We start from the raw sequence: 57,671 nt of genomic DNA, 5'->3' as shown, positions 1-57,671 counted from the left end.
GCAAATGTCTTGCCTCTGCAAGACTTCCGGTGCAGTTCAGGAACCATGTCAACCAGGGCCAGATAGATGAAGCCTCCGGCGGTAAACGGAACGAGGAAGTCTTTCAACCAAGTCACATGGTTCATTTGGTAATAGGCGAGGAGAGCCCCAAATACTGCGACCAGGCCAGAAAGAAGATTGAGCAGCAGTGCCTTCTTCTTTCCAAATCCACCGTAAACCAGCATGGCGAAATCACCCAGTTCCTGTGGTAATTCATGGGCGGCAACAGCCACTGTCGTTGCCAAGCCCAGTCTAGGATCTTGGACAAAGGAGGCCGCGATAATCATGCCGTCGATAAAGTTGTGAATCCCATCTCCAACGAGGTTGATATAGGTAAACGAGTGGGCTTCGCAGCGCCCTTGGTGGCAGTGGCGCCAGCGTAGAAACCGTTCCATGAACAGGAAAAAGATGATTCCGATCAGGGCATGGGTGAAGAGGTTGGTATTGCCGGATTCAGCCGCCTCTGGGAATAGGTGCAGGAAGGCACCGCCGAGTAATCCACCTACTGCGAAACTGACAAGACAACCGAGGAGCCATGTCATGGCAGCATCCTTTAGCTGGATGAGTACGACTCCTGCCAGCGAAATGAAGCTGACAGCCAGCGTGGCCAGCACTATTTTCCCGATAAGAGTCATCGGTGAACTCCATTTGGTTCTAAATTCTCTTGTAGAGAGTTTGTTTCGTGCCCAGCTTAGAGATCCCTTTCATTAATTGTCTGACTATTTCTGCAGCATCCATTAGTTAGGAGACTGAAGCAGGCTTCATCTGTCTTGATGATTCTTGAGTTATCAGTATCTGGAAATGCCGTTACGGATTATTCACCACCATTCCCTTGACGGCAGTTACCGCCTCTTCAGTTGTCTTGTTGCGAATGTCGAGGGCAAAATAGTGCGTTTTGTCAAAGCCGATTGCATCAAAGGCATCGCGGAACATTTTGCTTTGCATCATCGGATCGCAGGCAGCAATATAAAGTTTTTCAGTCTCGCCGCCGGAAAGGAGCACCTTCAGGAACTCTTCACCGTCGCCGACGCAGAGTTGTGGATGGAGGCATACATAGTCGAATAGTTTCTCCCGGCGCACATCAGACAGGACACCAAAAATGTCCATCTTCGTAAAACTTGGGCACGTCCCCTGGCAGACACACAATATGAATCCTTTTTTTCCCATGACAGTTCTCCTTTGTTGGCAAAACTTACACAAACGGCAAATGTCTTAAATATCTGCCTAGGCGGATATTTTAAGTGTATCGCTGCTTGCGCAACTTGCAATAAAAAAATTAATAAATAAGTCAAAAAGTGATGGAATTGTGCCAGGGGAAAAATGAATTTGGCAAAACTATTCTCATTCAAGCGGAAAAAGCATATTGGCGTAGCCGGAAAGGAGTGAAAGCCAGTTGGTAAATATCAGTACTCCTACCACAACAAGAAACAGGCCGGTGATGATCTCGAAGATCCGGATGTGATGCTTGAAACGGTTGAATAAGATAATGAAGCGATGAAGAGCCAGGGCAGAGAGCAAAAATGGTATTCCCAGGCCGATGGAGTAAAGCAGCAACAGCACAATCCCTCGCCCCACTTTTTCCTCTGTGGCTGCAATCATCAGGATCGAGGCCAGAATCGGTCCGATGCATGGTGTCCAACCGGCAGCAAAGGCCAGACCTACCAGGAAACTTCCCAGATAACCGGCAGGCTTGTGACGAATGTTGATCCGTTTCTCACCCAGCAACCACTGTATTGGTAAAAGCCCGACGACATGCAGGCCAAACATAATTACAAGCAGACCGCCAGCTTTGCGGATTATGGCCATATGCTCCTGAAGGAACGAGCCAAGTAGTGTAGCTGAGGCTCCCAGGAGAACAAATACGAATGTAAATCCGGAAATAAAAGCCAGGGAGTGCAGTATCGTTTTCTGACGAACGACATGGCCAGGGCGATCATTCTGAAGGTCACCAAGAGAAAGGCCGGTGATGTAGGTAATGTATGAGGGTATCAGGGGAAGCACGCAGGGGGATAGAAAGGATAGCAGTCCCGCCACAAATGCACCCAAGTATGTTATTGATGGTGATTCAAGCATTACTTTTTGCCAACCTCAACAAGCGCAGACCGGATAGCTTGAAGGGTTATTTGCTTGTCGCCGACCAGAATCTTTTTTCTCCCTGTTTTAGCATGCGTCACTACTACTGAAGGGGTAGCTGTGACGCCGAAGCCTCGATAGGTAGTAAGGTTGGTCTGAAGGCCGTAAAGGATATCAGCGTAGTTCATCTGGCGCAATGTAACATCAAGTGGAGCTACCGCCTCTTGAACCTGCTCGGCTGTCGGAGTTTTTGTTTTCATTGCCAGAGTTGCCAGGGCGGCGCGCAGCTTGGGGTATTTCTCTTTTTCAAAAGCCAGGAATTGTAGATTGTACGGGGTGAAGTTGTTCGTCTCAGCATGAATTGGGTAGTCGATGAAGGCGACACGGGCATCGCTAACCACCTGGCTATAGATCTGTGCGATACGAGGCTCCACCTTTCGACAGACAGGACAGAACCAGTCACTGATGAAGTAGACCGTCACCGGACTCTTTTCGTTGCCCAGGTAAAAATCAAGAGTTGCCTGGCTCTCTCTGACAACACCGAATGTGGCGGTGATAGTACCCACAACAAGAGCCATGATCATGACGGTGATACGTTTGAATCTGTTTTTCACTGGTTCACTCCTTAATGTTTCATAGAGCAGCACACCACAGCCCAGATAGACTGTCGCCGCAATGGTCAGGCAAATGGGGCACCACTTGCCAATTTCATATTTTTGCAACCAGATAAAATGCAGTTCAGCACCGGCAGAGCCGAACAGCAGCAGAGACAGGATCAATCGCGCAATTGGCAGCCGGTTTCGAACGGCATGAACAATCAATAGAGTCGAAAAAAAAGCCAGACCAAACCAACCGAAATTGAGTCCGAAAATTGTATACTTGGCGGTCTCGCTGCATGCATCGGTGCAGATTTCAAGAAGATCCATAAGTGACAGAACAAAGCCTGCAATCATAGCAAACCAGAGGATTCCCGAAGTCACCCGGTTCTGTCCCCCTTGAAGAGCGGATTTCATTTCATCCCTGCGGCTTTCAGTTCTTTCAGGATGTCAGCTTTGTCCATGAAGCCGATATGCCGCTTTACTTCCTTGCCTTTGGCATCGAAAAAAATCTGCGTCGGCATCATTTGGATTCTATACGGACTTGCCACATCCCGAGACTCGTTGAGGTCTGAAAACAGAACATTGGCTTTGCCTTTAAGTTCATTGTTCAGTTCTTCCAGGATCGGAGCCATCCTTTTGCAGGGGATGCAACTGCGGGCGCCAAAATCAGCCACAGTCGGCTTACCCGAGGCCAGGGCAGCACGGATGGTGAACACATTGGCCGAGGGAAGTCCGGCGGCAAAAGAAAAAACAGGGAACAAAAGGAATGCGACAGTGATAAAAGACAATCGGAGAAGATATTTCATAAGTCTCCCTGGATGAGATAAAGTTGATTACTCGGGCACTTTATTGCTTGCAAATTTACTGTCTTGGTTCCTGTCCGTCTTGCCAATGGCGGCTATGGCATCATTCAGCAATGACAGCGAGCGTGCCACCGTTTCCTGCTCAAAACGGCTCATTCTTTCAAGTATTCCTGCAGTCCATTCTGTGATGTAATTGTCAATCGAGCATAGCACCTCAACTCCTGTAGGGGTTAGATCCAGAAGGCTTACCCTACGGTCGTCGGGTGAAGCACGCCTGTTTACGAGTTTTTTTGCTTCCATTTTCTTAATCTGGCGGCTGAATGTGGTAATATCCACGCCCAACTCCCCGGCTATGAGCTGTATTGATGAGCCGGGGCGTTGCCTCACTTCACGAAGTATATTACATTGTGTCATGGAGATCTGTTCGCCACAGCACTCGTCGCAACATGAGGAATTTAATAAGCTGTAACGTCGGGAAAGTATCCGCAATTGCTCTATGAACAGCTCCATTTACATTTTTCCTTAATGGCTGCCAGTGAGTTCAGCAGCAGCAAGGGCCGCAGCATCGTGATGCTTTTCTATCCTCTGCCAGAGACACATTAAATCCACGGTTTTTAAGTATTAATCTTAACTGTTCATTCCCTGGGTATTGTCCTTTGAGGATGAACATCCCGTCCACAAACAGGAGCGGTAAACACTTCGACCCTTCGTTCTGCAGCAGTTCGGTCACCGTGTTATTGACGATAAAAGCCTCCGGATTTGAGGTGAGCCCGTAGCGCATAACTTGGGCTTCCGGAACCTGCTTCTGGATCTGGCGCAACGCTTCCTGAATTCTTACCAACTCGGGGTCAACGCTTGGACCGCAAACACCGGTAGAACAGCACATTGCAGGGTCGTAAATTTCAATCTTCATTGTGTTCTTTCCTTTTCTGGGCCATTGCGTACATGGTTAAAACTGGATATGCACTTCTTTAAAAAGTTGCCAGGAGGTAGAACCCGGCGATAAGGAGGATACACCCTGAAACCCAGCGGATGGCTTTGTCGGCATTTTGTGATAGCAGTGCGGTTTTACCCAGAGAAACGCCCAGTAAAACAGTTCCCAGCGGGATGCTGAAACCGATTGCATACATGGCAAGTAAGAGTATCGCCCAGAGTACCTGCCCCTGTAAGATCGCCGCGCCGAGCACGATAAAAATGCCCGGATTGCAGGGGAGAGAGCTCGCTGCCACGCCGCCACCCATGAGCAGCCCGGCAGCAGCCGGCCCCATCTTGCCGAAACGGTTTGTTGATTGTGTACTGCTTTTTTTCAGGGAGTTTAAAGGGGAGCAGTTTCAGTGTTGCCAGACCAAAGAGAATCGCAATGATGCCGGCAAATATTTTCCAGTACCCTCCCAGAGATAGTTGTGCGGTCTGGCCGACAAACCCGGCAATGCCACCGATAATCATCAAAGAGACGACCGTGCCGACAGTGAAAAAAACCACAGAGCTGACAGCAGCCCGGTGGTTTGATTCCTGGCGTGCCCCGGAATAGCCGATAAGTATACCCATTGCCGGTAGTGTGCAGCAGGCGCTGGTAGCGGCGCTTACTGAGCCGAGCAGTAGGGCGAAGAACAGCCCAATCGGCTGGGAAGCCGCGTTTTGCAGCGTTGTGATACAATAGTCAAGCATCTGTCACCCCTTCAGTTGCACGGAACGGCAGCTTTGCCGCCACCGGGGGGTGGGCAACCGCTCGGGCCACAACCACCGCCGCTTGTGGAGGCCACATATGCCTGCATCAGCTTATTTTCCGACATTCCTCCGGAAACAAAACCGATGCCGCGCCCTTTGGTCAACACCGCAATTCCTGGCGGTGTCACCTTTGCGGCAACATCCGGGTAGTCGGGCGATGTGGCTTTCAAGGTGTAGATGCCGGTGCTCAGCCCTTTTTCATTGAGGGTGCGCTCGACTGATGCCAGAACGGCGCCAGTTTCTTTAGTGGCAGGAGCATTGTCTTTGCCCGGAATAACGAGAAAAACAGTGTCGAGTTTGGCTGCAAGGTCATTGAGGTCGGCTATTGCGGAAATAGCAGCCCCGCTTCCTCCCACCTGCGCGGAACTGTTAGTTACCGGTCCCTTTTGTGCAAACGAAGCTGATAACCCGGCTGCCGGGTTCTGCCGGGCGTTCATAGCTTTGAAAAGCAGGATACCAGCAATTATCGCGACGACAGCACAACAAATGACAATCTTTGCTGTTCTGCTGGTTTTGCTGGCAGGGCTTACGCAGTCGCAGCCGGGGCCGCAACTGGGAAATCCCCCGGTAGATACTTCGTCATTTGCATTTGATGCCTTATCATTGTTGTTTGCTTTTGCTGCCATTCCAATCTCCTTGTTTAACTATTTCGCTACTATATCGGGTTTAACAGCAGCCGGGACCGCAGCAACTTACGCGTGGTTTCTTTTCGGTCAAACTTATATTAATTCCAACTCGATTCAGAATTGCCTGAAGCTGCACATTGGACGGATAACTCCCTTTACTGACCAGTTCGCCATCTACAAACACGAGCGGCAGACACTGGGGTCCGTCACTTTTCAGCAGCTCAGCTACGGCGGTATTGGCAACAAATGCTTGCGGATCTGAGGTGAGCCCAGAGCGCACAACCTGGACTTCAGGCGCCTGTTTCTGGATTTGGCGCAGTGACTCCTGGATTCTGACAAGTTCAGGATCGACGCTTGGTCCGCAGACACCGGTTGAGCAGCACATTGCAGGGTCAAAAATTTCAATCTTCATGGTGAATCTCCTTTTTGTTTGGTGTTGATACATTTGTAGAGACGTATCGCAATATCTCTTTAACTATCCAATATGTCACTACTGCCACGGGATTAAAAAGGTCGGCAGCCCTTCATGGACGACCTCATCGATATAGCGGAATTCGCGGACACGGCGTTGGTCAAGAATCGGATCGGTGACAGCCAGCGGCGCCAGGCTCTGGTTAACGATCCAGCCTCCCGGTTCGATGCCGGCGCGGCGCAGATCCTGCTGGAGCGCCAGCGCCTCGTGAACCGGTGTGGCCTCCGGCAGAGTCACCAAAAAAACCTTGGTAAATGCGGGATCACGCAGACGCGGCAGCAATTGGCGCACCGCCTCGGGTATGTCGCTCATATTGCGGGAGACCTCACGGTGGTACGATTCGGAAGCGTCCAATAGGAGCAGTGTATGGCCGGTCGGGGCGGTATCAATTACCACAAAGCGGTCAGTCCCCTGATCGACGATTTTGGCAAAAGCCCGGAAAACGGCAATCTCTTCCGTACATGGTGAACGGAGATCCTCTTCCATCAGCGCCCGGGCTTCATCATCCAGACTTGCCCCGGCAGTAGCGAGGACTTCCTTGCGGTATGCCTCAGTTTCGGCTTCCGGATCAATACGGCTGACCTGCATTTCCGACGGTGCTTCACCAAGGGTCAGGGCGACATGAGCAGCCGGATCGGTGGTCGTCAGATGCACTTTCTTGCCCAGGCTGGCCAGCGCGGTTGCAATTTTCACTGCCAGGGTAGTTTTGCCGACACCACCTTTGCCCATGGTCATAATCACTCCGCCAGGCATGGCTGCCAGCATGTCGAGAAGATTATCCAGCGGCGCCGGCAAAGGAGTGGATTGAGCAACGCTTCCGCTTGACGGTACGCTGATCTCAGTTGAAAAGAACGCCCTCAGTGCAGGAATGCCGACCAGTTCGGTGCCGCGTAGCGGCAGTTCTGTTCGCGGCAGCAGAGTCAACGCCTGCGGGATTTCCGCAAGCGCTTTCATGTTCCGCTCCCGCAGTGCAACAGCGACACTGTCACTTGGATCGGTCAATTGCAGTACGCCGTTAATCACCAGATATTGGTTACTCACCCCAAGCTCCTGCAGTTCGGCGGAAGCTCTGGCCGCTTCTACCAGAGGGGCAAAGTCCGGTCGGCTGACCACAACCACCAGTGTCTCTGCTGCATCCCCCAATGATCGGCGGGTATTGGCATAAAGCTGCTCCTGAGCCTTCAAGCCGGCAAGAGGACCGAGACAGGAAGTCCCACCGGAGTTGGTGTCGATGAAGTCGCTCCAGGCGGCAGGGAGCGAGAGCAGCCGCAGGGTGTGGCCGGTGGGGGCAGTATCGAAGATGATGTGATCAAAACGTGCCACGGCTTCCGGGTTTCCCATCAGCGTTGCAAATTCGTTGAAAGCGGCGATTTCCACGGTACAGGCGCCGGAGAGTTGTTCCTCCATGCTCCTCACGGTAGCATCCGGCAGGATGCCGCGATAGGGGCCGACCATCTTTTCCCGATAGGCAGCGGCAGCCTCCACCGGATCGACATTTGATGCGTAGAGGCCAGGGACGCCCGGCACCTCAGACGGTTCGGCAGAGAGAGCCAGCCCGAGCACCTCGTCCAGATTGGAAGCGGGGTCGGTACTGACCAGCAGCACCTTTTTGCCGCTGTCAGCCAGGGCGATGGCCGTTGCCGCAGAAGTGGTTGTTTTACCTACTCCTCCCTTGCCGGTAAAGAAGAGGTTTTTGGGTGGATTTTTCAGAAAGTTTTGTGACATATGTGTAGCTCCTTTGCAGAAAAGTCTCTGTTTCTGCTTATTAGTTTATTGCAGCAAAACATCTTGCTCCATACATCCCTACCGCAAAAGGGTTGAGATTTTATACAAGGTCATGACGACGATCAGGACACCGAAAATCTGCTTTATCCTGGCGCTCGGCATGTAGAGGCTGGTGATTCGAGCACCTACGAATGAGCCAATCGCTCCAACCAGCAGTAGAATGCCGGTCAGCGCCGGGTCGAACTGTGCGGTTGCCATATGGGGAATCAGTGCGGAAAATGAAGGTGGCGTCACTGCCAGAGCATTAATCCCTGCAGCCTTCTTTGCATTGAATCCCGCGATCATCAAAGTCGGCATGAGCAGGAAACCGGGTCCCACCCCGAGGAAACCACTCAATACCGATATGGGAACCGCCAGTATCAGAACAAGCTCGAAGTTTTCAGTGCAACACTCTCGCTCCTGAATCGGCCGGAACATTCGGTAGGCAAGATAGGCAACCGAGACAAAATAAATGACCCAAATAACGGTCTGGTTGATGAAATGGGCACCCCACGAACCGAGCGGCGCGATGACCGTGGTGATAACAGCCAGGATTACGGCTTTTTTCCAGACAATGTTACCGCTCTTGGCAAAGCCGAATACTGAGAAAAGGGCGGTCACCCCGTTCAGGAGCAGACTCAACGGCTGCACCTGATTGACAAGGTCGGGGAGGAAGAGCCCGAGAAAGGGGATGGCCGCGAAGGCGACACCAAGGCCCAACATCCCTGACACAATTGCCAGCACGGCTAAGCCAGTTGCAATAATTACGGTAGATTCCATGGCAATCCCCTTGTGGTCACCTCATGGCAATCCGGAATCGCATCCTGCTCGATTTGTTATTTCAATGCTTCCGGTATGAATATCACCGGTACGTCGGCATGGCGGGCTACCTCTTTGGCTATGCTGCCTAGAAAAAACTCTTTGGTGACCCCTTTGCCGCCGCTCCCCATGATGACTACGGAAAATATCCCTTCTATTGCTTTCGTGCATATTTGCTGACCGGGGTTACCCCAAGCGAGTTCAACTGAAATGCCTTGTATGCTCTCGCAACTATTTTCGGTAACTTCACCCGAAGCAGGTTCAGAAGCATTACCCGATCCGCACCCCTTTAAAATCCGTTGCCGTTTCGCATCAAGCAGAAAACGCTCGGTATCCTCTCGCTGCTCCTTCTTGGCCGGATCGATCTCAGTTTCTGCAATCACATGAAAGATAGTAACAGGCGACTTCATTTCTGAAGTGATCTTGCAGAGATAAGGAATTACCCGTTCCGCACCCTCGGAGAAGTCGGTGGGGAAGAGAATGTTATCGAAGAGACTTCGACAAACGGTGAGGCATCGTTCGTTATCCATAATGGCTAGGCGAACAAGAAGAACCGGGCGCCGTGTCAGGCGAAGCAGTTTGGTCGAGACGCTTCCGAGAATAGCCTCGCCCATGATGCCGCGACCGTGAGAGCCTATTACGACCAGGGAAACGTCGTGCTTCTCCGCGGCATCTGCAAGGGCATGGGCAGGAAGACCGAATGGCATTTCCGTCGTAACCTTGAAGCCGCGGGCTTCCAGCGAGGCCTTGTGCCGTTCCAGAAAAGGCCGGGCTTCCTCTTCGAGCATGACTTCCAGACCTGGGGTATTCGCCACGTAGATCACATGGATAAGGATTACTTCCTCCAGCCCCAGCTTTTTCATTTCGCTGACGCACCCGACAAGGCTTTCGGATGCTGGAGACAAGTCAATACAGAGCATGATCTTTTTGAACATAGTTTGCCTCGCTGTCTTTCAGGTCTTTGCTATGTGGTCAGGGAGCGGAACGAGTAGTATCGGCGTCTTACTTTGTCGGATAATGTTGTGGCTGATGCTCCCCAGGAAAAGTTCGCTGACAAACCCACGCCCCTGACTTCCCATGACAATCAATGCCGCATCTGTTTCTCGCACCGCATTAAGAATTTCAACAGTAGGGTTGCCGTAGCGTATTTGAATATCAACGGTGGTTACTCCCTTTTCACGGAGTCTCTGCTCAAGTGAATCCAAGCGCTGCTGGTCAAGTGCTCTGAACTCATCGATTCTGTCTTTAAGGTGGGGTTCAAGCCTGACCTTATCCATAACATGTACCAGTGTTACTCGACTTAGTCCGCGCTCAGCCAGCTTTTCAAGTTCGGCAAAGGCAATATCGGCGTTCTGTGAAAAATCGGTAGGGAAAAGGGCATGACCCGTAAAGTTGCAGAGCTTGATTCGCGCACACGGAGTTCCTTGCTCTTCGGAAACCTCAACACGCAGCACCAGTGTCGGCAAGATCTGGTTGTGGATGACTGAACCGGCAATTCCGCCGGCCAGCATTTCGCCGCTAAGGCTGTCATAACGCCCCTCAACAACGACAAGATCGCAACCATACTCCTGAGCCAGCCGATAGACTTCTCGTGGTGACCTTCCCGCAAGGGTTTTCGCTTCGGCGGCGAATCCTGATTTTTCAAGCGCAAGCCTCATCTTCTCGACGTTTTTCTGTAAGTGGTTAGTTGAATAACTGAAACTGGCGTTGACAGCTTCGCTGTAGGAAAGAAACTGCACAACTAGACACTCCTTTACACCCAGATTAAGTAGACCGCTGAGGCACGTTCCAACTTCCGAGAAGTCGGAGTCGAATTCCATACAAATAAGGGCTCTCTTAAACATTGCTTCCTCCTTTGAATGCTGGTTGCGGGAACCAGTGACGGGTACGATTGCAAATGGTGACGACCGAAAGCATAACCGGGACTTCGACCAGAACCCCGACCACGCAGGCAAGGGCAGCGCCAGATTCCGGTCCGAACAGGGTAATTGCTACAGCAACCGCCAGTTCAAAGAAGTTGCTGGCACCGATGAGCGCTCCGGGTGCTGCAATGTTGTAGGGGAGTTTAAGCCACTTCATCAGGCCATATGCGAAGGATGAGTTGAAATAGACCTGTATGGTGATCGGTACAGCAATAAGCAGCACGTGGAAAAGGCGACCGGTTATGTTGTCGGCTTGGAAGGCGAAGATCAGAACCAGTGTCGCCAGCAGAGCGCTAATCGCGATTGGGTGGAGTTTCGGAAGAAATACGCCTGTAAACCAATCGTCCCCCTTTGATTTTATGAGTAGGCTGCGGGTCACGACCCCGGCTACCAGTGGAATAACGATAAAGACCAGCACCGAGGTAAAGAGTACACCAAAGGGAACGACGAGATTAGATGCGCCGGCGACCAGGAATTTGACGATTGGCGCAAAGAAAACCAGCATCAGCAGGTCATTCACCGAGACTTGCACCAGAGTGTAGCCGGGATCACCGTCGGTCAGGTAGCTCCAGACAAAGACCATGGCAGTGCAGGGGGCAGCCGCCAGGATTATGGAACCGGCGATGTACTGGTCAGCCTCGGCTGGCGAAATCCATGAACTGAATACCACTCGGAAGAATACATAACCGAAAAAAGCCATGCTGAAAGGCTTGACGATCCAGTTGATGAACAGGGTCACGAACAGCCCCTTCGGGTTCTTCCCGGCATTAACTACCGAGCTGAAATCGACCTTGAGCATCATCGGGTAAACCATCAGCCAGATCAGGACGGCAATCGGGATATTGATCTGAGAGCCCTCTCCAAATTCAAGCCCTCGCAAAGAAGCAACGGCTGAAGGCATCAACTTGCCTAAGGCCACACCGACAACCATGCAGATGGCTACCCAAATAGTTAGATAGCGGTCGAAAAAACTCATTTTCTTGTCACTCATCGTCAAGCGCCTCCTGAATAGTGGATTATTTATCCGAGCTGAAAAAATCCAGCAGCTTCGTTTTGATTCCATCCCTCACGCGACGAAACTCCTGCAAAACCTCTTCGTCGCTGCCAGTAGCTCTGGACGGATCGGAGAAGCCCAAATGGATGCGCTCCACCCCGCCGAAAAAGAGTGGACACTTTTCGTTGGCGTCGCCGCAGAGAGTGATAACATAGTCGAATGGTTGGCCGTCAAACTCGGTAAGGATTTTGGAAGAGTGGTGCGTGATGTCGATGCCGAGTTCAGCCAACACCCGAATGGCCAGCGGGTTGACCTGTGTCGCCTCGGTCCCTGCCGAGAAAGCCTGGAAGCGGTCACCTAGGTAGTAATTGACCAGACCTTCGGCCATCTGGGAGCGGCAGGAATTGTGAGTGCAGAGAAAAAGAATGCGTTGTTTCATGGAAAAGATTATATCCGCATTTACGGATATATCAAGCGGAAAAATAACAGCAGAAAATTATGAACAGCCTTCGGGTTTGTTTTTCAATAAAGAAGTCATTGAATTGTTGTCAGATATTGCCTCGGGAAGATTGCCGGTGTGCTGTTTGAGGGTTAACAGAATTTCATTGCAGACAGCGCAGCTTTCTTTGCTGAGAGTGTAATGCATCCAGACCCCTTCACGGCGGATATCAACCCAGCAGCTCCGCTTGAGGTAAGCCAGATGTCGGGATACCGTTGACTGCGGTAGTTTGAGTACGGCCATCAGGTCGCAGACGCACAACTCACCTTCCGCCTGAAGTAACAGAATGATTCGTAGACGGGTCGGATCGGACAGGGCTTTAAATGTTTGGGCAAGATGTTTCATGAAAAGAAACTATAAAGCAGTCCATAGATCAGGTCAAGATAACTTACTTGATAAATCCGTAGATGCAGATATAATGCTTCAAAATTTATCTCAATGGAGGAGATCGTGATGAGACATTTGATTGTTATCACCATGCTGCTGGCGGCAACTCCGGCGCTGGCCGTCGTCGGTGGCGGCGACATTGCCTTAAAGAACAAAGGGGGCGGTGTGCAGTTTAGTCACGATGCACATGTGAGCGAAATGGGAGTTGAATGCGCCCAGTGTCACGATAAGCTCTATACCAATGTCAAACAACACAAGAAGGTCACCATGAAAGAGATGCAGAAAGGGAAATCATGCGGCTCCTGCCATAATGGCAAGACTGCTTTCGGTGTAAAAGGCGACTGCGCTAAGTGCCATAAAAAATAGGAGGATTCGATGGAAAAAGATATTCTGCTTACCATGCAGGAAGACCTTGAGCGAGCCCTGAAAAAGCCTGCTGACAAGCGCCGTTGGGCAATGCTCATTGACGCACGCCGCTGCACCGGGTGCCGGGCCTGTACCGTTGGTTGTGCCTCGGAAAACAAACTGCCGCCTGACCTCTGGTACCGTCCTGTGTTCGATTACGAGCAGGGAACGTACCCCACACCATCTCGCACCTGGATTTCCCGCCCCTGTATGCAGTGCGACAAGCCTCCCTGCGTGTCGGCCTGTCCGGTGAAAGGTCCTGATGGAGCAACATGGAAAGAGACCAAAGGGATCGGCGCAGGCATCGTGCCTATCAACTATGCAAAGTGCATCGGTTGCGGCAAATGTGTACCGGCCTGCCCGTATGCAGCGCGAACCATTGATAAAGGTAAATTCCATACCGAAGGAACGCCGGAACTGATGAAGTATGAGACAATGCCGGCTTTCGAGTATGGCCAGGCCACCCCCCGCGTCAAAGACAACAGCCCCATTGGTAATGCCCGTAAATGTCATTTCTGCATGCATCGCCTGGCCGCAGGGCAGCTCCCCATGTGCGTCAGCACCTGCATCTGCCGGGCCGGTTATTTCGGCGATGAAAGCGATCCACAGAGCCTGATTGCCCAAGTGAAGAAAGCCAACAAGATACAGATCCTCAAGCCGGGCAAGGGAACAGCGCCTCGGGTTTACTATATTGCCAATGAGAAGCTGGAGGTGCTCTATGGAAAATAATGACCAGAACAATAAAAAGGGGATTTCCCGCCGTGACTTCCTTCAGAAATCGGCTTTGGCCGGTTGCGGTGCCCTGGTTGCATCACAGATGGATTTTGCCCGAATGCTGATCTCCAGAGTAGAAGCCGGTGAAATCACACAAGCCGAAGCCTATGAGTTGATGAAAGCCGAAAATACCCTCTACACCGTATGCCTGAACTGCAACACCGGTTGCGGCATCAAGGTCAAGATTCTTCAGGGTGTGGCGGTCAAAATCGACGGCAACCCCTACAACCCCTTCACCCTGTTCCCGCATCTTCCAATGAGCGAGTCCACGGACAAAGCGGTCAAGGTAGATGGCGCCATCTGCCCCAAGGGACAGTCCGGGCATCAGGGTGCTTACGACCCTTATCGTATCCGAAAGGTCCTCAAGCGGGCCGGCAAGCGAGGCGATGGAAAGTGGCAGACGGTACCCTTTGACCAGGCCATCAGCGAAATCGTCAATGGTGGCCTGTTGTTCAAGCATATAGCTGGTGAAGAAAATCGTCAGGTTACCGGACTGAAAGAGCTATATGCACTAACAGACCCCAAGGTCTATGATGAAATGGGCAAGGATGTAGCTGCGCTCCGCAAGAAGAAAACTCCGGAGGATAAGGCCAAGGCCATTGCCGAGTTCAAGGTCAAGCATGCCACAAACCTGGACAAACTGATTGATCCCGATCATCCCGACTTCGGACCAAAGAACAACCAGTTCGTCTACATGTGGGGCCGCAAGAAGGGGGGGCGCGCCGACTTCTCCAAGCGCTTCTACGAGATCTTCGGCACGGTCAACGGCCATGGCCACACCACCGTCTGTCAGGGCTCCCTCTACTTTGCCTGCAAGGCGCTTTCCGAGCAGTATGTGGGCGACACCTTTAAGGATGGCCAGAAATTTTACTGGCAGGCAGACACCGCCAACTCCGAGTACGTCATCTTTGTCGGCGCCAACCTGATCGACGGCAATTACGGTCCCTCCAACCGCAACCCCCGGACCCTGCCGCAAATTGCTTCCGGCAAGCTCAAGGTCACGGTCATTGATCCCCGCTTCACCAAGATGGCCGCCAAGGCCCAGCGCTGGGTGCCGGTCAAACCTGGCACCGATGCGGCCTTTGCTATGGGCATGACCCGCTGGATTCTGGAAAACAAGCGCTATGACGCCAAATTCCTCGCCAATGCCAACAAGGCAGCTGCTGCCACCGACAAGGAAAGCACCTGGACCAACAGCGCCTGGCTGGTGAAGCTGGATGACAAGGGAATGCCGGGAGCCTTCCTGCGTGCCTCGGAAATAGGTTTAAAGGATAAAGAAACACGCAAGGACAAGGACGGCAAGGAGTTCAACTTCGAATACTTGGTGGCGATGGTGGATGGCAAGCCGGTAGCATTCGATCCCAACGACGAGAAAAACGTGGTCAAAGGCGAGCTGTTCGTCACCGCTGAACTGAAGGATAAGGACGGGAAGCCGGTAAAGGTGAAGTCCGGTCTGCAGCTCATGCTGGAGGCAGCCCAGGAAAAAAACATCGCTCAGTACGCCGAGATCTGCGGCAGCGATGCCGCTACCATTGAGGCAGTGGCCAAAGAGTTCACCTCCCACGGCAAAAAGGCGTGCGTGGACATGCACCGCGGACCGGCCCAGCATACCAACGGTTTCTACAACATCTCATCTCTGATGAACCTGAACCTGTTGATTGGCAACTTCGACTGGGCCGGCGGCATGATCGCCCTGTCTGCGTGGAATACCGATGGCACCAAGACCGACAAGCAGCCGTTCAGCTTCAAGAAGATTACCCCCAAGGCGGGCAAACCGTTCGGTCTCTCCATCATTCGTCATGACGCCAAGTTTGAGGAATCGACCCTGTTCAAGGGGAAAGAATCCTACCCGGCCAAGCGTAACTGGTGGCCGCTTTCGTCAGATGTCTATGAAGAAATCATTCCCTCGTGCGAAGACGCCTATCCGTACCAGACCAAGGTGCTCTTCAGCTACATGGCCGCACCGACCTACTCACTACCTGCCGGCCAGACCAACATCCATGCCCTGGAGAATCTGGATAAACTGCCGCTCTACTTCGCCAGTGACATCCTGGTCGGTTCCACATCGATGTATGCTGACTATATCTTCCCCGACCTTCACTATCTGGAGCGTTGGGAATTCCATGGTTCCCACCCTAATATGCCGGTCAAGGTGCAGCCGGTGCGCCAGCCGGTCATTGCCTCACCGAATGAGATTGTTACCGTTTTCGGCGAGCAGCAGCCGATCTCCTATGAGACTGTCTGGCTGGCCCTGGCCGAGAAGCTGAATCTTCCCGGCTTCGGCCCTAAGGGATTCGGCGAAGGCCAAGCCTTCAACCGGCCCGATGACCTCTATATCCGCATGGTGGCTAACATTGCCACCGACGGCAAAGACCCGGTGGCCGATGCCAGCCAGGCCGAAATCGATCTGTTCCTGAAAAGCCGGCAACACCTGCCGAAGAACGTGTTCGATGCTGAGCGCTGGAAGCAGATCGCTGGCGCGGCCTGGCCCAAGGTAGTGACCGTGCTCAACCGTGGCGGTCGCTTCGCTACCCAGGAAGAGAGCTACAAGGGCGACCATGTCGCCAACAAGTATGGCAAGCTGATCAACATGTATCAGGAGAAAACCGCCAAGTGTAAAGATGCGTTCACTGGCAAGCCGTACTACGGCATGGCCCGTTACACGCCGATCGTCAACACTCTGGGTAAAGAGCCGACCGAACTCAGTGCAGGTTATGATCTGCAGATGGTTACACAGCGCGACATAAGAATGACCAAGTCACGCACCATTTCCGCTCCGTATCTGACCAACCTGTTGCCTGAGAACGAAATTGTCATTCACACCAGTGATGCCAAGAAGCTTGGGGTAAAAACCGGTGACAAGGTCAAGGTTGTTTCGGCCACCAACCTGTCGGGCGAATGGGACCTGGGCAACGGCAACAAGAAAGCAATGATTGGTAAAGTGAAAGTCACCGAAACCATCCGCCCCGGGGTCATCACCTTTACCTTGGGACATGGCCACTGGGCCACCGGCGCCGGTGACGTGACCATCGACGGTAAAGTCATCAAAGGTGACAAACGTCGTGCGGCCGGCATTCATGCCAACGCCGCCATGTGGATCGATCCACATTTGAAAAACACCTGCATGATCGACAAAGTGGGTGGGAGCGTGTCGTTTTATGACACCAAGGTTAAGTTGGTCAAAGTGTAACTACTGAAGTGAAAATTATTGATTATATTGCGGGCTTCCGGTAACGGAGGCCCGTTTTTATTGGAGAAACTATAATCTGCTCAAGCGGATAGAGTTCTCAACCGATAAGCACCACATCAGATACCCAAAGGAGGATTACGGATGAAAAAACAGTTAATCGCACTGCTGAGCATCACCATGATGACCGGCATGATCTCGGTCGCTCAGGCTGAAACAGTCAAACTCCACGGCTCCACCACCTGCCAGAAGCGGATATTCGAGCCAGGCAAGGATGCGCTGAAGAAAGCCACAGGAATTGATCTTGAACTGGTGGGGAACGGCACCGGCAATGGTCTGGAAGACCTTGTCTCTGGCAAGGCCGATGCCTCCATGGCATCCGAGGAAATGGCCGACGCTATTTCCAGCATGAAGGCTGCTACAGGTAAAGATGCGCCGGCTGATCTCAAACCGAATGTAATAACCACGGACGTTATCAAGGTCATCGTTAACCCGGCTAACGCTGTCACCAAACTATCCAAAGATCAACTCAAGGGACTCCACACCGGCACAATTGACAACTGGAAAGCCGTTGGCGGCCCTGATCAGGCTGTCATTGTCGTAACATCACACTCCGGTTCCGCAACCCGCAAGGTTTTTGCCAAGATGATGATGGATAATGCCAAGTATGTTGATGGTGCTATCGAGGTTAAGACCACTCGTGAAGAGATCGACAACGTAGGACAACTTCCGGAAGCTATCGGTGCGGTCAGCATGGGGTTTATTAACCTGCCGGGCAACAAGGAAAAAGTGAAAATTGTTGACACCCCTGACATCAGCAGGCCACTGATGCTGATTACCAAAGGCGAACCGTCCGCAAAAGTAAAGAAAGTGCTCGACTTCTTCACAGGCGAAGGCAAGAAGTACATCAAGGACTAATCGACATCGATTATCATGCACAACATCAAAGAGGGGATGAATACATCCCCTCTTGCCATTTTCTGGTTTTTATAGGGGTGATCGCGTGACTATCAAAACGAAACTATACCTGAACATGCTCATAACCATTGTCGGTATTATCCTTATTGCGGGATTCAGCCTTGCCGGCATGAAATTCGTCCAGAGCAAGTTGTCGGTATTGACCGAGAAATCGACCCCCTATCAACTTAAGACCATTGAACTCCAGCGGGCGGTTCAGGAGCATACCTCGAACCTGCTGAAGGTGGCTGCCGCAACAACACCCCAGGAACTTGCAACCGCGCGTGCTGAACTGGACAAGACTCTTGCCGATGTAAAAAAACTTTCGTCAGAACTCGCCTCCTTCAAGGGGAGCATCACAGAAGGTGGAGAGAAGAAACTTCTGGATGACCTGGCAGCGATCACTACTGATATGGTTGCCATTGTCGATGAGAAGTTGAAATCCCGCGACGAGGCAAAGAAGGCTGATGTACTGATGAAAGGGAAGTTGCAGCAGATCGGCCAGAAACTCAAAGAGTTGGACAGCGCCATGAAGAAGCAGCAGAAGGGCTCCATGGGGCACCTCAACACATCGAATGAAAGCGTCAAGCAGATCAGTCAGCGGGTCAAGAACGCTCAGGCAGCTATGACTGCAATTAATGATGTGAAAATTTCGCTGCTTGAGATCGCCGCTGCAGAAAACAAGGCAGGGGTTACCGTGGCCCGGAGCCACTTTACTGTCGCTTCCCGTTGGGTAACGACCGGCGCACTGGCAAAGGCGGAAAAAGATTCGGCTGCCGTGAAGGGGCTGATCGATAACATGAACGACATAGCAAAGATGATAACCGGCGCCGGAGGTCTGATCGAGACTAAGAACTCGCTGATTGCCGCCCCTACTGACGAATTAAAGAAACACTTTACCGAAACCAATGCTGCAGCCATGCAGAAGCTGTCACAGATGGCCGTTCTGATGGGCGAGCTGGTGGAGAAGGCTGCAGATGCCAGCACCTCCGAGAACAAACGGTTTGATGAGTCGCTGAAGGGCACTGAGTCGACCAGCAACGTTATGGGAATGAACTCCGATCTTGTGGCGCTCGGCGGCGATATCGGGAGTTTGACCAAAGAGCTTTTCGATGCGGAGAATCCTCAGGAACTCGCGACCGTGAAAGGAGAGCTTGAGCGTAAGTTCGGCCAGGCAGATGCTCTGCAGAAAAAGATGATAACCGGCAGAAAGGGGCAGGAGCTTAGTCAGCTGCGACAAGTAGCTTCGAGTCTGCAGGAGATTCGAGTGATGCTTTTTGCCGAGAATGCTGTAATTGCAAAGCTCAAGCGTTCCCATGAAGTAACCCAGAAAGCACTTTCGCTCAATGAAAAGCTGAAGAGCACCGTCGCCGCACAGCGCGAAGAAGGCAAAAAGGGGATGACCTCGGCGCAGGAGGAACAGAGCAAGGCCGTGAAGTCGGTCAACACCGTGTTCCGATCCAACATCGCCACAGTCAGCATAGTTGGCCTGGCAGTTCTGGTCCTTGGTATTCTTGTGAGCATTTTCTTGGCACGAAGTATTACCACTCCGATTCGCGGACTTTCTGACATGGCAGCAAAGTTCGGCGATGGAGACTTCAGCAGCAGGCTCGACGATCAACGCAAAGACGAGTTCGGTCTGCTTGCCGCTCATTTCAACCAGGCAACCGAACGACTTGGTGAGATCACCAGTGGACTGCGTCAGGCCATCAGTAATCTGGCATCGAACTCACGCGACCTGACTCAGACAGCAGAAGAACTTAACCGTGGAGCACAGCAGCAGGCCACTCAGGTTGCGCAGGCAGCAACCGCCATGACCGAGATGAACCAGACTATTCATGAGGTTGCACAGAATGCCAATAGCGCAGCCGGAGCAACCAGCAACTCCTTGAGTATCGCATCCGGCGGCAAGGTGACTGTTGAAAAAACGGTACACGGCATGGAGGAAATTGCTCAGGCAGTACGCCAGACAGCCGAAAGCATCAGTCAACTCGGTGCCAGTTCAGAAAAGATCGGCGAAATCGTCAACACCATCAACGAAATCGCCGATCAGACCAACTTGCTTGCTCTGAACGCTGCCATTGAGGCAGCGCGGGCTGGTGACGCCGGTCGCGGCTTCGCTGTCGTTGCTGACGAGGTTCGTCGACTTGCAGAGAGAACGACAGAAGCCACTGCAGAAATCGGCGGCATGGTTCGCGAGATCCAGGGACAGACGCAGCAGTCAGTTCATTCCATGGAAAGCGGTACACAGAGGGTGGAAGAAGGAGTTGCCCATGCAGGTGAGGCCAGCCGGGCTCTGGAAAGTATTGTTGAAGCATCCAGCCAGGGTGCCGACATGGTGACTCGCATTGCCACTGCAGCAGAAGAGCAGTCGGCAACCGCAGCAGAGGTCTCCAATAGTATGGAACAAATTGAGGAGATCACCCGCAGGACTGAAGCGTCAACCGGCGAGATTAATCGAGCGGCTCAGGAACTGGCTCGGCTGGCAGATGAGTTGAACGGCATGGCTGCCTGGTTCAAGGGGTAAATGGAAAAGCTATTAGGCAGTTAACTGATCGATTTGACAATGAAAAGCGGCCCGTTTGAATTATCCGGCGGGCCGCTTTATTTATGAAGACTATTTTATTTCGGCTACTTGTATATTTCTCAAAGTATATTAGATGTTATTAAAGCATTCTATCCCTCAATTTAAGCGTCCATGAAGAGGATTGGTCATCAATTTCTTAAACTCTCACGATATATTGAAGTTGCTGGCAACGATAATAATGGTTCCTCTTTTTACCATTGGCGTTGTCGCTTGCACTCGATCTGATGTGACTGAAATCGATCTGACGAAACGGGCTCCTTTGATGGAACAATCAAGGAGTACAAACCCCGGACTTCTCATTGGTATGGGGGCACTTATCACCCCCAAAGAAGGATATTACTACTACAGCCGATTGAAGGATTACATCGCAAAAGAATTGCAGATCCCGGTCAATCTCGTGGATAGGGAAAATTATGCCGAGATGAACAGATTGATTGCTGAGGGTGGTGTAGACATGGCTTTTGTCTGTGCCGGTCCCTATGTTGAGGGTCACGACCAATTCGGAATGGAACTTTTGGCCATGCCTCTCGTTAAGGGTAAGCCAGTGTATCACTCATACATTATTGTGCCTAAAGATAGCCCAGCCCAAAAACTCGATGATCTGCGCGGGAAAACGTTCGCCTTCACCGATCCCAAGTCCAATTCCGGGAAAATTGTGCCATCCTACTTGCTGGCCCGTCGCAAGGAGACGCCGGAGTCGTTTTTCAGCAAAGTTTCCTACTCCTATGGCCATGACAAATCGATTATGACAGTGGCTGAAAAATTGGTCGATGGAGCTGCAGTCGATAGTTTAATCTGGGAATATTCTGCTCAAACCAAGCCAGATTTGACTGCCAAGACCCGCATCATTGATGTCTCAGAACCCTATGGCATTCCACCTATTGTGGTGAGAAAGGATCTACCCCAGGCAACAAAGAAACGGATACTCAAGCTATTGCTGTCCATGCATGAGACGCCTGAAGGGAAAATGATCCTGGCAGGCATGATGATCGACCGTTTTGTGCCGGGCGATGACGCGAATTACGACTCTATACGGGCTATCAAAAAATGGATTGCTGGACATAATCGCGTAACACATTCCCAATAGTTTTCATGGAAGCTACACTCCATAAAGTTGTCAGGATTTTAACTCCTTGGTGGTGGGCCCTTATTGAGCCAGACTCATTTCAGCGGCCTTACTGTGACTCAATAACAGATCCCTCAATCGCTTTTGCTGCGGATAAATCCTTAGGTGTTTTTTTACTCCCCTTTTTTTCTCCATCGGCACTCTTTGCCATAGGATTTGTAAATCCCCGGGGCGGTGTGTAGTCCCAATCCATCAACTCACACATTTCAGCATTCAGCAGGTTGATATCCTCTCGAATTTTCTGGCTCCGTTCGATAAATTCCTGCGCTTTTTCAAAGGTGATGTTACTGTTGCGGCCCATCTTCATGCGAAATTGATAGAGGACGTTGTCATGGGTGTTGAGCATGGTGATGAAGTCGCTCTGGTCCAATGTTTTCCGGGAGATAACATCAATATCATCCCTGACCACCTTCTTCAGTTTTCGATCCTGCCATGATTGCTTCCCTGATTCCTTTTTGCCGCCAGCGTCTCTCTTGTTGTCAGACATGATTCCTCCCTTATGGTTGCTGTTAAATTCTTCCTGTTGCTCGCAGGGCGATCCCCTTACCGAAGCGGTCCGATAATTCTGAAAAAACCGTATCGTCAAACTTCTTCATATTTTGGACGATCATCTCCACTGCGTTAATTTCCGATGCCGCATTGGCGTAGCTCTGCTGTGCAACGCTCAGGAGTTGGAGCGTCTTTTCCTCTAACGTCTGGATATGCTGCATCCCTTCACCAAGAAGCGCCAGCTGACAGGTTTCCGGTGATGCCCCGGCCTTGTTTCCTTTTTGACTGGACAGGATGTTGCGGGCCATCTCCTGCAACTGGGCCGCCCGACCGAACAGATCGAGTAGCATGTAGTAGCCATAGGCTCGGGCAGTCAGTTCAGCAAGTTTGCCGATAACTTCTCCCTCGGTATTGGTAGCTGTCGCATTCTTGAGGATCAAACCGACTGAAAGTGGCGTACTTTTCAGAAACGCCTCTTCATCAGGGGTGAGCGCCGTCTTTGATTTGATCTTACCTGCAATTGACTGCATCCTGCCGGCCACAAAGACCATCAGGTTCTTGTTTGCGTCGGTGATATCTGCACAGGCCCCAGCGGTATCCCGCCCCTGGGCAGTACCGCTGATGAAGGAATCGAAGCTGTTATTCATGTCACACGGGGGGATGTATTGGGCCTGGTAGGTGGTACCGGTCGTTGCCGGGTTCTGAATAACCACATCGCCGATGAAACCGCGCACCAGTTTGACGTACTCGCTGCTCATCCCTTTCTTGTCAGCCAGATTTTCCAGAACTGATCCGTCACCAAAGACTTGAAGTACCTCTGTTGGACAACCAGCGGTGGCACTGGTAGCGGAAGTCTGGGTTGTGCCGGGAACACCCGGTTTGATACCGCTATTGGTCTTCTGTTCGGTCTCGAACAGCTTGCTGACGTCCTGATAAAGATCCTTAGCGCCGCTCGATACCATGAAGTCAGTCTGAGCTGTTTTCATCTCCGCCTTCAGGCTGTCGGACATGATCGACGAAAACGGGCTGGAAGCGGTTGCCACCAGAGCCTTGGAGGCCTTACAGTCATTCAACTGCAATGAGTTCAGCCGGTCGGTTATGGCTTCGAGGGTTTTGATAGTATCAGCCACCTGGGGAGCCAGGGTCTTCAGGGCGATATCAAAAGCCGCCGCCGGAGCCGCCGACAGGATGTTCTGGAGCTTCTGCACGAGATAATCCACGTTCAGGAACGAGAAGCCACCAAGGAACATGTCGATCCCACCACAGCCGGATTTCAGTTTCGGCAGGGAGGCAGTAAACAGATGATCGTCGGTATTTGCCCAGCGTGCTGAGAAACTGCCGCCGGTGTAGTAGCCCCGCTTGGAACCTTCATAATAGCTGGGAGATGTGGAACTCTTCTGCTGCACCCAGTCATCGACCCAGCCGGACCAGGAGAGAACCGGGTTCAAGGCAATAGTTGCAGCCAGACATGCGGCGGTGGTTCTGGTCGCTACGGTTCGTTTCACTCTGCCACCTCATTTCTCTGTTTCCGATGAACGGCCAGCCTCATGGATTCGTCTCTTGGTTCTGGAGCCGGCGCTTTTTAACGTCGAAGGCCCCACCTTTCTGGAATTCGTAGAGTGAATATTCTTCAGGAGAGATATCACCCTTGAGGAGCCGGACGGCCCGGTATGCTTTATCTTCGATTTCGTCTGCGGAGATGACCCCCGCTGAAACCGGCAGATAATCCTGATTTCCTTTTTGAATCAGAACAAGAGTCGGCGTTATCTCTATATTGAACTTGGCAGCAAACCCAGGATTCTCGCTGGTATTGACTCTTTTAACAGTCCAACCGGTCTCGTTGGTGAACCAGTCCAGGATGCGGGACTGCTCGTCGCAATAGCTGCAATCAGGCCGCTGAAAATAGATCAGGGCAAAATCATCCCGGTTGTCTCGCAACGTACGCTGCCGCTCTTCGTTGATCTGGGCTATCCGAGCCAGGTTACCGGGTGTCGTGATCGGATAATCCTTTTTGGTCGTCAATTCCGGGTATTTCTGCCAAACAAACTGGGCTACGTTGGAGAAGGCCAGCGCCTTCTTGCGGGCAATCTCCTGGACCTCGAAGTACTCCTTAACGTTCACCTCGCTGGGCTTCTGGACCGCCTTCTTCTTTAATGCTTCAGCAAATTCCTGAAACTGGTCCGGATGCATCTCCCAGATCTGCTCATAGGAGTAGTCTTTGAGAGATGGCACACTGCGCGGCATTTTCTTCTTTTGCTCCGGTTTTCCGGCAGGCTTCTCCGGTTCCTTCTGGTACCACCACCAGCCCTTGGCTGTGTCATTGTAGTAATTGGCGCTGGCTGTTGCTGACAGAGAGAGAATGGCCAACACCATCAGCGACCTACGCATTGTTCCACCTCGGTTTGTTTCAACTTGATCTCTTTAACCATTCGTTTCAGCTGCGCAGTCTTTAATTCCTCCAGTACTGAGGGCTTTTCTCCGAAGGCTTCAGCCGTGAAGGGTATCAGCAGGTAGGGAAGTCGTTTGCCGCCTCCGGTAATGATTGATACTTGTGTTGTATAGTATCCGTCTGCAACGTACTGAGTGGCAATTGCATCTCTGGTCCTGGACAGTTCGGATACGACAGTGAACAGCAGGTTCCGCTTCTCTGATTCAAATCCCTCTGAAGCAAGCACCTTGGGGTCATTTTCACTCACTTCCTTGATTGTCGCCCAGAGGCCATCCGGGTTGACGAATACCAGTCCTTGAGTGGTGGAAACCGCTGACCACTGTTCACCTTTCGTAGTCGATTCCACCACGTTTATCCGTTTTTTAAGTGCAACAAGAATGGCATCCGCATTGAACCATTCAGGGAGGTCCACCTTGGTTGGGTAAAACCTCTCACTGGACTCAAGGCTTTTTAGGGGATGATTCCGCTTTTCAGTGGGATGATGTGATTTCCCTCCGGAACCTACTGATACTGGGGATGTGATTGGCGGTTCACTGGGGGCTTCCTGGTCAGTTTTCCTCCGCTCCCTTGCTTCGGCATAGAGTGCGGCCAACTCAGTTTGCCGTGCTTCATGGTCGCTCAGCTTGAGTCCATCGGTCAGGATATTGTCGCTCTTCAGCAGATGGTGCCCGGTGATGGCTCTGTGGATATCGTCACGGTTGGGAAGAGAAATATATTCCGGTATGTTGTTCAGGATAAGCCCCGCAATAACCGGGTGATCGCCACTGCTGTACATGCCATCGTGGTAGGACGGAATCTTGCCGATATCATGCGCCAGGGCGATGATGATCATGTCTGCCAGCAGAGCTTCCTGGTCGGCTTTAGCAATGAAGTTTCGAGTCACTGTTAGGGTGTGACGATAGAGAGGAACGGTCGCCAGCAGGGCATAGGAGTCATCCGAGTACATATGCTCTGCTTCATCCTTGTGTGTCCTGACCACAGATGGGCAGTCTCCCTCGTCATCAAGCATAGTGAGAATCTTGATGATCAGGGTTTTCCGTACTCCGCTTACTGAAGGCCTGTCTTCGATCATTTCGGTGAAGAATTGATCAATCTCGTCATGTCTGAATTCAGGCTTCGGCTGCTGAGGGCTCTGTTTTGCGGTGCGTTCTCGCCAGAGACAGGCGGCGTCCTTGATCTCTATTTCATCATCAGTCCAAAGATGACTAAGCTCAGCCAAACTTGCCACTTCCGCATGCTCAGTTCTTTCTTCTGCTGTTTCTTCGACAGGAATCCACTTCCTGGAGCCATAGTAGCCAAAGCCGATTCCGACTGCAGCAGATACAGTGAACAGAAGCATATTCATGGAGCGCCGTTCTCGTCTGACTTGAACGGAGACATCATCGAGGTGATAACCGCCGGAGCTGATGGGAAGATGATTTTCATCTTGGGATTGCGGGCATCGAGAGTGGTTCCCTTGAAACGGCCCGAATAGGTCATCAAATAGAATTCACGTGGCAGCAGGCTAAGAACATCCTGTACCCGGAGGATATCCTGTTCGACCTCGCGGGTCGTGACCTGGTTTGATCCGAAAATCCCGGTAAGTACGTTCTGCACACCGAAATGTTTGACCACGTAATCGCTGGTCTCGGCATCGGAGCAGCGCATGAAGATCTTCGTGTTGGTGTTATCAAGGATGCTCTTGCCAAACTCCTCACCAATGACGGCGTAGATCTGGTTCACTGACTGGGCGAAGGCGGTAACCATGACATCAGCTGAGCCCGCCTTGGCGAAAAGCTCCTCTACCCCCTGATAGAGCAGGCTCTGTGCTTCGTCGATGAAAATGGAAAGAGGTGGGTCAACCTTCTGTCGATTTGAGAGATACACTCGGCCCACAAAGGACTGGATCATTGAAAGGAGCACCTTGCCGAGGGTGGCAGAAGCCTCGCGAGTAATCATGGCGCCGGTATGAACGACCAGGATTACCCGTTCGCCAGCTTCAAGTCTCTTGATGAATCGGTTTGAATCGGCCTGACCGATGATCTTGCCGATATTGCCAGAGGAAAGCTCCATCAGGGCGGTTCGCAGCGTTGAGGAAACCTTGGCGTAGTATTCCATGGGAGATTTGAGGATATCCTCCAGCATGCCTGCCGTCAGTTCCGCCTCGGCAGTGCCGATACTGCGTAAAGATTTCATGGTGGCATCAAGGGAGTCACGCCTGATGTGCTGCCGGATGGTGTCGATGTTCATGATCGGCAGATTCCCATGTTTTTTTGCCAGGATGATATAGGCAGATATGACAGCGGTTGTGATCTCTTTGGCGATGTTACGGTAGAACGGTTCCCGACCGCCGAGGATGCCCGATACGATATGCCCCACCAGTTCGTCAGGCATGAAGTAAAAGGCCATCGGGTCGACAACTGCGGAGTATTCGGGGAAGATGGGGGTGACGAGCATCAACTCGTCCAGACGTTTAGCATCTCTGGCGACTTCGTAGATCTTGGTAAAGATCTGTTGGTCCCCCTTGGGATCGAAATAGACCACCGAATACCCCTTGCGGATGTCTTGTTCGATCAAGTTCTCACACAGACGGGTCTTTCCGACACCAGTTGTTCCGAAGACAAATGTATGCCGTTTCCGATGGGAGTCGGGAATGGCGATTGGAACGATCCTGGTTCGGTGCCCCAAATTGACGCCGGTTCCCAGTTTGGTCATCGGCTCGGCCGTCTTAGCGATATGTTTTGAGAATGGAAACATGCAGATGCTCTTCCAGTTCCTTTCCGACAGAATTGATGACATCCTTGGGTATTCTGGCCGGTGTCATGATGCAACTGTAGGCTCCCGGAATACGCTTTAGACAGCGGATTCCTGACACTCGACTCCGTTCTTGCAGCAAGAGGCGTGGTAGTTCTCTTGACGTGCGGCTGAGCAGGATGCGGACCTTGGTCGATCTTCTGTTGACCATGACCGGAACGACGCTTGTAATGTAGAACTCCTTAACGCTACCGTAGGTGTAACGTCCTCGTTCGTGAAACGGCTGAAAACGGGGCGGACAGATACCGGCAAAAATCAAACGCCTGTAGCAATCGGCAATCTCAAGGGAGACGAACAGCGCACCATCAGCATCTATCCGGGTTATTTCGCCGGGGGCGGAAACTCCCCTCAACGCCTTCAGCCGATCCGCCTCATTCAAGGTTCTGCGGCATTGAAGTTCCAGTTCGACTTGGTGCAGGAGATGTCTCCGCAATTTCCGATTGATGCTGTCCAGGGAAATCTTGATCGGTTCTCCGCTCCCAATCGGATAGGCCACTATCTCCAGATTTTTGTCGACCCTGACGCTGACATTTGTGCTGATGGCGCTGGTCAGAGTCCTGGTAATGGCAACTTCGACCGCATCCATTGCCTCGCTCATCGCAAGCCCGCTTTCGGAGATGATTTCATCGGGAAGAATTGCCAAAGACTTCCTCCCAAGGCGTCATTCTTGAAACATTTGTGATGCTGGCAATCTGTTCAACTCTCAGGTGTGCTTGTTCCTGTTTCACGATACTGGCAATTCTGGCGGCATAACGGTCACGCTTGGACGGAGTGCGCGAGTTGTAGCATCCGACTGCTGACCAGGTGTAGCCATAGTCTCGGATGCATTGAGATAGCACCCAGGAACCGACCATGACATTGGTGCAGGGATCGGCAAGGGTGGTCCAGGGGATTCCCAGTTTCCGTAATGCAGGTTCCCATGACGAGTTGATCTGCATGAGTCCGTAGTCGTAGCTGCCGTTGGTATTATGATTTACAGCGAACGGATTAAAGTTGCTTTCTCCCTTGGAGATTGCATAGAGGAGATGAGGCGAGATCCCGTACCTGTTACCTGCTTCCTCGTAACAGAAGCCAAATGCAGCTTCCTTCGAAAAAGCCTGAACTCCCAGAAACAGTATCAGGATGGCAAAGCGCATGAATCCCCCCATGTATATAATCTATAGGGGGGGCAGGTTGTGAGGGGTCTAAATGGAGTCTAAACTTTGAAGATCTGGTGAGGAAAGACGGGGTGCGAATTGCTATTTTCCGTTTAGTGATTCTTTGAGGATTGTACTCGGCTTAAATGATAGGATTCTCCGCGCTTCAATGATAATGGCTTCTCCTGTTTGAGGGTTCCTTCCCCTGCGCTCGTGCTTTTCCCTTACCTCAAATTTGCCGAAACCAGAGACTTTTATCTCCTCTCCGGATTCAAGGGTGGATTTTATGATGCTGAAGACCGATTCTACCATGTCTACGGAATCTTTCTTTGTAATTCCACATTGTTCAGCGACTCGTTCAATGATATCAGCCTTGGTCATACTTGCTCCGTTAATATCAAAAATAAGTGATGGAAAGGTATGTGATTCTATATAGCCCCTCCCCCCACATTAGGGGAGGGAGAGGGGAGATGAATCCTAGCTGCAATACACCAATTTTCCACATTTCGTCAAGAAGAGGTGTTGTGTACTGAAGATCGATACTAATCTGATTTTACAATATCACTTGTATTTTCTGGTTTGGTTTTCAGTATTTCAAGGAGAAGAACTTCCCATTTCTGGAGTGCGACTTTTTTCTCTTCATCATAACGATACTTGTTGTACACCCCGACCACACCTGGTTTTATGTGGTTCATTACCTCCTCGCCAACCTCATCTGATACCCCGACTCGTGCCATATTTGTGCGGGCAGTTCGTCTAAGGTCGTGGGGTGACCAGGGTTTCATGCCGAAGTAGGGCTCTTTTCGTGCTTTAATTTTTCTATTGCCAACGACCTTCACGATATCATCGGACAAGTAGCCTCGATTAATCGCCTGCGATAGCGCATTCTCTGAAATATGCCCTCGCTTTCCTCTCTCTGATGGGAAGATGTGCCCTTTCCCATCCCCAATCAATTTGAGAGCTGTATCAGTCAAATATACCCTGTGTTCTCGTTCATTTTTGCCAGCGACCTCAGCAGGGATTGTCCACCATTTATCTTTGATTTGATCTCGGTGTATTTGAGCCACCTCGCCGGGTCGCTGGGCTGTCACGAGAATCAATTTCAATGCACGTTTCACTTCGCGCGAGCTTGATGATTTACTGATTTCGTGCCAAGCCTTCACGATTTCGTCATCATCAAGATGACGTTCATCGGCTTTCGGCGCAATTTTTGGTACCGATTCGGTAATTTCATGGAATGGCTGTATCTCAGCCCATTCCTGACGACAAGCATATTTAAACATTTGTCTACAGAACTTCATGGTATTGCGAGCTGATCCCGGGACGTTGACAGCAATTTGTTGAATGAGGGATAGTGCGTGTTTGTGTCGAACTGAAGATATTTCCATCTTACCGATGTTAGGAACGATGTGCGTTCTGATCGCACTGAGAATGGTTTCTTGCCATCGTTTGGAATGGTTCTCTTTAGAGTAGTCGACAAACCAAACTGCAGCAAGCTGCTCAACTGTAGTAGGGACGAAGTCCTCTGGAATCTCCTCTTGGGTGAGAGTTTCAAAGGAGTAGTTTTCCAAATGATCTGCTGCGCGTGTGGCAGCCTCTGCTTCCAGTGCGGCTTCCATTGCTATCTTGGCTTTTTCTTCGGCAGCAGCTTTCTTTTCTTCGCGAGGATCGATGCCTTTCTTGACTAAATTATATGCATCGTTGTATGCTACCCGGGCGTCAGCTAGGGACATTGCGGGGTAGTTGCCTAGCTGATAATACCCTTTTTGCTTATTCAGCTCAAAGATATACAAGAATGTCTTCGTGCCGGTGGGAAGAACTTGCAGTGCAAATCCTCGTCCTTCTCTCAATACAAATTTTTTCTCTTGCGGCTTGATTGAAGCGAGAAATCTTTCTGTGAATTGCTTCATTTTTTACCCTTTTTCGTGCATCCGTTTTGCATCCGTTTTGATCGTCGCTGGACCCCTTGCATCCGTTTTGCATCCGTTTTGAAGTTGGCAAATAGAGAATCAATTAAAGACACCTAGAAACATAAATACGATAAAAACAATGGAATGTCAATATGATGAGCGGGGTAACTGATAGATTGAGATACATTTTGAAAACTCAAGAAACATCAGTGTGTCGGCTTCCCAAGCTGAAGGTCGCGGGTTCGAATCCCGTTTCCCGCTCCAGTTAACTACAAGGAATCCCTCGGGATTCCTTTATTTTCTTGTGGGCTTTGACCAAAACTTTGACCAAGTGGTTATTTCAGTGATCCTGCCTCGAAAGCATTACTCATAACAGCATCCTCAATGCTCACTACTTGCTCTACGTTTGTTCGATCTGCCATAAAAAGTTCCTCGAATCGGTAAAAGGTGTTGGAACGGATCGTTTCATTGCTACTTTCGCTGTCTCAGCTGTTTTCTGAACTCCCATGGTGGTTGCGGGTTATTCTGCTGCCATAGGCCACGGTGCTCCTTCTGGGCCTGTTTTTCTGCCGATAGGTATCAGAAGCAAGGGTACGGTCAAGATACTGCCTGTAGGCCCAAGCAAAGCCCTCTCTGACCATTTCAGAATTGATGTTCCGATTGTCAAGCCTGAGAATAGAGACCGCCCGCTTGTATCGGTCAATGTCCATGACTTCGAACTTCACCTTCTGGCGGTCAATTTTCTTCTTTAGGGCTTGATATGCCTCTTCCCCGTATGGTTGCCCTGGTTTGCTGACATGGCCTGTCTTCTTGTTGCTCTTTTCGGTCTCAGGCGCGTCGATTCCATATAGCCGAATCTTTACTTTCGTTCCCACTGAATCGCGTACCTGGATTGTGTCACCGCCAGAAACCTTTATAACGGTTCCTTCGATGATCCTTATGGGCTCTTTGGCGAAAGCCGGTAGGGTGAGCAGGGTGAAAAGCAGGGGGAGTAAAGGCGTATCAAAGTGGCCTCCTTTTGCTTCAAGGGTGTCATAGGAGAATTTACCAGTAGTTAAGTTTTGCTGCCATCTACATTAACTTCGTACTTTTCAATTATTACTTCAGATGGAATGACCCCATTATCCCATCCTCTAATTGAAACCTCATATATCAGGGTACTGAGGATCAGGGAACTCTTTTGAAATCACTCCATATCGTTCAAACAACGATTCGTCGATTATGTAAACCCATCCCTTTTCCTCGTTATAGGTAGCAAAACGGCGAGCCATTTTTTCATTCCGTGTTGTAGAAACGAAGCACCCTCCATATAAACCTGACTCTATGTGATGAGCCCGTACAGCATTGTCTTCAGATTCGCCATGGTTAGTCGAAGAAAAATTGAGCATTTAGGACGAAATTACAAACGATTTATCGTAATAATGGTTGAATCTAACTGATGCTCCACTACATTGATAAGCTGATAAACTGTTTGCTTAAGTCGCTATATCGCTGTAAAGTTATCATCAGATGATAAGTGATGAAAGGGAGAGCACACCCCGAAGCCTGGCGAGCCGAAGGTCTGGTTCGAGTCGCTGCAATCCATGGCACAAGTCCTGAGCAACGAAAACCAGGCACTGCTGAAAATCATCATAGAACGTAAGCCGACTTCCCTGAAGGATCTGGAAGAAATGACCGGCAGGAAGAGCAGCAATCTGTCCCGGACATTGAAGATGATGGAGCGTTTTGGTATTGTTACCCTCACGAAGGACAAGAAGAACATTATGCCAAGAGTAAAAGCCACCTCATTCAAGGTCGAGTTTGGCCTGAAGCGGGCGTTCGGCTAAACTGAAACTTTCGCAAAACTTTCGCAATTTGATCTGAATTATGCTGGATTCTGATGGACTCAAGACCGATCAGAGGCATTGGATGACTTACTGATTTTATTATGTTTTACTTTTATAGCGGCGTTTGAGCAGGGTTAAGGAAGAGTCTTCGAATCCCGTTTCCCGCTCCAGAATTCAAGGACTTAGCCAGTATTGGTTAAGTCCTTTTTTGTTTGCCTGCAGTTACCTGCTTGCCTTGCCACATATGGTACAATGATTGTCAGAGGTAAACATTAATGACCGCAGAAAGACAGATGCCGGTACTTTTTGTCGGGCACGGCAACCCAATGAACGCGATCGAGGAAACCCCTTATGTCGCGGCCTGGCGGAAAGAGGCCAGGGTGATTCCCAGACCGAAGATGATTCTCTGTGTTTCCGCACATTGGGAGACCGACGGCACCAAGGTTACAGCCATGAAGTCGCCCCGCACTATTCACGACTTCTATGGTTTTCCGGAGGAGCTATTCCGGGTGCAGTACCCGGCATCCGGTTCCCCGGATTTTGCGGAGAAAGTGCGGGAGCTGGCCGGTCCGGAAACGCTTGCTGCCGACAGATCATGGGGGCTCGATCACGGAGCCTGGTCGGTCCTCAGGCGGATGTATCCTGATGCCGACGTCCCGGTAGTACAGCTCTCCCTTGACAGGAAAAAGTCCCCACGCGAGCATGTCGTGATGGCAAAAAAACTGCTCCCGTTTCGGAAAGAGGGGGTTCTCATTATCGGAAGCGGCAACATCGTACACAATCTCTCCCTCTTGCGCTGGAATGACGAGACCCCCTATCCATGGGCTTTGGAGTTTAATGCACTGGTAACCGGCCTTATCCGGGAAGGCAATATTGATCGCCTGATCGATTATCCCTCACTCGGGGAGGCATTCCGACTGTCAATCCCAACGAATGAGCATTATCTGCCGCTTCTCTATGCCCTTGCCCTGCGAACGCCGGAAGATTCGCTTTCATTCTTTGCGGACCAGGTTGTTTTGGGTTCCATATCGATGCAGTCGGTAAGAATAGGGTAATAATTTCACCGTTAGGAACAGGATGCAACCATCTTACCCGGAAAACGATCGAAGTGACCGTAAGGAGAATAAATCATGTCGCATCTGTTTGAACCGCTTGCCCTGCGAAGCGTAACGCTTCCGAATCGGATTGCCGTATCTCCCATGTGCCAGTATTCAAGCGTGGACGGTTTTGCCAATGACTGGCATCTGGTCCATCTCGGCAGCCGGGCTGCCGGCGGAGCCGGTCTGGTGATGACCGAGGCGACTGCTGTCACTCCGCAGGGACGCATCAGCGCCCGCGATCTCGGCATCTGGAGCGACGCTCATGTCGAATTTCTGGAACGGATCGTTCTTTTTGTCGCGCAGCGGGGGAGCGTCGCCGGCATCCAGCTTGCCCATGCCGGCCGCAAGGCCAGCACTCCGCCGCCGTGGGAGAATCGTTCCGTAACCTTGACCGAAGCGGATGGCGGGTGGCCGATTGTGGCCCCGAGCGCCGTACCCTTTGACGAAGGGTGCATCGTCCCATCGGCTCTGAGCGAAGCAGAGATCGATACGGTTGTAGCGGCCTTTGTCCAGGCGGCTCGCCGCTCTTTACAGGCGGGGTTCCGGGTTGTCGAAATCCATGCGGCCCACGGCTACCTGTTGCACCAGTTTCTCTCGCCGCTCAGCAACCGGCGTACCGACCGGTATGGCGGCAGTTTCGAGAACCGCACCCGGTTGGTTCGAGATGTAGTAAGCGCTGTCAGGACCGTCTGGCCGGAGAATCTGCCACTGCTGGTGCGAATATCGGCCACTGACTGGGTCGATGGCGGGTGGGATCCGGAGCAGTCTGTCGAACTGGCGCGTCAACTCCTGGCGCTCGGTGTTGATCTGATCGATTGCTCCTCCGGTGGCAGCGACCCGCATGCCCGTATACCTCTCGGGCCAGGTTATCAGACCCGGTTTGCCGAGCAGATCCGCCGGGAGACCGGCGTCAAGACCGGAGCGGTTGGCCTGATTACGGCGCCGGCACAGGCAGATCACATCGTCCGTTCGGGCCAGGCCGACCTGGTGCTGCTTGCCCGGGAATTGCTTCGAGATCCTTATTGGCCGCTCCGGGCCGCCAGAGAACTCGGGCAGCTGACTCCGTGGCCTGCCCAGTATGTCCGTGCAGCGCCGGCCAACACTCCGGCTTATCTGCTGGGACAATGATCGAGCCCATCACTAATGGCATGACCGTTGTGCCGGATGAGCAGACCATCCGGCTGGCTTTTTTCCTTGGCACTCTAATTGTCGTTGCCTTTTGGGAGTTCATAGCCCCGCGCCGGGTGCTGAACGACAGCAAGGCCCGACGCTGGTTCACCAATCTCTCCCTGGTGCTGCTGGATACCGTAGCGATACGCCTCCTGCTGCCAATTCTCCCCGTTGGGGTAGCAGCCACGGCCCAGGTGCACGGCTGGGGTATCCTGAATAACGTCACCCTGCCAATCTGGCTCAAAATCATCCTGGCGGTCCTGATCCTCGACTGCGTCATTTACCTTCAGCATCTGCTGTTTCATTTTCTGCCAACCCTCTGGCGTCTCCACCGGATGCACCATACCGACCTCGATATCGACGTTACCACCGGCAACCGTTTTCATCCCATTGAGATTGTCATATCCTTTGGGATCAAGATGGCGGCCGTCACCTTGATCGGTCCGCCGGTTGCTGCGGTCATCGTCTTCGAGGTGGTGCTGAATGCGACATCGCAGTTCAATCATGGCAATATCAGGATTGCCGAAACAGTCGATCGCTGGCTGCGCCTGGTCGTGGTAACCCCGGACATGCACCGGGTACATCATTCGGTTATTCCCCGCGAGACGAACAGTAATTTCGGTTTCAATTTCCCTTGGTGGGACCGACTGTTCGGAACCTACCGGCCGCAGCCTGAACTGGGACATATTGGGATGAGCATCGGTCTGAAGGAATATCGGGACCCGGCGCAACTGACCCTGCTCAGGTTGCTGGTTCAGCCGTTTATGCGAAGTTAGCATGTCGTGTGGTTGATCTCCGGTGGGCATCTTCGTATTACCCTGTTCCTGGCGCATCGGACCTGCTGCCACCTAAGCGTTGTTCCCCCTGAATTCCCTGCGATAACGTGCCGGTGAGGTCTGCAACTCCTTGCTGAAATGGAGTCGCAGCGATACTTCCGAGCCGAAGCCGGCCTCTTGTGCCACCAGGCCGATCGGCTTGGCACTGGTCTCCAGCAGCCGTTGCGCCATGGCCAGCCGCTGCCCCAAAAGCCATGCCCCGACAGTTGTGCCGGTTGCCTCCCGGAAGCGACGGGTAAAGGTGCGGCGGCTCATGAAGAACCGCGCCGCAAGGGTGTCGATGGTATGCGGTAGTTCCAAGTGTCTCCGGACCCACTCCAGATTACGCGAAAAACTGTCCTCGCCAGCGCTTTTCCCGACCGGCGTCTCGATGTATTGCGCCTGCCCCCCCTGACGGTGCGGCGGCACCACCATACGTCGCGCCACGCGGCTGGCAGCTTCCGCGCCGTGCAACCGCCGCAGCAGATGCAGGCAACAGTCGATGCCGGCGGCAACGCCGGCAGAGGTGATAATCTGACCGTCATCCACGTACAGCACGTCCGGCCGGACGTCGATGTCAGGGTACCGCTTGGCGAGTTCGTCCGTTAACAGCCAGTGGGTTGTGGCCGGCCTGCCGCTGAGCAGGCCGGCAGCCGCCAGGACAAACGCCCCCAGGCATAATCCGACGATTATTGCCCCTGAGCTGAACGCATCCCTGATCGCGGAGAGCAACTCTTCGGCGGGGATTTCGTTCGCGTCGCGCCAGCTCGGCACAATCACGATATCGGCATCTGCCAGTTCCTTTAATGTGCAGTGTGTCTGAATCGAGAATCCGGCGTTGGTCTGCAGTTCTCCTTCTTCCGCAGCACATACCTTAACCGCAAAGTGGGGTCTGTCGATGTCCAGGCGGTTTTCGCCAAATACCAAACAGGGAACGGACAATTGAAACGGGCTGATGTAATTGAAAGCAACAATGGCGATCTTTACTGTTGGCATTCCACTTCTCCACGATTGATTTGGCCCGATGTTGTTGAATTATGTCATTCGGGTCACTGTTAATCAAGCGGCTATTTCATTACGATCATTGCATTGCTTCGGCAAATTCTGCGGGTAAAGGAGTACGACCATGATCAACTTACGGCCACTCAACCAGGATGATCTCCCGATCATCATGGCATGGCCGCCGTATGCCGGTGACATGGAACAGATGGACTATGCCCTGCGCCAAGACGGCTGGCTGGCTCAGTACATGGACAAGCCGGCGACGCACCTGTTTTCGGCCGAGAGCGACGGCGAACTCTGCGCCTTTACGCTTTTGATCGAGACTGCTCCCGGCGAGGCCGAGCTTCGTATCGCCATTCGTGGGGACCGGACCGGCAAGGGACTCGGCGGCGAGATCATGCGGCAAACGCTCCGAACCGGATTTGTTGCCTTCAAATTTGACCGTATCCACCTGATTGTCAGGAAAAACAACATCCGGGGGATCAAGCTGTACCAACGGCTCGGCTTCACTGAGCGGGGCGAATTGAGCAAGATGATTCAGGGGGCCATGGTCGACTTTTACTGCATGGATCTGCATAAAGAAGATTTAGTCCGCTGACGGGCGGCAAACAAAGGAGCGCACAGATGAAAACCAAACGGGCTCTGATCGTTATCGACGTTCAGAATGATTACATCGGCGGCAAACTTCCCATCGAGTATCCACCGGTAGAGTTGTCTCTGGCCAACATTGGCCGGGCTATGGATTCAGCCAGGGAACAGGGAATTTCGGTGGTCGTGGTCCACAATGTCCTGGCGGAGACGGCGCCGTTCATGGCCAAGGGGACTCATGGCGCCGAATTGCACGAAAGCGTTGCCTCCCGTGGCTGGGATTACTACCTCCTGAAAAGCATGCCGAGCGCCTTCGGCAATACGGGGCTGGAAGAGTGGCTCAGGGAGAGAGGGCTAGATACCGTCACCATTGTCGGTTACATGACGCATAACTGCGATCTGTCCACAGTAGTGGAGGGGGTGCACAAAGGGTTCTCGGTGGAGCTGCTCTCCGATGCCACCGGATCGCTCCCATATGCCAACAAGGCCGGCAGCGTCACTGCCGAGGAGATCCACCGGACGGTTACTGTAGTGATGCAATCCCGCTTTGCGGCAGTGATGACCACTGACGAGTGGCTCGAAATCATTGCCTCAGGACGTGAACCGGAACGGGATACGATCTTCTCGTCGAATCAGCGGGCGAGGCAATCACAGCGGCGATGATCGGAACAGGGTCATCTTATTGCTTGATAAATATTCGCAGTCGTCTGAATATAGCTCGACCAAACGATTCCGAGGCGATTCCGATGTTCGATCTTTGTGACCAACCCGACTGCGGTATGCCGGAAACTGCATGACCGATTCTAAGCGCTCTCTTGCGCCATTTCTGCTCCTCTGTCTGATCGGCTTTGCCGCCTTTTTCTGCTCGTACATGCGCATTCCGGTGCTGCCGCTGTTCGCTGCCGGACTCGGCGCCGACGCGGCCGAGGTGGGGCTCATCAACGGGGCGTTCATGGTCACGGCCGGTATCCTCTCGATCCCGGCAGGGCTTCTGGTGGACCGTTTCGGCCGGAAAATGCCGGTGGTCGGCGGTATTATGGCTACCGCCCTTTCTTCGCTCCTGATTACCCAATGCCGGTTTCCAGGAGAGATGGCCGCGGTCTACCTGCTGTTCGGCGCCGGCATGGCTGCCTTTGCACCGGGGATGCTCTCCCTGGTGGCAGACACCGTGCCCCTGAACCGGCTGGGGCAGGCCTATGGCTGGTATACCACGGCAGTCTACATGGCCATGACGCTCGGACCGGCAACAGGCGGGTACCTGGCAAAGACGGTGGGCCTTAGAGAGGTCTTTTTCGTCTCCGGCGGGCTGTTGGCTGCGATTGCATCTGCTGCGCTGCTGCTGCTCCCTGCTGGCGTTCCCCGGCACAAGACCGGGATGCACGCGATTATTGCCGGAAGCCGCGACCTGTTGCGCCACAAGACGTTGGTTGCCTGCCTTCTGACAACGGCCGGCAGCTCGATCGGATTTGGGGTATTCCTGACCTTTCTGCCGCTGTTCGCCTCTTCTTTGGGGTACGATCCGGCTAAGGTCGGGATGATTTTTGCCGCCCAGGCGCTGACCAATGTGGTGAGCCGGATTCCGATCGGCAGTCTTGCCGACCGGGTTGATCGGCGCGGGATTGTTGCCATTGGCTTGATCTGTCTGGCTATGGCGCTCGGTTTGCTGGGGAAGTCGGTGCATCTTGCGCAGCTGGTGGGGTGCGCAGTGCTCCTGGGGATGGGAATGGCCCTGGTCTTCACGGCCATTGGCGCGCTGATTGCGGACGGTGTCCCGGCCGCCCAACGGGGACTGGCCATGGGTATGTACAATAGCTGCATCTATCTGGGGATGATGGCGGGATCGACGCTGATGGGGATGGCACTGAAGCGGATCGGTTACCCGTTGGGATTTGCCTTTGCCGGCATTGTGACGCTCCTGACACTGCTCGCTTTTGTCGCAATCTTGCGGCGCAGCAAGCAGTGACCTAGAAGAGGCCAAGGATAATTGGTGAGGCATTGTTCATTGCTGGCAGCTGAACACCAGTTTTCCGGTTTGAGCCGGCAACAATATTGAAAACCTTTGACTAAACTTTGTCTATTATGTTAGGAAGTGATGGCAGTTAATGTTTGCCGGTCAAATGGCAAATTCTTTGAGATAATTAGTACTTGCAGGTTGATTATGCTGACGTGAAATCGGTGTCTTCGACCCGTTTCCAGCTCCGGGATCAAGGGGTTAGCCAGTCAGCTAACCCCTTTTTACTGTTGCCGTGGAAGATTCACTTCCAGGTGCATCCTCAGCTCGTCAGCGGGATATTCTAAAATTTCCAGGGAGAGGTATGAAAAAGGATTTTTCTATCGGCACCGCCACGCAGCTCTGTGCAGTTATCGGCAATCCGGTAGCGCACAGCTTGTCTCCTGCCATTCACAATGCCGCTTTCAACGAACTCGGCCTGGATTTCGTTTATGTAGCTTTTCGCGTCGAAGACTTGAACAAGGCTTTGAACGGGATGCGTTCTCTCCAGAATTTCCGGGGGATGAGCATTACCATTCCCCACAAAATCGAGGCGATGCAATATGTTGATGAGATTGCGGATCTGGATCGCTCAATCGGCTCGATCAATACCGTAATTAACGAAAACGGCAAACTTGTCGGCTTTGGCACTGACGGACCGGGGGCACTGAAATCGTTAGTGGATGCGGGTGTGGAGCTTGCGGGGAAGAGCATTTTGATGCTGGGCGCCGGTGGTGCGGCCAGGGCCATAACATTCACCATTGCCCGCGATGCACATCCCGGCAAGATCACGTTGCTGGACCTGACCGGTCCGCTGTTGGACGGTCTGGCAGCAGACCTCAAAGCAGGAACAGAAGTCGCGATCGAATCCGTTCCCCTTGGCCCTGGTGCCCTGGAGCAGGTGATGAGCAGCGCCGACGTCATCATCAACTGTACTCCGATCGGCATGCATCCCCATGAAGGGAAGTCGCTCATTCCTGCGGAGCTCTTCAGGACCGGCCAGGTTGTCTTTGATGTCGTCTATACGCCGCTGGAAACAAAATTGCTGGCTGATGCCAGATCGTGCGGATTGGTCACTGTTTCCGGGGTTGAGATGTTCATCAACCAGGCGGTCATGCAGTTTGAGCGTTTTGCCGGAACAGCGGCGCCTGTGGAGGTCATGCGGAGGGTGGTAATGGAGAAACTCGGATCATGAACATTGTGCTCATCGGATATCGCGGTACCGGAAAAAGCGAGGTGGGTAACCTGCTCGCCGGAAAACTCGATATGACTTGCATCAGCATGGATAAATCAATAGTGGAAAAGGCCGGCAAGCCGGTAACGGAAATAGTAAGTGAGCGCGGTTGGCCCGGGTTCAGGGATATGGAATCCGAGGTCGCTCGCGATCTTGCTTCGCGGGACAATATCATTATCGACACCGGCGGCGGCGTTATCGAACGGTCGGAAAATGTCGAAATTCTGAAGGTCAATGCACGGATAATCTGGCTCAAGGCAACAGTTGAAACGATTGTCTCCCGGATCCGGCACTGCACGGAGCGGCCATCGCTGACCGGCGCTAAATCCTTTACGGAAGAGGTCAAAGAGGTTCTTGAACGCCGGACACCTCTCTATGAGAATTCCGCTGACTTTGCCATAGAAACCGATGACTTTAATCCGGATCAGATTGCCGAAAAAATTATTGATCAGCTGGGCGCTCCCCGTAAAGGCTGAAACAGTGAAATTCATGGGATGCAACGATTATGGATTTTATCTTCGACATTGAAGCGGAATTTTGAGTTTTCCCGAAACGCTGGAAAAAATATTTTCGCTGCTCAATTCTCAGGAGCGGAGAAGAATGCTAGCCCTCTTTGCCTGCATTCTTTTTACGGCTTTTCTGGAGATGGCCGGGGTTGCCTCCATCATGCCTTTTATGGCTGTGGTAGCAAATCCGGGATTCATACAGAACAATAGTGTAATGCTTGAAATCGGCCGTTTCCTTGGCATTGCCGACAGCAGATCGTATGTTATTTCCCTTGGGGTGCTCGCCCTGTGCCTGCTTGTAGCCGGGAATTTTTTTGCGGCCTTCACATCCGCATTTGTGGTTCGTACCGGAGCCCGCCTGAATCAATCCATATCGCACCGTCTTCTTGCTGCATACCTGTATCGCCCCTACGAGCTATTCCTCACGGATAACAGTTCCCGGCTCAATCGAAACATCCTGCATGAAGTCTACAATGTGGTATTCCAGGTAATGACCCCGGCATTGAATGTAGCGGCTCGGCTGGCATCGGCCTGCAGCCTGGTACTGCTGATGCTCCTGGTAAAGCCGGTTCTGTCGACCTTTGTCGTGGCAATGCTCGGAGGTTTCTATGCAATGATTTATCTTATGGCGCGGAAAATTCTGAAGTGGAACGGTGAGCGGTACCTAAAATCCAATAGAGAGCTCGCAGGCATTGTTAGCGAGGCATTGGGCGGTGTCAAGGAAATCAAGGTGTTTGGCCGGGAGTTCGAGTACCTTGACCGCTTCGACGAGCCGGCCAGGCGTGTTGCCTATGGGCAGACCATCGGTGCTGTCGTGCCGCAGATGCCGCGGTACCTGATGGAGGTGATCTCCTTTGGCGGCGTTATCCTTCTGGTAATCCTTTATCTTGCCACCGGCAGGGAGATAACGACCGTGATGCCGCTTATAACCCTGTATGCAGTGGCCGGATACCGTTTGATGCCATCGCTGCAGCAGATATTCGCCGGTATCACCCAGATACGTTTTAGCCTTCCGGCATTGAACCTGCTTTGCGCGGACCTGACTGAGGCCCCGCAAATATCGCCGACTGACCGCGACAACAGCAAGATCGACCCTCTCCCTTTTAATGAAGAAGTCAAGCTGGAAGGGGTTACATACCGTTACCCCGGCGGGAACTCAAATGCCCTTGACGGTGTCAGTTTGCGCATCCCTGCCAACAGCACCGTGGCGCTTGTCGGAGAGTCCGGATCAGGCAAGAGCACCCTTGTTGATCTCTTGCTGGGGTTATTAAAGATCCGGGACGGGGCAGTGCTGGTTGATAACATTCCGGTGACTGGAGAGAACATTGTATCTTGGCAACGGAATGTCGGTTATGTCCCGCAGTCAATCTTCCTTTCCGATGATACAATTACCAGAAACATCGCCTTTGGCGTCTCTTCGGGCCAGATTGACCATGCTGCGGTGCAGAAGGCAGCAGAACAGGCAAATCTCCATGGTTTCATCGAAAATGAGCTTCCTGACGGGTATGGGACCGTAATCGGTGAGCGAGGGGTAAGAATATCCGGCGGTCAGAGGCAAAGGATCGGGATAGCCAGGGCATTATACCACGACCCAAAGGTGTTGATCCTTGATGAGGCAACCAGCGCACTTGACGGAATAACGGAGAACGCGGTCCTTGAGGCCATGCAAAACCTGGCGCACAAAAAAACAATCATCATTGTCGCCCACCGGTTTTCCTCTGTCCGTAACTCTGATTGCATATTTCTACTGGACCAGGGGAAGATTGCGGCACAGGGAACCTATGATGAGCTGATGGGGGCCAGTGCCATGTTCCGGGCAATGTCCGGAGTCACGGATGATAATGGTTGATCTGCTCTTGAGGATTGCCAATTTTATGCTCGTTGTGTATACTCGTCCCTTCTGAAAGGAGTGGTGCATGAAGAAGGCTTTGATCACAGGAATTACCGGCCAGGATGGGTCTTATCTTGCCGAACTGCTGTTGCAGAAGGGGTATGAAGTACACGGGATTATCCGAAGATCTTCATCCTTCAATACCGGCCGAATAGACTCGATATACCGTGACCCACATGAGACCGGTGTCCGGCTTTTCCTGCATTACGGCGATTTGAACGATGCCAGTTCGATCAACAAGGTGCTGCGCGATGTCAGACCCGACGAGATTTACAATCTGGGAGCGCAGAGCCATGTGCGGGTTTCCTTTGACGTGCCCGAGTATACCGGTGAGATCGATGCCTTGGGGGCGGTGCGCATTCTTGAAGGGATTCGCGAGACCGGGCTCAACACCAAATTCTACCAGGCCTCGTCATCCGAATTATACGGTAAGGTGGTGGAGACCCCGCAGAAGGAGACAACACCCTTCTATCCCCGTTCCCCCTATGCCTGCGCCAAGGCCTATTCCTTTTACATAACCGTGAATTATCGCGAAAGCTATGGCCTGTTCGCCTGCAACGGCATCCTGTTTAACCACGAATCGCCGCGGCGTGGCGAGACATTCGTCACCCGAAAGATTACCCGCGCCGCTGGGCGGATCAAGGTTGGTCTCCAGGATCGCCTGTACCTGGGGAATCTTGATGCCAAACGTGACTGGGGATTTGCCGGCGATTACGTAGAGGCGATGTGGCTGATGCTTCAACAATCGGAACCAGACGATTATGTGGTTGCCACAGGAGAGACCTGGTCGGTGCGCGAATTCGCCGAGCGGGTATTTTCCAGGCTTGACATGCCGATCGCCTGGCAGGGGAGCGGCGTTGCGGAAAAGGGGATCGACAGCAAGACCGGCAAGGTTCTGATCGAGATCGATCCCAAATACTTCAGGCCGGCAGAAGTTGACCTGCTGCTGGGTGATGCGACAAAGGCCAGGACCAAACTCGGCTGGCAGCCGAAGACCGGTTTCGACGCTCTTGTGGAGATGATGGTAGCAGCAGATCTGGCATTGGCGGAGCGGGACAAGCGGGCCAATGGATAAAGCGGCGCGCATCTATGTTGCCGGCCATACCGGGCTGGTAGGTTCGGCTATTGTCCGGAAGCTGGAGTCTGACGGGTACCATAACCTGTTGCTGCGAACCAGCAACGAACTGGACCTGCGTGACCAGCGGGGGGTTGCCGGGTTTTTTCCAAGAGGAAAGGCCTGATTACGTCTTTCTTGCCGCGGCGCGTGTCGGCGGGATTGTCGCAAACAACAGCTACCCGGCCGGCTTCATCTATGACAACCTGATGATCCAGACCAATGTCATTCACCAGTCGCATCTCGCCGGCGTGAAAAAGCTTCTGTTCCTGGGGAGTACCTGTATCTATCCCAAATTTGCTCCCCAGCCGATCAAGGAAGAATATCTTCTTACCGGACCGCTTGAGCCGACCAATGAGGCCTATGCACTGGCAAAGATTGCCGGTCTGAAAATGTGCGAGTTCTACAACCGCCAATACGGCAGTTGCTTCATATCCGGCATGCCCACCAACCTATACGGCCCTAACGACAACTTCGATCTTGAGACCTCCCACGTTTTGCCGGCATTGATGAGAAAATTCCACGAGGCCAAGGTCAATGGTGAAGCGAGTGTCACAGTGTGGGGGACCGGTTCTCCCTTGCGCGAATTCATTTTTGTGGATGATGTTGCCGATGCCTGTGTTTTTCTGATGCAAACATACTCCGGCAAAGAGTTTGTAAACATAGGAACCGGCGAAGAGATCTCCATTCGTGATCTGGCGCTGACGATAAAAGAGGTCGTCGGTTTCGGGGGCGAGATCGTTTTCGATTCCGCCAAACCGGACGGCACTCCGCGAAAGCTGTCGGACGTATCCCGATTGCACGGTCTGGGGTGGAGCCACCGAGTTCCCTTGCCTGACGGTTTGCGGCTGGCATACGAATGGTACCGGAAGCAACAGCGCTGATCGGATTCAGTTACTAAAGAGGTCTGCATGAATAATTCTCGGATTATTTCAGTTGTAGGGCTGGGGTATGTCGGGCTTCCGGTTGCGGTTGCATTCGGCATGGTTCGCAGGACGATCGGATTCGACATCAACCCGGTTCGGATTGCAGAACTTCGTAACGGTATCGATCGGACCGGCGAGGTGACCGGCGCGGAATTGCAGGCCGCCGACATCCTTTTCACGGACAGGATCGAAGATCTGGCATCCGCTGATTTTCATATCGTGGCTGTGCCGACTCCTGTCAACGAAGCAAACCAGCCCGATCTGACGCTGATGTGCCGGGCTTCCGAAACGGTCGGCCGGGCTCTCAAGCCCGGTGATGTTGTTGTTTATGAATCCACCGTATATCCGGGCGTTACCGAGGAGGAGTGCGTTCCGATATTGGAGAAGATCTCCGGCCTGAAATTCGGTAGCGACTTTACCGTTGGGTACAGTCCGGAAAGGATCAATCCCGGGGACAGGGAGCACACCTTCACCAAGATTAAAAAGGTCGTTTCCGGATCCGATGAGGCAACTCTAGAAACGGTTGCCTCGGTCTATGAATCGGTTGTGACCGCAGGAGTTCATCTGGCGTCGTCGATCAAGGTCGCCGAGGCCGCCAAGGTGATCGAGAACACCCAGAGAGACCTGAACATCGCGCTGATGAATGAACTGGCGCTCATTTTCGACCGTATGGGTATTGACACGAATGACGTCCTCGAGGCTGCCGGCACCAAGTGGAATTTTCTCAAATTCAAGCCCGGCCTGGTGGGCGGCCACTGTATCGGGGTCGATCCGTATTACCTGACCCACAAGGCGGAGAAGATAGGCTACATACCGCAGGTCATCCTTGCCGGCCGCCGGATCAACGACAGCATGGGTAAATACGTTGCCCAGCGAACCGTGAAGGAGATGATCCATGCCGGGCATAATGTCCTCGGTTCGACCGTAACGGTTCTGGGGCTTACCTTCAAGGAAAACTGCCCGGACCTGCGCAACTCAAAGGTAATCGATATCATCAAGGAACTCGAAGACTACGGCATCAAAGTCCAGATCCATGACCCCCTGGCCGATCCGTCCGAGGCAAAACACGAATATGGTGTCTCTCTGGTTGCCATGGATGATCTCAAGCCTGCGGCTGCTATCGTCCTGGCCGTTTCACACCAGATGTATACGCAATGGGGTATTGATCAACTGAAACGCCTTTCGATGGGCAATCCGGTATTGATAGACGTCAAAGGGATCTATGATCGCTCCTTGTTTACCTCCGCCGGTTTCAGGATGTGGCGGTTGTAGTTCGGATTTGTTCGCAGTGTCATAATTTCTTGGAGAATTAATGAAACAACAATCCGAAAAAGCGTCAACCCTGTTTGAAAGTGAGATAAGCCTTCTAGAGTTGCTACTGGTTTTAGTGCAAAAGAAACGGTTTATTCTTGCATTTACGGCTGCCGGAGCAGTAATTTCAATAATATGGTCGTTGCTTACCCCAAACATCTATACTTCGACGGCAAGGATTCTGCCGCCGCAAAAGGATTCTGGCAGTGGCCTTGTCGCAGCCTTAGGTCAACTAGGTGGCTTGGCTAGTATGGCAGGATTGGGTGGACTTGTAGGAAGTTCTGACCTTTATGTCGGGATTCTCAAAAGTCGGTCTGTTTCCGATGCTGTTATCAAGAAACTGAATCTCCAGACCGAGTTCAAGTCAAAAAATATGGATGACGCTCGCAAAAGGTTTGAGAAGGTTGTCAAGTATCAAGCGGGAAAGGACGGCATAATCACCATTACGGCTAACAGTAAGAAGCCGGAACTTGCTGCCAGTCTTGCAAATGCATGCGTGTCGGAACTTTTGGCACGAAGTGTTCAGCTCAATCTTGTCAAGGCAGGGAGCGAACGGATATTTCTGGAAAAACGTCTGGAGGTTGTGAAAGGTGACCTGAAAAAGGCTGAAGAGGCTTTGAAGGGGTTTGCCCAACAGAACAAGGCAATACAAATCGATTCCCAGGCAAAGGCTTCAATCGAGGGGGTTGCCAGGCTCAAGGCCGAACTTGCCACACGTGAGGTGCAACTTGCGAGTCTGCGCAGCTACCAGACCGACGAGAGTCCCGAAGTAAAGACTTTGCTGGCTGCTATTCGTCGTCTGCACGGCGAAATCAGCCGGTATGCCGGATATGCTGATGGGGGCGAGGGGATTCCAACGGTTGGCAGCATCCCGAGTCTCGGCATGCAGTATGCTCGTTTCATGCGTGATCTGAAGGTTCAGGAGGCGGTATTCGAGCAGCTCACAAAACAGTATGAACTTGCAAAAGTTGCAGAAGCAAAGGAAACTTCGACTCTACAGGTTCTTGATGATGCTGTCGTTCCGATCAGAAAAAGTAAGCCCAAGCGTTCCTTGATCGTTATACTGACAACAGTTTGCTCCTTTTTTGTGTCAATCGTTTTCGCCGTTGCAACCGAATATGCCGAAAAAATGGGGGAGGAAGATCGTCAGCGCTGGCAGACGATCAAAAGGCAAATACGGATCTGGCGATGATCCCCCATGCATTTATGATCTGCTTGAATCCCACATATTCCACAACAAGGAGATTGACTGCCCAGCGTCCGAAAACGCTGCAAGAGATACCTTCATCTGAAAAAAGGGTTGGCGATGGTGGATTGCGCAAACAGGGGTACTACAAGGCCTCCGTGCCGGACAAGCCGCTTGTCACGGTTATAACCGCAGTCCGGAATCGGGCCTACTGTATAGAAGAGTGTATAAATAGTGTCCTTGCACAATCATATGACAATGTTGAATACATAGTCGTAGACGGAGCCTCCTCAGACGGAACTGTCGATATCCTGCGCAAATACGATGACAAGATAGATTGCTGGGTAAGTGAACCGGACGAGGGAATCTATCACGCTCTGAACAAGGCGGTGGCTATTGCGGGAGGGGACTGGCTCTATTTTATCGGATCGGATGACCTGATGCTGGACTGTCTGGCCTTCATCGTCCCTGTTTTGAGCAGTGAAGAGAGCATCTATTATGGTGATGTTTTTTATATGGGGAGTAAGCGAGCTTATAATGGCCCATTCAATCGCTATGAGTTCTTTGCCAAAGGGATAAACCATCAGGGAGTCTTCTTTCCCCGGAGCGTGTTTTCCCGATTCATGTATGATGTTTCTTACTCGATCGTTGCTGACAGGGATTTGTGTATTAGGTGTTTGACCGATGGAGGGTATCTGTTCAAGTATCTTCCAGTAACAGTGGCGTTATATAATGACATTGACGGGATTAGTGCCAAGGAAACGCGAATCTGCCGTGCCGAGTATCGAGCTATGATCCGGAAACGCCTTGGCATAGCCGCTTTGCCGTTTATCGGCAGATATTCGGTTTCGGATTTTCTGGAACTCCTTCGCTGCAAAGAGCCGCTCGGAAAGTTTCTCCGTTCTGCAGAGCGAATGCTGGGATGCCGGTTCTGGCGTTATAATGCGCCACGGCAATGAATCGGGTAATCTCGCAACAAAAAAAGAGAGCATGTAAGTGACTTCAATCTCATCAGACCATGAGTGTCCAACTAAGAAAGCCTTGATATGCGGCGTATCGGGCCAGGATGGAGCTTATCTTGCGAGGCTTTTGCTTGGTAAAGGTTATGAAGTACATGGCACAGCCCGCGATGCCCAGATGGCCGGGTTTACCAATCTTGAGCGCCTTGGAATCAAGGGAAGGACCACCTTCCATTCAATGGCTATGAATGATTTCCGTAGCGTTCTACAGACCATGGCAAAGGTTCAGCCGGACGAGGTATACAACCTTGCAGGCCAGAGCTCAGTAGGTCTATCTTTTGATCAGCCTGTGGAGACGCTTGAAAGCATCAGTGTTGGCACCCTCAACCTTTTGGAGGTCATACGATTCATTGGTAGGCCAGTAAAGCTTTACAATGCTGGATCCGGCGAATGTTTTGGCAACACTATGGGTGAGCCGGCTGACGAGCAGACACCCTTTCATCCACGAAGCCCATACGCCGTTGCAAAGGCCACCGCCTACTGGGAAGTGGCCAATTACCGGGAGGCATACAAGCTTTTTGCCTGCACAGGAATACTTTTCAATCACGAATCTCCGCTTCGCCCCGAGCGGTTTGTAACACAGAAAATTATCCAGGCAGCCAAACGGATAGCATCCGGAAGCGGAGAACGTCTTCGTCTGGGGAATATCTCCATAGCCCGAGACTGGGGCTATGCTCCGGAGTATGTGGAAGCAATGTGGCTAATGCTTCAGCAGGAAAGAGCTGATGACTATGTTATTGCAACAGGTGAGACCAACACTCTGGAGGATTTCATTGCCGAGGTCTTTAGCTGTGTCGATCTCGAATGGCATGACCATGTCATAAGCGATCCTTCCCTGCTCCGTCCCTCCGAGATAATGGTCAGTCGCAGCAATCCTGCAAAAGCGCTCAGGGTGCTGGGATGGAAGGCGAGGAGCGGGATGAGGGACGTGGTTCACATGATGGTGAAGCAATAACAGGTGAAAAACAACACCGTGCCCCAATTCATGCTGTATGACGGTTCTTCTGTATAGTCTCGACGGTACCCAGTCTATTCAATGAAAAAGGAGGCTGTTATTGGGTATCAGCGGCAAACGCTTTATAGTCAACGCATTGGCCAATGTTGCCAGTGGTTCCGCTTCGGCGCTCATGGCTCTCGTTTTACCGCCAATCTTGGTGCGGTACTTGACAACCGAAGTTTATGGAACCTGGGCGCTTGTCCTGCAAATCGGTGCTTACACGGGCTATCTCAACTTCGGGATTCAGACGGCAATTGGTCGGTTTGTCGCTCATTATACCGAGCTGAGCGAAGACGAACAGCGAAACCGCATTGTCAGCTCCGCATTTGCCATTCTAACTGTCGCCGCAGTCATTGGTTTTATCATGGTGGGTATTCTCACCTGGAAGATGCCCTCGATTTTCCATAAAATGCCGGTGAATTTAGTAGGTGATGCGCGCATTGCTCTCCTGCTTGTTGGGTGCTCACTGGCTCTTGGTCTGCCGTTCAATGCGACCAATGCCATTTTTGTCGGTTTACAGCGAAATAAGATCCCGGCAAAAATCGCCGTTGTCAGCAAGGCGGTGCAGGGGTGCTTGCTCATTCTCACGGTTATTCAAGGGGGGCAACTGACGGCTCTTGCCGTCGTTTTTGCGGTCACTAATCTTGTTACGTATGGTTGGCAATGGTATGTCTATAAACAGGAGGCACGTTTCGTAATAATCTCAATTCAGCGTGTCGCTGCCGCATCGATGCGAGAACTTATTGCCTACTGTACGAGTTTGACGGTCTGGAGTGTGGCAATGCTCATGATCACCGGTCTGGATACTACCATTGTCGGTGTGTTCGACTTTAAGGCGGTTGCCTACTACACTGTTGCGACAAGTTTAATAACGTTAATCCTTGGATTTCATAATGCAGTCTTGAGCCCTCTGATTCCCGCAGGAGCGGCATTATCAGCATCAGGGACACCGCAACAGGTCGGTTCTTTGCTCGTTAAGAGCACCCGTATCTGTTCTTTGGTCCTATTGCTGATCAGTGTTCCCATGGTCATCTTTGCGGGGAAAATTCTGACGGTATGGGTTGGCAAGGACTATGCTCTGGGGGGGACATTAATCCTCCAGGCTCTTGTAGTCGGCAACATCATTCGTCTCATTGCATCGCCGTATGCAATGTTATTGATTGCAACCGGTCGCCAGAGGGCGGTACTTCTCACCCCCTTGATCGAAGGGGTAGTAAATATTTCGAGCAGTATACTCCTCGCTTGGTTGCTCGGTGCACTAGGTGTTGCAGTAGGAACTGTTGTCGGAAGTATTGCCGGGTTGACGGGTCAATTACTGCTCAATATGTCCCGCACTCAGGATAAAATAGCTTTTCAATTCAGAACCTACTATTGGCAAGGTATTCTGAAGCCGCTGCTCTGCTTTCTGCCGGTGACCCTTTATGTCGGCTGCGAGTTCTTCATAGGTACCGGATGGCAGATCAATATCCTGCTATTTGCGCTTATCAGTACCTTGATAGTGTTCGCAATCATGCTTTATGGCCTTGACGCGGAAGAACGCAAGACTTTTCTGGATAAAATCAGGATATCTTCGATTTGAAACCGCCCGGATTTACCGGCGGTTAGGTATTTGGTATAACTTCTTGATATTTGATTTCGGTTGCTCTGAGGTTGTGTTTCATATGTCTGAGTTAATGGGAAAAGCAGGTACGCAATGGTATGCATGTGCACTTTGCGGATCAAAGCAGTCTTCACTGTTGTGTGAGACAAGAGACCGTCACTACGGCATCCCCGGTGAATTCACCATCGCACGATGCAATGACTGCGGACTTGTTTTTTTGTCCCCAATGCCTACTGAAAGCCAACTTGCGGCCTTTTATCCCGATGATTTTTATGCCTACCAGCCACATATGAGCAGTAGCGGGATCAAGGGGGTCCTGAAGAATCTATTAAGAATGGAAATAAAAACGAAAGACCCGGTTTTTTCAAAACCGGGCCGGATGCTCGATATCGGATGCGGCAGTGGTCAGTTCATCGCTGAATACCGCAGGCTCGGCTGGCAAGTGTGGGGGGTCGAACCAAGCCTGAAGGCCGCACAGTTTGGCAGGGAACAGTATGGTCTCGAAATCTTTGGCGGGACGTTACTCGAAGCGAAATTGCCGTCATCTTTTTTTGATTTTATCCGCTCGAATCACTCGTTTGAACACATCCCGAATCCTAATGAAACCTTTGAGGAACTGCGGAGAATAATCAGCCCCAATGGGCTGTTGCACATCGGCGTACCCAATATCGACAGTTTGAATGCAAAGATATTTGGTAAATATTGGTGGTATTTGGGAGCTCCGGTGCATACCTATAATTACAGTGTTGCAACGCTGACAAAAATGGCGGAAAAGCACGGTTTTGCCCGAGTGAGAACACGGTATAATGCAGATTATTCCGGGATAATAGGCAGTTTGCAGATTTTCCTTAACAGGCGCTCCAACAAAACTTCGTCGGAAGGAGCGCTTATAAATTTCGTTCCCGCACGACTTCTGGGGCAATGGCTTGCAAAACTGGTAAATGTTTTACAGCAAGGTGATGCTATTGAACTTACTTTTCGCTTAAAGTGAGACTTAAAGACGAATAAACAGAGCCATGAAGATTTCTAATATAATAAAAAAATTGTCCGACAGTACTTTATATGAGCTATTTGGCTTAATAAAAATTATTTATTTGCGATTAAAGGCACGTTATCTATATAGCTTATTCATGCAATCTGTAGGTGCTAAAAGCTATATTGATAAACCAATTTTATTGGCTGGCCTTAAATATATAACAATAGGAAGTAATGTCATAATATTCAAAAACTGCAGAATTGAAATATTGGATGCATATGGTGATTCAAGATTCAAGCCTGAATTTAGAATTGGGGATTACTCACAAATACATCAGAATGCTCATATTACGTGTGCAAACAGTATTATTATCGGCAACAATGTTGTGATTACTTCAAATGTAACCATAACAGATATCAATCATTTGTACGAAGATATTGACACTCCTATCAATTGGCAGAAAATAGAAGTAAAGCCAGTTTCTATAGGCGATCAGAGTTATCTATATAATAACAGCGTAATTTTGCCGGGTGTTGCCATTGGCAGGCACTGCATAGTGGCTGCTAATAGTGTGGTTGCCAATAATGTCCCGGATAACACCCTCGTTGCCGGATCACCAGCTATTGCTATAAAGCGATACAATACTATTTCCGGACAATGGGAGAAAGTCGCTAGACAATGAATGTTCTCATTACCGGTGGCGCCGGTTTCATCGGCACCCATCTGACACGAAAACTCCTCATGGAGCAGTGTACTGTGACCTTGCTGGATAACTTCAGCCCGCAGGTTCATGGCCAATGTAACAACCTTCAGGCTGAAATTGCCGGGAGGGTCCGGCTGATAAGGGGTGATGTTCGGGATAAATTGCTTGTCAGCGATGCTCTCAAGGGCCAAGATGTCGTTGTGCATCTTGCTGCGGAGACCGGTACCGGTCAGTCTATGTACGAGATCGGCCGGTACACCGAAGTGAATCTCGATGGGACAGCGGTTCTTTTCGATTGCCTGGTGAATGGCAGTTATTCAGTCGGCAAGGTCGTTGTTGCCTCCTCCCGTGCAATCTATGGAGAAGGGAAGTATTCATGCAGTGAGCATGGCCCAGTATTCCCGGGGCCCCGGATCATCGAGGACCTGGCAAACGGGCAGTTCGAGCCTCGCTGCCACCTCTGTCGTCACCCGATAACAGCGCTGCCGACCGATGAATCGGCTCCTTATGCCCCTTCTTCCTATTATGGGCTTACCAAACAGTTTCAAGAGCAAATGGTTCTAATGTTTTCGCAATCATTAGGCATTTCCGGATATGCACTCCGCTATCAGAATGTCTATGGTCCGGGCCAGTCATTACTCAACCCCTATACCGGCATTCTGGCAATATTTTCCAACCTTGCACGTACTGGAAAACCTATCCGTATATTTGAAGATGGGTTGGAAAGCCGTGATTTTGTTTTTATAGATGATGTGGTTGAGGCCACATGGCGTTGCATCAGACCGGAAAACAAGGCGGTCACTGCTGTCAACGTCGGCAGCGGATTGCAAACAACAGTTCTGGACGTGGCGCATGAGATAGTCGAATTCTTTTCCAGTTCGTCAAAAATCGAAATCACAGGGGAATTCCGGGTTGGGGACATTCGGCATAATCTTGCCGACCTTCGCAAATCCCATGCAGAGATAGGTTATGTCCCTTGTTGGAAATTCAGGGAAGGGGTGCAAGCGTTTTTACGGTGGACAGAACAGCAAGCAATTGAAACAGATTTATATGAGGCTTCATTGCAGGAAATGCGCGCAAAAGGATTAATGCATGGTAAGGGCTGAAAAAATTGGGGTGGTAACTGTAACATACAACAGCGGAGATATAATTGATGATTTCATGGCATCAATCCTTTCCCAGACCCATAACAATTTCGTGCTGTACATTGTCGATAACGCCTCAACTGACACCACGCTGGATAAACTGTCCGGTTATAAAGACGAAAGAATAGTTATATTGCCAAACAAACTTAATGTTGGCGTTGCTGCAGGAAACAACCAGGGTATTAGGGCATCGTTAGATAATAACTGTGAATATGTATTGTTAATCAATAATGATACTGTCTTTAATAATGAGCTATTGCATTCTCTCCTTTCTGGACTCAAGAAATATCAGTGCGATATGACAGTGCCAAAGATCATGTACTATGATGACCCAAAGCGAATTTGGTTTGCCGGCGGCTATTTCAGTAAATTGAAGTTTTATTACAACGTACATGTAGGCTTTAACCAAGTTGATTCAGGGCAATACGATAATGTAACAAATATTGAATATGCCCCTACATGCTGCATGTTGATAAAATCTACGGTCTTTGACAAGATAGACCTTATGGATGAAAAATACTTTGTTTATTTCGACGATGTTGATTTTTGTTATAGGGCAAAAAAACATAGATTGATTATGAAGTTATTGCCAGAACTCAGCCTTTATCACAAAGTAAGCAGTTCGACAGGAGGTCAGTATACAGATTTTTCAATAAAATACGGGAATAGAAACAGGGTTTATTTTATTTGCAAAAACATCCCAGTATTAAAAAATGTAGTCGTTTTGTATATGATCTTGAGTTTGACAAAACAGTTTGTCATTAACGGTTATTCCGCCAGTCAATTTGCGCTTTCAATAAAAAGCATACTTGAGGGCTACCGAATGTTGACTGCAGATAAGTGATTGCATAATTATGAGAATAGGCGTTGATGCAAAATGTTTTATCGGGAATATGACAGGAGTTGGAAACTATTGTTTCAATCTACTAAAGGAACTTGTTACCATCCGACCTGATGATGAATTTTATCTGTTTGCGCATAAGGACTTCGCTCTTGATCTGAAACACTGTAATAAGTTTGTTTCAAAGGGGCCCATCAGTAAAAGTGGCATAATCTGGTTGATGGCGCAGGGTCCCGGGCTTTTGAAAAAATACGATATCGATGTGTTTTGGGCGACGACAAGCCTGCTTCCGCCTAATTTGAACGGTATTGGAACGGTATTGACTCTATACGATTTTGTGTGGCGACGATATCCGTCGACTATGCCTTTTCTGTTCAGAACTGCGCTCGCGCTGTTTTCAAAGCGTTCTATCGAAAAAGCGGACAGAATAGTTTCTATTTCAAATTCCACCGCTGCTGAGGTTCATGCATATTATGGCAGAATACCTGACACCATTATCAAGCCGGGAGTCAGTCCCATGTATGCCAAGAGAAGTGATCAGGAAGTGAGTGCCGTCAAGGCAAAATACAATATTAGCACCAACTATAATCTCATTGTCGGCACCCTGGAACCCCGAAAAAACCTTGATGCCTTCCTCAGAGCGTATAGTGACCTGGCTGAGTCCTCAGATGTGGACGTTCCCAGTCTTGTCATAGTCGGCGGCAAAGGTTGGAGCAATGGGAATTTATTGACTAGACTCCAAAGGCTTGAGCAGCGGGGCCTGGTGCATCGTCTCGGATATGTGCCCGAAGAAGATCTGCCAGCTCTCTACAGCGGGGCTACTTTGTTCTTTATGCCTTCGCTATATGAAGGTTTCGGTATGCCGGTTCTCGAAGCCTATTCATGTTCAACACCAGTTGTTGTTTCAGACATTCCGGCACTGCACGAGGCGTGTTGTGAACATGCGCTTTTTCACGGCACCTCGTATGAGGGGATTTACGACATGCTCGAACTAATCTTTCGTGGCAAGATAGTCCCTCAGCAGCCTGTTACCTCTCTGGTTGACTGGAATTGGCAATCTGGGGCCAAAATGCTCTCAATCGCTATTGATGAAGCAGCCGCGGCGCGCTGATCCATGTTGACAGCGATGGGAATAATTGTTGTCCCGCTGGGCCTATACTGGTTTGTCAGGCTGAATACTCGAAAACTCTTGTATCTCTTCGCGGTTGTTACGCCATTTACCGCTGCCACCATCATCGAGTTCAAGGGATCCCTTTTCGGAATGGCCCCCGCGTTTTTTGTCTCATTGCTTTTGATGGGTGCATTTTTCATCCGGTGCCTGACCGGTACGTCTAGGATCAGAATCTGTGGTTTGCAGAAGTATTGCTATCTAGGTTTTTTGTTTACGTGGCTTCATAGTCTTCTGACCCTGTTGCTGCCTCTGATACTTGTGCTTGCGGGAAGCGACTATATCCTGTTCAATCCAGCATTCAATGACCAGGATTATAGTGGCGAAATCCCGGCATACACGGTGACGCAGTTCATATATTTTACCCTGTTTATGGTGACCTCCTTCATAGTCGCCAATGAAACGGAAGAATTGGGGATTGCCAAGAGATGCGTCTCCATTCTTATGAAAGTAACCATATTCAGTATAGTGTGGGGAATAATTACCTATGTCCTTAGCTTCTTTGGGGGCCTGTATCCGGAATGGTTGTTTAATAACCATCCCGGATACAGCCATGGTTTCGACCAGAGAATTGCCATATTGAGGAGGATATCGTCTATTGCTCAGGAGCCGTCGGTATACGGCTACTTCCTTACCATAATGATTACCATGGTAATGGTGTTCAATGTCCTTGAATTCTATCCGCTGAAACCTGCAACCCAGAAGACCCTTCTGTTCATCATGATCATCACAGCCATTCTTACAACCAGCACCACGGCCTTTCTCGGTATTTTCATTGCGATTGTGCTGACGCTCCTGGTGGCGTTGGCGAGCAGACGTTTGGGGCGGGCACTGCGCTATCTTGCTGCTCAGATCGGTATCATGGCCGTTCTTTTTGCAGGGGTGTTTTTGACGGTTATAAACAGGCTGGATCTGGATTTGGCAGGGATAGTCAGGGGGATTAATGAGCTGACGGTCGAAAAATTGCAGTCAGAGTCTGGAGTAGAACGTTCATGGTCATTCTTCCACGGTATTCAGGTCTTGATCGATACATACTTTATGGGTTCCGGTTTTGCCAGTAACAGAACTTTTGATCTGGGGTCAACTTTACTCGCCAACACAGGAATCATTGGTCTGTCACTTTTTGTGGTCGCATTTGTCATTGTAATTCTTTTCCCTGCGTTACATCTTGTGAAATACCGCTGTAATGATGATATATCGAAAATCATGGCTGGCTTGGTCACGGCACTGATTACGGCATTGATACTCATGTTTGTCTCGGTCCCTGATTTTGTAAATATGTATTTCTGGCTAATTCTCGGAATGTTGATGGGGGTTACCGGGATAAAAAACAACGCTTCATTGTTGAGAGCCTGATTAACGATAAGGTCTCCTCACTTTTTGAAATGTTTTCTGCATTTAGGAGCAGCATCATTTAATGGGCAGTCAACATACTGACAATATAACGATTGACCTACGCATGCTTCATGCTTCAGGGATCGGGACCTACTTGTCCAATTTGGTCCCATTGGTCATGGAGCGACTTCCCGGTTGCCGGTTCACTCTTCTCGGGGACCCGGTTGAACTTGAGCCCTTTACTGGCGTCGCCGAGCAGGTAGATATCATTTCGTGCAACTCCCCCATCTATTCCATCAGCGAGCAGTTTGCCATTTGTCGGCTCATCCCTGCTGATACTGCCTTGTATTGGTCTCCCCACTACAACATTCCCCTTTTCTCAAAGGCGAAGTTGCTCGTTACGGTCCATGATGTTTTCCATTTAACCATGGCACATTATCTCAAAGGTTTGCACCAGCGCCTATATGCCAGATACATGTTCATAACCCTGATGCGCAAGGCGTCGGCGATTCTCTGCCCCTCCAAATATACGGTCACCGAGTTGATCCGAATGACAGGCCTTCGTCGTGATGACATCAAGGTTGCCTACAATGCGGTTGACCCGGCCTGGTTTGCCATTGAACGCGCTTCCTCCCCGCATCAACGACCGTATCTTCTTTTTGTCGGAAATGTAAAGCCACACAAGAATTT

General features: G+C 51.2%; 59 protein-coding genes and 2 pseudogenes (2 of these 61 only partly in view). 30 read left to right on the top strand and 31 right to left on the bottom strand.

What is annotated here, in order from left to right:
- From OR1_RS02790 to OR1_RS02710, 18 genes and pseudogenes are all read right to left on the bottom strand, one after another.
- Positions 1-674: the 5' portion of a ZIP family metal transporter gene (locus tag OR1_RS02790; protein ID WP_041969808.1), read on the bottom strand. 67 nt of this gene lie to the left of the window's left edge; 674 of the gene's 741 nt are visible here — the first part of the coding sequence; the start codon lies at positions 672-674; the stop codon falls past the left edge of the window.
- Positions 675-846: 172 nt separating this feature from the next.
- Entirely contained in the window at positions 847-1,206 is a 360-nt protein-coding gene (locus tag OR1_RS02785; protein ID WP_041969805.1) for a hypothetical protein, read from the bottom strand.
- Between the two features lie 174 nt (positions 1,207-1,380).
- Positions 1,381-2,112: a cytochrome c biogenesis CcdA family protein gene (locus tag OR1_RS02780; RefSeq protein WP_041969804.1), complete on the bottom strand. Its 732-nt coding sequence runs from the start codon at positions 2,110-2,112 to the stop codon at positions 1,381-1,383.
- Positions 2,112-3,125 carry a thioredoxin domain-containing protein gene (locus tag OR1_RS02775; RefSeq protein WP_041969803.1) on the bottom strand — a complete coding sequence of 338 codons (1,014 nt, stop codon included), beginning with the start codon at positions 3,123-3,125 and terminating at the stop codon, positions 2,112-2,114. The genes OR1_RS02780 and OR1_RS02775 overlap by 1 nt, the downstream gene beginning before the upstream one ends.
- Positions 3,122-3,517 carry a thioredoxin family protein gene (locus OR1_RS02770; protein ID WP_041969802.1) on the bottom strand — a complete coding sequence of 132 codons (396 nt, stop codon included), beginning with the start codon at positions 3,515-3,517 and terminating at the stop codon, positions 3,122-3,124. Before OR1_RS02770 ends, OR1_RS02775 begins: the two co-directional genes overlap by 4 nt.
- A 27-nt stretch (positions 3,518-3,544) precedes the next feature.
- Positions 3,545-3,928, bottom strand: coding sequence for a MarR family winged helix-turn-helix transcriptional regulator (locus tag OR1_RS02765; RefSeq protein WP_237754216.1), 384 nt, complete (start codon positions 3,926-3,928; stop codon positions 3,545-3,547).
- Between the two features lie 127 nt (positions 3,929-4,055).
- Positions 4,056-4,427, bottom strand: a complete 372-nt coding sequence (gene arsD, locus OR1_RS02760) for an arsenite efflux transporter metallochaperone ArsD (protein ID WP_041969798.1) — start codon at positions 4,425-4,427, stop codon at positions 4,056-4,058.
- Positions 4,428-4,485: 58 nt separating this feature from the next.
- Entirely contained in the window at positions 4,486-4,755 is a 270-nt protein-coding gene (locus tag OR1_RS23170) for a hypothetical protein (protein WP_370543322.1), read from the bottom strand.
- Between the two features lie 64 nt (positions 4,756-4,819).
- Positions 4,820-5,182, bottom strand: a pseudogene (locus OR1_RS23165) (sulfite exporter TauE/SafE family protein); the annotation flags it as partial.
- Between the two features lie 11 nt (positions 5,183-5,193).
- Complete coding sequence (locus OR1_RS02750) at positions 5,194-5,868, bottom strand: hypothetical protein (protein ID WP_041969796.1); 675 nt, start codon at positions 5,866-5,868, stop codon at positions 5,194-5,196.
- A gap of 40 nt (positions 5,869-5,908) precedes the next feature.
- On the bottom strand, positions 5,909-6,280 hold the full coding sequence (arsD, locus tag OR1_RS02745) for an arsenite efflux transporter metallochaperone ArsD (RefSeq protein ID WP_041969794.1): 372 nt from the start codon (positions 6,278-6,280) through the stop codon (positions 5,909-5,911).
- A 78-nt stretch (positions 6,281-6,358) separates the two neighbouring features.
- On the bottom strand, positions 6,359-8,065 hold the full coding sequence (gene arsA / locus OR1_RS02740) for an arsenical pump-driving ATPase (protein ID WP_041969793.1): 1,707 nt from the start codon (positions 8,063-8,065) through the stop codon (positions 6,359-6,361).
- Positions 8,066-8,143: 78 nt separating this feature from the next.
- Positions 8,144-8,884, bottom strand: a complete 741-nt coding sequence (locus OR1_RS02735; protein WP_041969791.1) for a sulfite exporter TauE/SafE family protein — start codon at positions 8,882-8,884, stop codon at positions 8,144-8,146.
- A gap of 56 nt (positions 8,885-8,940) precedes the next feature.
- The gene (locus OR1_RS02730; RefSeq protein ID WP_041969790.1) at positions 8,941-9,858 is read right to left on the bottom strand and encodes a universal stress protein; all 918 of its coding nucleotides are present in this window, start codon (positions 9,856-9,858) and stop codon (positions 8,941-8,943) included.
- 18 nt (positions 9,859-9,876) lie between these two features.
- On the bottom strand, positions 9,877-10,767 hold the full coding sequence (locus tag OR1_RS02725; protein WP_041969789.1) for a universal stress protein: 891 nt from the start codon (positions 10,765-10,767) through the stop codon (positions 9,877-9,879).
- Positions 10,760-11,836: an ACR3 family arsenite efflux transporter gene (gene arsB / locus OR1_RS02720; RefSeq protein ID WP_041969788.1), complete on the bottom strand. Its 1,077-nt coding sequence runs from the start codon at positions 11,834-11,836 to the stop codon at positions 10,760-10,762. Before arsB ends, OR1_RS02725 begins: the two co-directional genes overlap by 8 nt.
- Before the next feature lie 25 nt (positions 11,837-11,861).
- Complete coding sequence (locus OR1_RS02715) at positions 11,862-12,278, bottom strand: arsenate reductase ArsC (protein WP_041969786.1); 417 nt, start codon at positions 12,276-12,278, stop codon at positions 11,862-11,864.
- A 57-nt stretch (positions 12,279-12,335) separates the two neighbouring features.
- Positions 12,336-12,683: a metalloregulator ArsR/SmtB family transcription factor gene (locus OR1_RS02710; protein ID WP_041969785.1), complete on the bottom strand. Its 348-nt coding sequence runs from the start codon at positions 12,681-12,683 to the stop codon at positions 12,336-12,338.
- Positions 12,684-12,791: 108 nt separating this feature from the next.
- Between OR1_RS02710 and OR1_RS02705 the strand changes: the two genes are divergently transcribed.
- From OR1_RS02705 to phnD, 6 genes are all read left to right on the top strand, one after another.
- Complete coding sequence (locus OR1_RS02705; protein ID WP_041969784.1) at positions 12,792-13,091, top strand: cytochrome c3 family protein; 300 nt, start codon at positions 12,792-12,794, stop codon at positions 13,089-13,091.
- A gap of 9 nt (positions 13,092-13,100) precedes the next feature.
- Complete coding sequence (locus OR1_RS02700) at positions 13,101-13,859, top strand: 4Fe-4S dicluster domain-containing protein (protein WP_041969782.1); 759 nt, start codon at positions 13,101-13,103, stop codon at positions 13,857-13,859.
- Complete coding sequence (locus OR1_RS02695; RefSeq protein ID WP_041969781.1) at positions 13,849-17,094, top strand: molybdopterin-dependent oxidoreductase; 3,246 nt, start codon at positions 13,849-13,851, stop codon at positions 17,092-17,094. Before OR1_RS02700 ends, OR1_RS02695 begins: the two co-directional genes overlap by 11 nt.
- A gap of 141 nt (positions 17,095-17,235) precedes the next feature.
- The gene (locus OR1_RS02690; RefSeq protein WP_041969780.1) at positions 17,236-18,009 is read left to right on the top strand and encodes a substrate-binding domain-containing protein; all 774 of its coding nucleotides are present in this window, start codon (positions 17,236-17,238) and stop codon (positions 18,007-18,009) included.
- Positions 18,010-18,094: 85 nt separating this feature from the next.
- Complete coding sequence (locus OR1_RS02685; RefSeq protein ID WP_041969778.1) at positions 18,095-20,575, top strand: methyl-accepting chemotaxis protein; 2,481 nt, start codon at positions 18,095-18,097, stop codon at positions 20,573-20,575.
- A gap of 181 nt (positions 20,576-20,756) precedes the next feature.
- Entirely contained in the window at positions 20,757-21,722 is a 966-nt protein-coding gene (phnD, locus tag OR1_RS02680; protein ID WP_237754205.1) for a phosphate/phosphite/phosphonate ABC transporter substrate-binding protein, read from the top strand.
- A gap of 88 nt (positions 21,723-21,810) precedes the next feature.
- On the opposite strand, the gene OR1_RS02675 is transcribed toward phnD, so the two are convergent.
- The 11 genes from OR1_RS02675 to OR1_RS23160 all read right to left on the bottom strand — a co-directional run bounded on the left by OR1_RS02675 (position 21,811) and on the right by OR1_RS23160 (position 31,926).
- Complete coding sequence (locus OR1_RS02675; protein WP_052440216.1) at positions 21,811-22,248, bottom strand: hypothetical protein; 438 nt, start codon at positions 22,246-22,248, stop codon at positions 21,811-21,813.
- 22 nt (positions 22,249-22,270) lie between these two features.
- Positions 22,271-23,755, bottom strand: coding sequence for a conjugal transfer protein TraH (locus tag OR1_RS02670; protein WP_041969777.1), 1,485 nt, complete (start codon positions 23,753-23,755; stop codon positions 22,271-22,273).
- Between the two features lie 40 nt (positions 23,756-23,795).
- Positions 23,796-24,638: a conjugal transfer protein TraF gene (locus OR1_RS02665; protein ID WP_041969776.1), complete on the bottom strand. Its 843-nt coding sequence runs from the start codon at positions 24,636-24,638 to the stop codon at positions 23,796-23,798.
- Entirely contained in the window at positions 24,623-26,044 is a 1,422-nt protein-coding gene (locus OR1_RS02660) for a hypothetical protein (protein ID WP_052440215.1), read from the bottom strand. The genes OR1_RS02665 and OR1_RS02660 overlap by 16 nt, the downstream gene beginning before the upstream one ends.
- Entirely contained in the window at positions 26,041-27,435 is a 1,395-nt protein-coding gene (locus OR1_RS02655) for a type IV secretory system conjugative DNA transfer family protein (protein WP_041969775.1), read from the bottom strand. Before OR1_RS02655 ends, OR1_RS02660 begins: the two co-directional genes overlap by 4 nt.
- A complete protein-coding gene (locus tag OR1_RS02650) occupies positions 27,407-28,135 on the bottom strand; it encodes a hypothetical protein (RefSeq protein WP_052440214.1) in 729 nt (242 codons plus the stop codon). The genes OR1_RS02655 and OR1_RS02650 overlap by 29 nt, the downstream gene beginning before the upstream one ends.
- Positions 28,116-28,628, bottom strand: coding sequence for a lytic transglycosylase domain-containing protein (locus OR1_RS02645; RefSeq protein WP_052440213.1), 513 nt, complete (start codon positions 28,626-28,628; stop codon positions 28,116-28,118). The genes OR1_RS02650 and OR1_RS02645 overlap by 20 nt, the downstream gene beginning before the upstream one ends.
- Before the next feature lie 102 nt (positions 28,629-28,730).
- Positions 28,731-29,009, bottom strand: coding sequence for an integration host factor subunit alpha (locus OR1_RS02640; RefSeq protein ID WP_041969773.1), 279 nt, complete (start codon positions 29,007-29,009; stop codon positions 28,731-28,733).
- Positions 29,010-29,170: 161 nt separating this feature from the next.
- Complete coding sequence (locus OR1_RS02635) at positions 29,171-30,538, bottom strand: site-specific integrase (RefSeq protein ID WP_041969772.1); 1,368 nt, start codon at positions 30,536-30,538, stop codon at positions 29,171-29,173.
- Positions 30,539-31,023: 485 nt separating this feature from the next.
- Positions 31,024-31,413, bottom strand: coding sequence for a thermonuclease family protein (locus OR1_RS02630; protein WP_237754204.1), 390 nt, complete (start codon positions 31,411-31,413; stop codon positions 31,024-31,026).
- Positions 31,414-31,683: 270 nt separating this feature from the next.
- Positions 31,684-31,926, bottom strand: a complete 243-nt coding sequence (locus OR1_RS23160; protein ID WP_370543321.1) for a hypothetical protein — start codon at positions 31,924-31,926, stop codon at positions 31,684-31,686.
- Positions 31,927-32,121: 195 nt separating this feature from the next.
- Between OR1_RS23160 and OR1_RS02625 the strand changes: the two genes are divergently transcribed.
- The 4 genes from OR1_RS02625 (at position 32,122) to OR1_RS02610 (ending at position 35,410) form a co-directional block, all read left to right on the top strand.
- A complete protein-coding gene (locus tag OR1_RS02625) occupies positions 32,122-32,364 on the top strand; it encodes a hypothetical protein (protein ID WP_202812027.1) in 243 nt (80 codons plus the stop codon).
- Between the two features lie 275 nt (positions 32,365-32,639).
- The gene (gene ygiD / locus OR1_RS02620) at positions 32,640-33,419 is read left to right on the top strand and encodes a 4,5-DOPA dioxygenase extradiol (RefSeq protein WP_041969771.1); all 780 of its coding nucleotides are present in this window, start codon (positions 32,640-32,642) and stop codon (positions 33,417-33,419) included.
- A gap of 75 nt (positions 33,420-33,494) precedes the next feature.
- Positions 33,495-34,592 carry an NADH:flavin oxidoreductase/NADH oxidase gene (locus OR1_RS02615; protein ID WP_041969770.1) on the top strand — a complete coding sequence of 366 codons (1,098 nt, stop codon included), beginning with the start codon at positions 33,495-33,497 and terminating at the stop codon, positions 34,590-34,592.
- Positions 34,589-35,410, top strand: a complete 822-nt coding sequence (locus OR1_RS02610; protein ID WP_237754203.1) for a sterol desaturase family protein — start codon at positions 34,589-34,591, stop codon at positions 35,408-35,410. The genes OR1_RS02615 and OR1_RS02610 overlap by 4 nt, the downstream gene beginning before the upstream one ends.
- A 72-nt stretch (positions 35,411-35,482) precedes the next feature.
- On the opposite strand, the gene OR1_RS02605 is transcribed toward OR1_RS02610, so the two are convergent.
- Positions 35,483-36,445 (bottom strand): helix-turn-helix domain-containing protein, encoded by a 963-nt coding sequence (locus OR1_RS02605; protein WP_041969768.1) that lies wholly within the window; start codon positions 36,443-36,445, stop codon positions 35,483-35,485.
- Positions 36,446-36,575: 130 nt separating this feature from the next.
- On the opposite strand from OR1_RS02605, the gene OR1_RS20530 reads away from it, so the two are divergent.
- The 19 genes and pseudogenes from OR1_RS20530 (at position 36,576) to OR1_RS02510 (ending at position 57,002) form a co-directional block, all read left to right on the top strand.
- On the top strand, positions 36,576-37,049 hold the full coding sequence (locus tag OR1_RS20530) for a GNAT family N-acetyltransferase (RefSeq protein WP_052440212.1): 474 nt from the start codon (positions 36,576-36,578) through the stop codon (positions 37,047-37,049).
- 26 nt (positions 37,050-37,075) lie between these two features.
- A complete protein-coding gene (locus OR1_RS02595) occupies positions 37,076-37,702 on the top strand; it encodes a cysteine hydrolase family protein (RefSeq protein WP_041969767.1) in 627 nt (208 codons plus the stop codon).
- A 130-nt stretch (positions 37,703-37,832) separates the two neighbouring features.
- Complete coding sequence (locus OR1_RS02590) at positions 37,833-39,002, top strand: MFS transporter (RefSeq protein WP_041969766.1); 1,170 nt, start codon at positions 37,833-37,835, stop codon at positions 39,000-39,002.
- A gap of 352 nt (positions 39,003-39,354) precedes the next feature.
- A complete protein-coding gene (locus tag OR1_RS02585; protein ID WP_041969765.1) occupies positions 39,355-40,224 on the top strand; it encodes a shikimate dehydrogenase in 870 nt (289 codons plus the stop codon).
- Complete coding sequence (locus OR1_RS02580; RefSeq protein WP_041969763.1) at positions 40,221-40,739, top strand: shikimate kinase; 519 nt, start codon at positions 40,221-40,223, stop codon at positions 40,737-40,739. Before OR1_RS02585 ends, OR1_RS02580 begins: the two co-directional genes overlap by 4 nt.
- A gap of 124 nt (positions 40,740-40,863) precedes the next feature.
- Positions 40,864-42,618, top strand: coding sequence for an ABC transporter ATP-binding protein (locus tag OR1_RS02575; RefSeq protein ID WP_041969762.1), 1,755 nt, complete (start codon positions 40,864-40,866; stop codon positions 42,616-42,618).
- A 67-nt stretch (positions 42,619-42,685) separates the two neighbouring features.
- On the top strand, positions 42,686-43,735 hold the full coding sequence (gene gmd, locus OR1_RS02570; RefSeq protein ID WP_041969761.1) for a GDP-mannose 4,6-dehydratase: 1,050 nt from the start codon (positions 42,686-42,688) through the stop codon (positions 43,733-43,735).
- A pseudogene (locus OR1_RS02565) lies at positions 43,728-44,658 on the top strand (GDP-L-fucose synthase family protein). The gene gmd and the pseudogene OR1_RS02565 overlap by 8 nt, the downstream one beginning before the upstream one ends.
- Before the next feature lie 27 nt (positions 44,659-44,685).
- Positions 44,686-45,972, top strand: a complete 1,287-nt coding sequence (locus OR1_RS02560) for a nucleotide sugar dehydrogenase (protein ID WP_041969759.1) — start codon at positions 44,686-44,688, stop codon at positions 45,970-45,972.
- A 40-nt stretch (positions 45,973-46,012) separates the two neighbouring features.
- On the top strand, positions 46,013-47,203 hold the full coding sequence (locus OR1_RS02555) for a Wzz/FepE/Etk N-terminal domain-containing protein (protein ID WP_041969758.1): 1,191 nt from the start codon (positions 46,013-46,015) through the stop codon (positions 47,201-47,203).
- 53 nt (positions 47,204-47,256) lie between these two features.
- Positions 47,257-48,156 carry a glycosyltransferase family 2 protein gene (locus tag OR1_RS02550; RefSeq protein WP_160295201.1) on the top strand — a complete coding sequence of 300 codons (900 nt, stop codon included), beginning with the start codon at positions 47,257-47,259 and terminating at the stop codon, positions 48,154-48,156.
- A gap of 37 nt (positions 48,157-48,193) precedes the next feature.
- Complete coding sequence (locus tag OR1_RS02545; protein ID WP_237754202.1) at positions 48,194-49,171, top strand: GDP-mannose 4,6-dehydratase; 978 nt, start codon at positions 48,194-48,196, stop codon at positions 49,169-49,171.
- A gap of 100 nt (positions 49,172-49,271) precedes the next feature.
- On the top strand, positions 49,272-50,792 hold the full coding sequence (locus OR1_RS02540) for an oligosaccharide flippase family protein (RefSeq protein ID WP_041969757.1): 1,521 nt from the start codon (positions 49,272-49,274) through the stop codon (positions 50,790-50,792).
- Positions 50,793-50,874: 82 nt separating this feature from the next.
- A complete protein-coding gene (locus tag OR1_RS02535) occupies positions 50,875-51,804 on the top strand; it encodes a bifunctional 2-polyprenyl-6-hydroxyphenol methylase/3-demethylubiquinol 3-O-methyltransferase UbiG (protein WP_160295200.1) in 930 nt (309 codons plus the stop codon).
- A gap of 25 nt (positions 51,805-51,829) precedes the next feature.
- Positions 51,830-52,471, top strand: a complete 642-nt coding sequence (locus OR1_RS02530) for a DapH/DapD/GlmU-related protein (RefSeq protein ID WP_052440210.1) — start codon at positions 51,830-51,832, stop codon at positions 52,469-52,471.
- A complete protein-coding gene (locus OR1_RS02525) occupies positions 52,468-53,598 on the top strand; it encodes an NAD-dependent epimerase/dehydratase family protein (RefSeq protein ID WP_041969753.1) in 1,131 nt (376 codons plus the stop codon). The genes OR1_RS02530 and OR1_RS02525 overlap by 4 nt, the downstream gene beginning before the upstream one ends.
- Complete coding sequence (locus OR1_RS02520; protein ID WP_041969752.1) at positions 53,585-54,481, top strand: glycosyltransferase family 2 protein; 897 nt, start codon at positions 53,585-53,587, stop codon at positions 54,479-54,481. Before OR1_RS02525 ends, OR1_RS02520 begins: the two co-directional genes overlap by 14 nt.
- Before the next feature lie 10 nt (positions 54,482-54,491).
- A complete protein-coding gene (locus OR1_RS02515; RefSeq protein WP_052440209.1) occupies positions 54,492-55,589 on the top strand; it encodes a glycosyltransferase family 1 protein in 1,098 nt (365 codons plus the stop codon).
- Positions 55,590-55,829: 240 nt separating this feature from the next.
- A complete protein-coding gene (locus OR1_RS02510) occupies positions 55,830-57,002 on the top strand; it encodes a hypothetical protein (RefSeq protein WP_152609784.1) in 1,173 nt (390 codons plus the stop codon).
- Between the two features lie 115 nt (positions 57,003-57,117).
- Here the strand turns inward: OR1_RS02510 and OR1_RS22670 are convergent, their stop codons facing one another.
- Complete coding sequence (locus OR1_RS22670) at positions 57,118-57,342, bottom strand: hypothetical protein (RefSeq protein WP_237754218.1); 225 nt, start codon at positions 57,340-57,342, stop codon at positions 57,118-57,120.
- Here OR1_RS22670 and OR1_RS02505 point away from each other — a divergent pair.
- Positions 57,325-57,671, top strand: partial view of a glycosyltransferase family 1 protein gene (locus OR1_RS02505; RefSeq protein ID WP_237754215.1) — the beginning only. Its footprint extends 496 nt past the window's final position; 347 of the gene's 843 nt are visible here — the first part of the coding sequence; its start codon is at positions 57,325-57,327; the stop codon falls past the right edge of the window. The two genes, OR1_RS22670 and OR1_RS02505, sit on opposite strands and share 18 nt — an antisense overlap.

Origin of the sequence: Geobacter sp. OR-1 (assembly GCF_000813145.1) — a bacterium.
Lineage (GTDB): Bacteria > Desulfobacterota > Desulfuromonadia > Geobacterales > DSM-12255 > Geoanaerobacter.
The sequence above is the reverse complement of the archived record's forward strand: the minus strand, read 5'-3'. Positions and strand labels throughout refer to the sequence as shown.

Coding starts and splice junctions, on each gene's coding strand:
- OR1_RS02785 (WP_041969805.1), bottom strand. CDS start 1,206: ATGGGAAAAAAAGGATTCATATTGTGTGTCTGCCAGGGGACGTGCCCA.
- OR1_RS02780 (WP_041969804.1), bottom strand. CDS start 2,112: ATGCTTGAATCACCATCAATAACATACTTGGGTGCATTTGTGGCGGGA.
- OR1_RS02775 (WP_041969803.1), bottom strand. CDS start 3,125: ATGAAATCCGCTCTTCAAGGGGGACAGAACCGGGTGACTTCGGGAATC.
- OR1_RS02770 (WP_041969802.1), bottom strand. CDS start 3,517: ATGAAATATCTTCTCCGATTGTCTTTTATCACTGTCGCATTCCTTTTG.
- OR1_RS02765 (WP_237754216.1), bottom strand. CDS start 3,928: ATGACACAATGTAATATACTTCGTGAAGTGAGGCAACGCCCCGGCTCA.
- arsD (WP_041969798.1), bottom strand. CDS start 4,427: ATGAAGATTGAAATTTACGACCCTGCAATGTGCTGTTCTACCGGTGTT.
- OR1_RS23170 (WP_370543322.1), bottom strand. CDS start 4,755: ATGGGTGGCGGCGTGGCAGCGAGCTCTCTCCCCTGCAATCCGGGCATT.
- OR1_RS02750 (WP_041969796.1), bottom strand. CDS start 5,868: ATGGCAGCAAAAGCAAACAACAATGATAAGGCATCAAATGCAAATGAC.
- arsD (WP_041969794.1), bottom strand. CDS start 6,280: ATGAAGATTGAAATTTTTGACCCTGCAATGTGCTGCTCAACCGGTGTC.
- arsA (WP_041969793.1), bottom strand. CDS start 8,065: ATGTCACAAAACTTTCTGAAAAATCCACCCAAAAACCTCTTCTTTACC.
- OR1_RS02735 (WP_041969791.1), bottom strand. CDS start 8,884: ATGGAATCTACCGTAATTATTGCAACTGGCTTAGCCGTGCTGGCAATT.
- OR1_RS02730 (WP_041969790.1), bottom strand. CDS start 9,858: ATGTTCAAAAAGATCATGCTCTGTATTGACTTGTCTCCAGCATCCGAA.
- OR1_RS02725 (WP_041969789.1), bottom strand. CDS start 10,767: ATGTTTAAGAGAGCCCTTATTTGTATGGAATTCGACTCCGACTTCTCG.
- arsB (WP_041969788.1), bottom strand. CDS start 11,836: ATGAGTGACAAGAAAATGAGTTTTTTCGACCGCTATCTAACTATTTGG.
- OR1_RS02715 (WP_041969786.1), bottom strand. CDS start 12,278: ATGAAACAACGCATTCTTTTTCTCTGCACTCACAATTCCTGCCGCTCC.
- OR1_RS02710 (WP_041969785.1), bottom strand. CDS start 12,683: ATGAAACATCTTGCCCAAACATTTAAAGCCCTGTCCGATCCGACCCGT.
- OR1_RS02705 (WP_041969784.1), top strand. CDS start 12,792: ATGAGACATTTGATTGTTATCACCATGCTGCTGGCGGCAACTCCGGCG.
- OR1_RS02700 (WP_041969782.1), top strand. CDS start 13,101: ATGGAAAAAGATATTCTGCTTACCATGCAGGAAGACCTTGAGCGAGCC.
- OR1_RS02695 (WP_041969781.1), top strand. CDS start 13,849: ATGGAAAATAATGACCAGAACAATAAAAAGGGGATTTCCCGCCGTGAC.
- OR1_RS02690 (WP_041969780.1), top strand. CDS start 17,236: ATGAAAAAACAGTTAATCGCACTGCTGAGCATCACCATGATGACCGGC.
- OR1_RS02675 (WP_052440216.1), bottom strand. CDS start 22,248: ATGTCTGACAACAAGAGAGACGCTGGCGGCAAAAAGGAATCAGGGAAG.
- OR1_RS02665 (WP_041969776.1), bottom strand. CDS start 24,638: ATGCGTAGGTCGCTGATGGTGTTGGCCATTCTCTCTCTGTCAGCAACA.
- OR1_RS02660 (WP_052440215.1), bottom strand. CDS start 26,044: ATGAATATGCTTCTGTTCACTGTATCTGCTGCAGTCGGAATCGGCTTT.
- OR1_RS02655 (WP_041969775.1), bottom strand. CDS start 27,435: ATGTTTCCATTCTCAAAACATATCGCTAAGACGGCCGAGCCGATGACC.
- OR1_RS02645 (WP_052440213.1), bottom strand. CDS start 28,628: ATGCGCTTTGCCATCCTGATACTGTTTCTGGGAGTTCAGGCTTTTTCG.
- OR1_RS02640 (WP_041969773.1), bottom strand. CDS start 29,009: ATGACCAAGGCTGATATCATTGAACGAGTCGCTGAACAATGTGGAATT.
- OR1_RS02635 (WP_041969772.1), bottom strand. CDS start 30,538: ATGAAGCAATTCACAGAAAGATTTCTCGCTTCAATCAAGCCGCAAGAG.
- OR1_RS23160 (WP_370543321.1), bottom strand. CDS start 31,926: ATGCTCAATTTTTCTTCGACTAACCATGGCGAATCTGAAGACAATGCT.
- OR1_RS02625 (WP_202812027.1), top strand. CDS start 32,122: ATGGCACAAGTCCTGAGCAACGAAAACCAGGCACTGCTGAAAATCATC.
- ygiD (WP_041969771.1), top strand. CDS start 32,640: ATGACCGCAGAAAGACAGATGCCGGTACTTTTTGTCGGGCACGGCAAC.
- OR1_RS02615 (WP_041969770.1), top strand. CDS start 33,495: ATGTCGCATCTGTTTGAACCGCTTGCCCTGCGAAGCGTAACGCTTCCG.
- OR1_RS02610 (WP_237754203.1), top strand. CDS start 34,589: ATGATCGAGCCCATCACTAATGGCATGACCGTTGTGCCGGATGAGCAG.
- OR1_RS02605 (WP_041969768.1), bottom strand. CDS start 36,445: ATGCCAACAGTAAAGATCGCCATTGTTGCTTTCAATTACATCAGCCCG.
- OR1_RS20530 (WP_052440212.1), top strand. CDS start 36,576: ATGATCAACTTACGGCCACTCAACCAGGATGATCTCCCGATCATCATG.
- OR1_RS02595 (WP_041969767.1), top strand. CDS start 37,076: ATGAAAACCAAACGGGCTCTGATCGTTATCGACGTTCAGAATGATTAC.
- OR1_RS02590 (WP_041969766.1), top strand. CDS start 37,833: ATGACCGATTCTAAGCGCTCTCTTGCGCCATTTCTGCTCCTCTGTCTG.
- OR1_RS02585 (WP_041969765.1), top strand. CDS start 39,355: ATGAAAAAGGATTTTTCTATCGGCACCGCCACGCAGCTCTGTGCAGTT.
- OR1_RS02580 (WP_041969763.1), top strand. CDS start 40,221: ATGAACATTGTGCTCATCGGATATCGCGGTACCGGAAAAAGCGAGGTG.
- OR1_RS02575 (WP_041969762.1), top strand. CDS start 40,864: ATGCTAGCCCTCTTTGCCTGCATTCTTTTTACGGCTTTTCTGGAGATG.
- gmd (WP_041969761.1), top strand. CDS start 42,686: ATGAAGAAGGCTTTGATCACAGGAATTACCGGCCAGGATGGGTCTTAT.
- OR1_RS02560 (WP_041969759.1), top strand. CDS start 44,686: ATGAATAATTCTCGGATTATTTCAGTTGTAGGGCTGGGGTATGTCGGG.
- OR1_RS02555 (WP_041969758.1), top strand. CDS start 46,013: ATGAAACAACAATCCGAAAAAGCGTCAACCCTGTTTGAAAGTGAGATA.
- OR1_RS02535 (WP_160295200.1), top strand. CDS start 50,875: ATGTCTGAGTTAATGGGAAAAGCAGGTACGCAATGGTATGCATGTGCA.
- OR1_RS02530 (WP_052440210.1), top strand. CDS start 51,830: ATGAAGATTTCTAATATAATAAAAAAATTGTCCGACAGTACTTTATAT.
- OR1_RS02525 (WP_041969753.1), top strand. CDS start 52,468: ATGAATGTTCTCATTACCGGTGGCGCCGGTTTCATCGGCACCCATCTG.
- OR1_RS02520 (WP_041969752.1), top strand. CDS start 53,585: ATGGTAAGGGCTGAAAAAATTGGGGTGGTAACTGTAACATACAACAGC.
- OR1_RS02515 (WP_052440209.1), top strand. CDS start 54,492: ATGAGAATAGGCGTTGATGCAAAATGTTTTATCGGGAATATGACAGGA.